The 56,751-nt window shown below is 68.6% G+C and carries 52 protein-coding genes, 1 tRNA gene and 7 pseudogenes (2 of these 60 cut by a window edge); 22 read left to right on the forward strand and 38 right to left on the reverse strand.

Annotated elements, in window-relative coordinates; translation table 11 throughout:
• Together OG496_RS01295 and OG496_RS01300 are read left to right on the forward strand one after the other, a co-directional pair.
• A protein-coding gene (locus OG496_RS01295; protein ID WP_405969170.1) for an IS110 family transposase crosses the window boundary here: on the forward strand, positions 1-1,113 show its 3' portion. It extends 78 nt beyond the left edge of the window; 1,113 of the gene's 1,191 nt are visible here — the last part of the coding sequence; the start codon falls outside the window, past its left edge; it ends in the stop codon at positions 1,111-1,113.
• A 63-nt stretch (positions 1,114-1,176) separates the two neighbouring features.
• Positions 1,177-1,458, forward strand: coding sequence for a hypothetical protein (locus OG496_RS01300; RefSeq protein ID WP_405969171.1), 282 nt, complete (start codon positions 1,177-1,179; stop codon positions 1,456-1,458).
• Positions 1,459-1,544: 86 nt separating this feature from the next.
• Here the strand turns inward: OG496_RS01300 and OG496_RS01305 are convergent, their stop codons facing one another.
• The 8 genes and pseudogenes from OG496_RS01305 to OG496_RS01340 form a co-directional block, all read right to left on the reverse strand.
• Positions 1,545-2,165 carry a restriction endonuclease gene (locus OG496_RS01305; RefSeq protein ID WP_405969172.1) on the reverse strand — a complete coding sequence of 207 codons (621 nt, stop codon included), beginning with the start codon at positions 2,163-2,165 and terminating at the stop codon, positions 1,545-1,547.
• Between the two features lie 670 nt (positions 2,166-2,835).
• A pseudogene (locus tag OG496_RS01310) lies at positions 2,836-4,107 on the reverse strand (IS256 family transposase).
• Positions 4,108-4,190: 83 nt separating this feature from the next.
• Entirely contained in the window at positions 4,191-5,006 is an 816-nt protein-coding gene (locus tag OG496_RS01315; protein WP_405976536.1) for a class I SAM-dependent methyltransferase, read from the reverse strand.
• A 329-nt stretch (positions 5,007-5,335) separates the two neighbouring features.
• Positions 5,336-6,388, reverse strand: a complete 1,053-nt coding sequence (locus tag OG496_RS01320; RefSeq protein WP_405969173.1) for a cytochrome P450 — start codon at positions 6,386-6,388, stop codon at positions 5,336-5,338.
• A gap of 113 nt (positions 6,389-6,501) precedes the next feature.
• On the reverse strand, positions 6,502-6,582 hold the full coding sequence (locus tag OG496_RS01325; RefSeq protein ID WP_362982842.1) for a tryptorubin family RiPP precursor: 81 nt from the start codon (positions 6,580-6,582) through the stop codon (positions 6,502-6,504).
• Between the two features lie 620 nt (positions 6,583-7,202).
• Positions 7,203-7,493 (reverse strand): annotated as a pseudogene (locus OG496_RS01330) (type III pantothenate kinase); the annotation flags it as partial.
• 6 nt (positions 7,494-7,499) lie between these two features.
• Positions 7,500-8,588 (reverse strand): carboxylating nicotinate-nucleotide diphosphorylase, encoded by a 1,089-nt coding sequence (nadC, locus tag OG496_RS01335; RefSeq protein ID WP_405969174.1) that lies wholly within the window; start codon positions 8,586-8,588, stop codon positions 7,500-7,502.
• 109 nt (positions 8,589-8,697) lie between these two features.
• Positions 8,698-9,282 (reverse strand): carboxymuconolactone decarboxylase family protein, encoded by a 585-nt coding sequence (locus OG496_RS01340; RefSeq protein WP_405969175.1) that lies wholly within the window; start codon positions 9,280-9,282, stop codon positions 8,698-8,700.
• Between the two features lie 168 nt (positions 9,283-9,450).
• Here OG496_RS01340 and OG496_RS01345 point away from each other — a divergent pair, with 168 nt between their 5' ends.
• Positions 9,451-9,747: a winged helix-turn-helix transcriptional regulator gene (locus OG496_RS01345; RefSeq protein ID WP_405969176.1), complete on the forward strand. Its 297-nt coding sequence runs from the start codon at positions 9,451-9,453 to the stop codon at positions 9,745-9,747.
• Between the two features lie 58 nt (positions 9,748-9,805).
• On the opposite strand, the gene OG496_RS01350 is transcribed toward OG496_RS01345, so the two are convergent.
• Positions 9,806-10,096: a Tn3 family transposase gene (locus OG496_RS01350; protein WP_405976537.1), complete on the reverse strand. Its 291-nt coding sequence runs from the start codon at positions 10,094-10,096 to the stop codon at positions 9,806-9,808.
• A gap of 62 nt (positions 10,097-10,158) precedes the next feature.
• Between OG496_RS01350 and OG496_RS01355 the strand changes: the two are divergent.
• Positions 10,159-10,377 (forward strand): annotated as a pseudogene (locus tag OG496_RS01355) (thioesterase family protein); the annotation flags it as partial.
• 56 nt (positions 10,378-10,433) lie between these two features.
• Here the strand turns inward: OG496_RS01355 and OG496_RS01360 are convergent.
• The gene (locus tag OG496_RS01360; protein ID WP_405976538.1) at positions 10,434-10,802 is read right to left on the reverse strand and encodes a MerR family transcriptional regulator; all 369 of its coding nucleotides are present in this window, start codon (positions 10,800-10,802) and stop codon (positions 10,434-10,436) included.
• A gap of 117 nt (positions 10,803-10,919) precedes the next feature.
• On the opposite strand from OG496_RS01360, the gene OG496_RS01365 reads away from it, so the two are divergent.
• Positions 10,920-11,630: an SDR family oxidoreductase gene (locus OG496_RS01365; protein WP_405969177.1), complete on the forward strand. Its 711-nt coding sequence runs from the start codon at positions 10,920-10,922 to the stop codon at positions 11,628-11,630.
• A gap of 429 nt (positions 11,631-12,059) precedes the next feature.
• Here the strand turns inward: OG496_RS01365 and OG496_RS01370 are convergent, their stop codons facing one another.
• On the reverse strand, positions 12,060-12,734 hold the full coding sequence (locus tag OG496_RS01370) for a DUF4232 domain-containing protein (protein ID WP_405969178.1): 675 nt from the start codon (positions 12,732-12,734) through the stop codon (positions 12,060-12,062).
• A gap of 247 nt (positions 12,735-12,981) precedes the next feature.
• Positions 12,982-13,434 (reverse strand): hypothetical protein, encoded by a 453-nt coding sequence (locus OG496_RS01375; RefSeq protein WP_405969179.1) that lies wholly within the window; start codon positions 13,432-13,434, stop codon positions 12,982-12,984.
• Positions 13,435-13,904: 470 nt separating this feature from the next.
• Between OG496_RS01375 and OG496_RS01380 the strand changes: the two are divergent.
• Positions 13,905-14,171, forward strand: a pseudogene (locus OG496_RS01380) (ISAzo13 family transposase); the annotation flags it as partial.
• A gap of 71 nt (positions 14,172-14,242) precedes the next feature.
• Positions 14,243-15,934 (forward strand): ISAzo13 family transposase, encoded by a 1,692-nt coding sequence (locus OG496_RS01385; protein WP_405970580.1) that lies wholly within the window; start codon positions 14,243-14,245, stop codon positions 15,932-15,934.
• Positions 15,935-16,021: 87 nt separating this feature from the next.
• On the opposite strand, the gene OG496_RS01390 is transcribed toward OG496_RS01385, so the two are convergent.
• Complete coding sequence (locus tag OG496_RS01390; RefSeq protein WP_405969180.1) at positions 16,022-16,906, reverse strand: alpha/beta fold hydrolase; 885 nt, start codon at positions 16,904-16,906, stop codon at positions 16,022-16,024.
• Between the two features lie 89 nt (positions 16,907-16,995).
• Between OG496_RS01390 and OG496_RS01395 the strand changes: the two genes are divergently transcribed.
• The gene (locus tag OG496_RS01395; RefSeq protein WP_405969181.1) at positions 16,996-17,478 is read left to right on the forward strand and encodes a MarR family winged helix-turn-helix transcriptional regulator; all 483 of its coding nucleotides are present in this window, start codon (positions 16,996-16,998) and stop codon (positions 17,476-17,478) included.
• 347 nt (positions 17,479-17,825) lie between these two features.
• Here the strand turns inward: OG496_RS01395 and OG496_RS01400 are convergent, their stop codons facing one another.
• The 5 genes from OG496_RS01400 to OG496_RS01420 form a co-directional block, all read right to left on the reverse strand.
• Positions 17,826-18,725, reverse strand: coding sequence for a transposase (locus tag OG496_RS01400; protein WP_405969182.1), 900 nt, complete (start codon positions 18,723-18,725; stop codon positions 17,826-17,828).
• 141 nt (positions 18,726-18,866) lie between these two features.
• Entirely contained in the window at positions 18,867-20,651 is a 1,785-nt protein-coding gene (locus OG496_RS01405) for a reverse transcriptase domain-containing protein (protein WP_405969183.1), read from the reverse strand.
• Positions 20,652-21,140: 489 nt separating this feature from the next.
• Entirely contained in the window at positions 21,141-21,809 is a 669-nt protein-coding gene (locus tag OG496_RS01410) for an ISL3 family transposase (RefSeq protein ID WP_405969184.1), read from the reverse strand.
• Between the two features lie 187 nt (positions 21,810-21,996).
• Positions 21,997-22,740, reverse strand: coding sequence for a hypothetical protein (locus OG496_RS01415; RefSeq protein ID WP_405969185.1), 744 nt, complete (start codon positions 22,738-22,740; stop codon positions 21,997-21,999).
• A gap of 370 nt (positions 22,741-23,110) precedes the next feature.
• Positions 23,111-23,572 (reverse strand): MarR family winged helix-turn-helix transcriptional regulator, encoded by a 462-nt coding sequence (locus tag OG496_RS01420; protein WP_405969186.1) that lies wholly within the window; start codon positions 23,570-23,572, stop codon positions 23,111-23,113.
• Between the two features lie 64 nt (positions 23,573-23,636).
• Between OG496_RS01420 and OG496_RS01425 the strand changes: the two genes are divergently transcribed.
• Positions 23,637-24,005: a VOC family protein gene (locus OG496_RS01425; RefSeq protein ID WP_365222484.1), complete on the forward strand. Its 369-nt coding sequence runs from the start codon at positions 23,637-23,639 to the stop codon at positions 24,003-24,005.
• Between the two features lie 109 nt (positions 24,006-24,114).
• Here OG496_RS01425 and OG496_RS01430 read toward each other — a convergent pair whose 3' ends face one another.
• The 3 genes from OG496_RS01430 to OG496_RS01440 form a co-directional block, all read right to left on the reverse strand.
• Positions 24,115-24,477 (reverse strand): transposase, encoded by a 363-nt coding sequence (locus tag OG496_RS01430; RefSeq protein WP_405969187.1) that lies wholly within the window; start codon positions 24,475-24,477, stop codon positions 24,115-24,117.
• Entirely contained in the window at positions 24,446-25,642 is a 1,197-nt protein-coding gene (locus OG496_RS01435; RefSeq protein ID WP_405976539.1) for an ISL3 family transposase, read from the reverse strand. Before OG496_RS01435 ends, OG496_RS01430 begins: the two co-directional genes overlap by 32 nt.
• Before the next feature lie 528 nt (positions 25,643-26,170).
• Positions 26,171-26,770 carry an NADPH-dependent F420 reductase gene (locus OG496_RS01440; protein ID WP_405969188.1) on the reverse strand — a complete coding sequence of 200 codons (600 nt, stop codon included), beginning with the start codon at positions 26,768-26,770 and terminating at the stop codon, positions 26,171-26,173.
• 226 nt (positions 26,771-26,996) lie between these two features.
• Between OG496_RS01440 and OG496_RS01445 the strand changes: the two genes are divergently transcribed.
• The 3 genes and pseudogenes from OG496_RS01445 to OG496_RS01455 form a co-directional block, all read left to right on the forward strand.
• On the forward strand, positions 26,997-27,488 hold the full coding sequence (locus OG496_RS01445) for a MarR family winged helix-turn-helix transcriptional regulator (RefSeq protein ID WP_405969189.1): 492 nt from the start codon (positions 26,997-26,999) through the stop codon (positions 27,486-27,488).
• A 335-nt stretch (positions 27,489-27,823) separates the two neighbouring features.
• Positions 27,824-28,351 (forward strand): DinB family protein, encoded by a 528-nt coding sequence (locus tag OG496_RS01450; protein ID WP_405969190.1) that lies wholly within the window; start codon positions 27,824-27,826, stop codon positions 28,349-28,351.
• Between the two features lie 143 nt (positions 28,352-28,494).
• Positions 28,495-28,683: pseudogene (locus OG496_RS01455) on the forward strand (IS701 family transposase); the annotation flags it as partial.
• A 5-nt stretch (positions 28,684-28,688) separates the two neighbouring features.
• Here OG496_RS01455 and OG496_RS01460 read toward each other — a convergent pair.
• The 3 genes from OG496_RS01460 to OG496_RS01470 form a co-directional block, all read right to left on the reverse strand.
• On the reverse strand, positions 28,689-29,192 hold the full coding sequence (locus OG496_RS01460) for an N-acetyltransferase (protein WP_405969191.1): 504 nt from the start codon (positions 29,190-29,192) through the stop codon (positions 28,689-28,691).
• Positions 29,193-29,364: 172 nt separating this feature from the next.
• Positions 29,365-29,928 (reverse strand): YcxB family protein, encoded by a 564-nt coding sequence (locus OG496_RS01465; RefSeq protein ID WP_405969192.1) that lies wholly within the window; start codon positions 29,926-29,928, stop codon positions 29,365-29,367.
• Between the two features lie 247 nt (positions 29,929-30,175).
• Positions 30,176-30,616, reverse strand: coding sequence for a hypothetical protein (locus tag OG496_RS01470; protein WP_405969193.1), 441 nt, complete (start codon positions 30,614-30,616; stop codon positions 30,176-30,178).
• Between the two features lie 405 nt (positions 30,617-31,021).
• Here OG496_RS01470 and OG496_RS01475 point away from each other — a divergent pair, with 405 nt between their 5' ends.
• Together OG496_RS01475 and OG496_RS01480 are read left to right on the forward strand one after the other, a co-directional pair.
• Entirely contained in the window at positions 31,022-31,828 is an 807-nt protein-coding gene (locus tag OG496_RS01475; RefSeq protein ID WP_405969194.1) for an SDR family oxidoreductase, read from the forward strand.
• 36 nt (positions 31,829-31,864) lie between these two features.
• Entirely contained in the window at positions 31,865-32,749 is an 885-nt protein-coding gene (locus OG496_RS01480; RefSeq protein ID WP_405969195.1) for a helix-turn-helix transcriptional regulator, read from the forward strand.
• A gap of 367 nt (positions 32,750-33,116) precedes the next feature.
• Here OG496_RS01480 and OG496_RS01485 read toward each other — a convergent pair.
• From OG496_RS01485 to OG496_RS01530, 10 genes and pseudogenes are all read right to left on the reverse strand, one after another.
• Positions 33,117-33,305, reverse strand: a pseudogene (locus tag OG496_RS01485) (transposase); the annotation flags it as partial.
• 6 nt (positions 33,306-33,311) lie between these two features.
• On the reverse strand, positions 33,312-33,602 hold the full coding sequence (locus tag OG496_RS01490; RefSeq protein ID WP_405969196.1) for a DUF3761 domain-containing protein: 291 nt from the start codon (positions 33,600-33,602) through the stop codon (positions 33,312-33,314).
• Positions 33,603-33,730: 128 nt separating this feature from the next.
• Positions 33,731-34,123 (reverse strand): DUF6281 family protein, encoded by a 393-nt coding sequence (locus tag OG496_RS01495; RefSeq protein ID WP_405976540.1) that lies wholly within the window; start codon positions 34,121-34,123, stop codon positions 33,731-33,733.
• A pseudogene (locus OG496_RS01500) lies at positions 34,008-34,316 on the reverse strand (transposase); the annotation flags it as partial. The pseudogene OG496_RS01500 and the gene OG496_RS01495, both read right to left, overlap by 116 nt.
• Positions 34,317-34,421: 105 nt before the next feature.
• A complete protein-coding gene (locus tag OG496_RS01505) occupies positions 34,422-35,429 on the reverse strand; it encodes an N-acetylglucosamine kinase (RefSeq protein WP_405969197.1) in 1,008 nt (335 codons plus the stop codon).
• On the reverse strand, positions 35,422-36,705 hold the full coding sequence (locus OG496_RS01510; protein WP_405969198.1) for a 6-phospho-beta-glucosidase: 1,284 nt from the start codon (positions 36,703-36,705) through the stop codon (positions 35,422-35,424). The genes OG496_RS01505 and OG496_RS01510 overlap by 8 nt, the downstream gene beginning before the upstream one ends.
• Before the next feature lie 40 nt (positions 36,706-36,745).
• On the reverse strand, positions 36,746-37,609 hold the full coding sequence (locus tag OG496_RS01515) for a carbohydrate ABC transporter permease (RefSeq protein ID WP_405969199.1): 864 nt from the start codon (positions 37,607-37,609) through the stop codon (positions 36,746-36,748).
• Entirely contained in the window at positions 37,606-38,604 is a 999-nt protein-coding gene (locus OG496_RS01520) for a sugar ABC transporter permease (RefSeq protein ID WP_328686175.1), read from the reverse strand. Before OG496_RS01520 ends, OG496_RS01515 begins: the two co-directional genes overlap by 4 nt.
• Positions 38,605-38,606: 2 nt before the next feature.
• Entirely contained in the window at positions 38,607-39,956 is a 1,350-nt protein-coding gene (locus OG496_RS01525) for an ABC transporter substrate-binding protein (protein ID WP_405969200.1), read from the reverse strand.
• A 132-nt stretch (positions 39,957-40,088) separates the two neighbouring features.
• A complete protein-coding gene (locus tag OG496_RS01530; RefSeq protein ID WP_399397847.1) occupies positions 40,089-41,300 on the reverse strand; it encodes an ROK family transcriptional regulator in 1,212 nt (403 codons plus the stop codon).
• Positions 41,301-41,362: 62 nt separating this feature from the next.
• Here OG496_RS01530 and OG496_RS01535 point away from each other — a divergent pair, with 62 nt between their 5' ends.
• Complete coding sequence (locus tag OG496_RS01535) at positions 41,363-41,629, forward strand: hypothetical protein (protein ID WP_405969201.1); 267 nt, start codon at positions 41,363-41,365, stop codon at positions 41,627-41,629.
• A 514-nt stretch (positions 41,630-42,143) separates the two neighbouring features.
• Here the strand turns inward: OG496_RS01535 and OG496_RS01540 are convergent.
• Positions 42,144-45,212 carry a lantibiotic dehydratase gene (locus OG496_RS01540; protein WP_405969202.1) on the reverse strand — a complete coding sequence of 1,023 codons (3,069 nt, stop codon included), beginning with the start codon at positions 45,210-45,212 and terminating at the stop codon, positions 42,144-42,146.
• 224 nt (positions 45,213-45,436) lie between these two features.
• Here OG496_RS01540 and OG496_RS01545 point away from each other — a divergent pair, with 224 nt between their 5' ends.
• From OG496_RS01545 to OG496_RS01570, 6 genes are all read left to right on the forward strand, one after another.
• Positions 45,437-45,589, forward strand: a complete 153-nt coding sequence (locus OG496_RS01545; protein ID WP_328686170.1) for a hypothetical protein — start codon at positions 45,437-45,439, stop codon at positions 45,587-45,589.
• Between the two features lie 61 nt (positions 45,590-45,650).
• Positions 45,651-47,660 carry a B12-binding domain-containing radical SAM protein gene (locus OG496_RS01550; RefSeq protein ID WP_405969203.1) on the forward strand — a complete coding sequence of 670 codons (2,010 nt, stop codon included), beginning with the start codon at positions 45,651-45,653 and terminating at the stop codon, positions 47,658-47,660.
• Positions 47,657-48,673: a DUF692 family multinuclear iron-containing protein gene (locus OG496_RS01555; RefSeq protein WP_405969204.1), complete on the forward strand. Its 1,017-nt coding sequence runs from the start codon at positions 47,657-47,659 to the stop codon at positions 48,671-48,673. The genes OG496_RS01550 and OG496_RS01555 overlap by 4 nt, the downstream gene beginning before the upstream one ends.
• Positions 48,670-49,440, forward strand: a complete 771-nt coding sequence (locus tag OG496_RS01560; protein ID WP_405969205.1) for a hypothetical protein — start codon at positions 48,670-48,672, stop codon at positions 49,438-49,440. Before OG496_RS01555 ends, OG496_RS01560 begins: the two co-directional genes overlap by 4 nt.
• A gap of 26 nt (positions 49,441-49,466) precedes the next feature.
• Complete coding sequence (locus OG496_RS01565) at positions 49,467-51,413, forward strand: RiPP maturation radical SAM C-methyltransferase (protein ID WP_405976541.1); 1,947 nt, start codon at positions 49,467-49,469, stop codon at positions 51,411-51,413.
• Entirely contained in the window at positions 51,410-52,057 is a 648-nt protein-coding gene (locus tag OG496_RS01570; protein ID WP_405969206.1) for a DUF5825 family protein, read from the forward strand. The genes OG496_RS01565 and OG496_RS01570 overlap by 4 nt, the downstream gene beginning before the upstream one ends.
• Here OG496_RS01570 and OG496_RS01575 read toward each other — a convergent pair.
• Together OG496_RS01575 and OG496_RS01580 are read right to left on the reverse strand one after the other, a co-directional pair.
• Positions 52,022-52,789, reverse strand: coding sequence for a Stf0 family sulfotransferase (locus tag OG496_RS01575; RefSeq protein ID WP_366499372.1), 768 nt, complete (start codon positions 52,787-52,789; stop codon positions 52,022-52,024). The genes OG496_RS01570 and OG496_RS01575 overlap by 36 nt on opposite strands.
• A 316-nt stretch (positions 52,790-53,105) precedes the next feature.
• Positions 53,106-53,179: transfer RNA gene (locus tag OG496_RS01580), tRNA-Met, on the reverse strand.
• Positions 53,180-53,674: 495 nt separating this feature from the next.
• On the opposite strand from OG496_RS01580, the gene OG496_RS01585 reads away from it, so the two are divergent.
• Entirely contained in the window at positions 53,675-56,698 is a 3,024-nt protein-coding gene (locus OG496_RS01585; protein WP_405969207.1) for a glycosyl hydrolase, read from the forward strand.
• Positions 56,699-56,705: 7 nt separating this feature from the next.
• On the opposite strand, the gene OG496_RS01590 is transcribed toward OG496_RS01585, so the two are convergent.
• Positions 56,706-56,751, reverse strand: partial view of a hypothetical protein gene (locus tag OG496_RS01590; protein ID WP_405969208.1) — the final stretch only. 371 nt of this gene lie beyond the right edge of the window; only the last 46 of its 417 coding nucleotides appear in the window; its start codon lies beyond the right edge, outside the window; the stop codon is at positions 56,706-56,708.

Consider the following 56,751-nt stretch of genomic DNA (forward strand, 5'->3'; position numbering starts at 1 on the left):
CTGCTGTCCCGACGCGTCGCCAACGACGAACCCGAACTCCTCGAACTACTCGCTGACGTCCTGACTCTGGGCGACGAGGTGTCCTGGGGCATCGATCTGGCCGACGGCGGGGCCGCCCTGGCCATCACGATCCTCGTCAACCATGACCAGCAGGTGCACTACATCTCCGGCCGGGCGATCCACCGCGCCGCCGAAAGCTACCGCGGCGAAGGCAAAACCGACGCCAAGGACGCCGCCGTCATCGCCGACCAGGTCCGCATCCGCCGCGACCTGCACCCCTTACGCACCGGCGACGAGACGGTCACCGACCTCAAGATCCTCACCGGCCGCCGCATGGACCTGGTCGCCGACCGCACCCGCACCGTCAACCGGCTCCGCGCCCGGCTCACCGGCATCTTTCCCGGCCTGGAGCGGGCCCTCGACCTGACCAACACCGGCCCGCTCATGCTGCTGACCGGCTACCAGACCCCGGCCTCCCTCCGCCGAATCGGCGTGAAACGGCTGGAGACCTGGCTGCGCAACCGCAAGGTCCTGCGCGCTGACCGGCTCGCCGAGACAGCTTGGGAGGCCGCCGGGCGCCAGCACACAAGCCTGCCCGGCGAGAAACTGACCGCCCAACTTGTGCACACACTGGCGACGGAGGTGATGGCCCTCAACCAGCAGGTCGCCGAGCTCGACAAGGCAATAGAGGCCCGGTTTCGCGAACATCGGGACTTCGAAGTGATCACCAGCATGCCCGGCCTGGGCGTGATCCTCGGTGCCGAGTTCCTGGCCGCGACCGGCGGCGACATGGCCTTCTTCGGTACTGCTGACCGCCTCGCCGGCTTCGGCGGCGTCGCTCCCGTTCCCCGCGACTCCGGGAAGATCAGCGGCAACCTCCGCCGCCCACGACGCTACAACCGCCGACTCCAACGCGTCTTCTACATCTCCGCGTTGTTCAGCATCCGAAACTGCGAGGACTCCCGCCGGTTCTACGACCGCAAACGCTCCGAGGGCAAGCGTCACATCCAGGCCGTCCTGGCCCTGGCCCGCCGCCGCGTCAACGTCCTCTGGGCGCTCCTCCGCGACGGACGGACCTACGAGGCCGTGCCACCCACCGCTCACGCGGCTTGACAGACAGCATTAGGAATCAATGAAGCCGCCGGCGAGTTTGACTTCTCAGCCGAACGGCAAGCCATGTCCAACAGCACCACGGCCCTGTTTGTGGGCGACGCTACCAAGCCGAGGCGCATACCCGCGGCCATGGTGCCGCCCACGCCCCACCCCGACTCAGAGCGTTGTGGCCAACCGAACCGCAGCTCGGAGAGCTGCGGTTCGGTTGGCCACAACGCTCTCACGCTCCCGGTATTGACTGCCGCCGACGTGCTGCACGTCCACGTCGGGATCTATCACGTGATGTACGAGATCAACGATCAGCAGATCCGCGTCGGCGTGATCCATCTACGACGCGTGCTATGAACGATGACATGCCGAAGGGGTGGCCCCCAGTGTGAGGCCCCCCTTCGGCGTTGCGGGGTGCTGGTGAGGAAGAAGCGCGTGCGGACTCAGGCGGGCGAGCGCCGCATCGTGCCGTCTCCGCGCCCGTTCAGCGGGATCAGCGTCTCCAGAGGGGCCCCCTTTACCCACGACCCGAGCAGGTCCCGATGCATGGCCACGATGTCCTGACGCACCGCCAGGCCGAGCGCGGCTTTTGTGAACGTGCGGCAGGTGGTGACGAACAGGGCGACGTCCGCGCCGTGTTCGAGGCGGGCGGTGCCGACGAACTTCTGCATGTCCTGCGAGGAAACGCTGCGGTGCGGCGCGTATTTCTTGCATTGTGCGACCAGTTTGCGGCCGTCGGCGAGATAGCCGACGACGTCGGCGCCCAAGTCGCCGCTCCTGCCGCTGACGACGACCTGCGTGCAGCCGTCCCGGCGGCACAACTCGGCGACGTAATGCTCGAAATCCTGCCAGGACAGTGCGTCAACCTCGGTCATCGACAGTTCCCGCGCCTTCGCCTCCTCCTGCACGCGCCACCGCTGGTCCTGGCCGACCGCAAGGCGGTGAGCTCGCCACAGTCCCCAGCCGGCCCCGCCCACCACGGACATGGCGAGCACCGTCACAAGGACGGGCCACACCGCCGCCCAGTTCCCGGCCACCCAGATCGCAGCGGCCGCCGCAGCCACGGCGCCCCACCCAAGTAGCTGCCTGCGCGTCCGCTTCTTCAAGCGTCGGCGCCGTCGTCGTGCTGCCATCACTCCCCCTGATCTCCCCGCCCGTGAACTGCAGTGTCAAAAACCCTGTTCAGCCCCGGCAAGAGGTCCTCACGCCGAGACCGCCGTGCTCACCGGTCGAACCGGATCGGGTACGAGACCGTCGGCCGCGGCACGGGCTTCGGGTCGTTCCAGCCCTCGAAGTGCACTGGGTAGGTGGCCGTCGATCGCGGCCGGGGCACCGGCCCCGAACTTCCGCCGCCAGATGCACCGGCCGTCCCGCCATAGCCCGCGACCGCGATCCCCAGCAGAACCAGGACCGACAAATCCCGCCGCGCTCCAGGCGCCCACCGGAAGTACCGGCGCACCTTCGTGCCGCCGCGCTCATGCTCCTCGACCCACGGCATACCTGCTGCTCCCCCAGATCGCCACGCCGGCCTGCTCGAACCAGGACATCACCCGACACTGACAAGCCGTCACGAGTCGACCGCCAGAAGCGATGTAATCCGGCCGCAAGCAAGTCCAGCGCACCGCTACCGGACAGCAACGACCAGGCACTCTCTCTGACGCGGCGTATCGAATCAGCTGAACTCATCCGCCGGGAGGGTCTGTAAAGCGAGCGGTGTAACTGGGGTTGGTGTGGCTAGAGTTGGCCTGCGGTGAGGCGGCCGTCGAAGGCCAGGTCGAAGGCGCTCATGGCGCCCTTCCAGCGCATGGTCCAGCGTTTGCGGCCGGCGCCGGTCGGGTCGAGGCTCATGACCGCCATGTAGACGCACTTGAGGGCGGCCTGCTCCGTGGGGAAGCGGCCGCGGGACCGGACTGCCTTGCGGATACGGGCGTTGACGCTCTCGATGCTGTTCGTCGTGCATACGATGCGGCGTATTTCCGCGTCCAACTGCAGGAAAGGCGTGAACTCGGGCCAGCTGGACTCCCAGAGTCGGACGATCGCCGGGTACTTCTTGCCCCAGGTCTCGGCACATTCCAGGAACCTGGTCGTGGCCGCGTCCTCGGCCGGCGCGGTGCAGACGGGCTTGAGCACCTTCGCGATCTTGTCCCAGTCCTGCCGGGCCGCGTAACGGAATGACGCCCGCAAGAGGTGAACCACACACGTTTGCACCACAGTTCGGGGCCAGACCTCGCCGACCGCGTCGGGCAGCCCCTTCAACCCGTCGCAGACCAGCATGAGGACGTCTTCGACGCCCCTGTTCTTGAGCTCGGAGAGCACCCGCAGCCAGTGTTTCGCGCCTTCGCCGCCGTCGCCGGCCCACAGGCCGAGGATGTCGCGGTGCCCCTCGGCGGTGACCGCCAGAGCCACATAGATCGGCCTGTTCGCCACCTGGCCATCGCGAATCCTGACGTTGACAGCGTCAATGAAGACGACCGGCTAGACGCGGTCGAGCGGCCGGTTCTGCCCTTCGGCCATGCCGTCCATCACCTTGTCGGTGATCGTGCTGATGGTCGTCCTGGACACGTCCGCGCCGTAGACCTCGGCCAGGTGTGCGGAGATCTCCCCGTGCGTGAGGCCCTTCGCGGACAGCGAGAGCACCATCTCGTCCACGCCGGCCAGCCGGCGCTGCCGCTTCTTGACGATGGCCGGCTCGAAGGAGCCCTCCCGGTCGCGGGGCACGTCGATCCCGACCGGCCCGATGTCCGTCAGCACCGTCTTGGACCGGGTGCCGTTGCGGGAGTTGCCGCCGTCCTTGCCCGCCGGGTCGTGCTTGTCATAGCCGAGATGGCCGGTGATCTCGCCTTCCAGGGCGGACTCAAGAACCACCTTGGTCAACTGCTGCAGCAAACCTCCCTCGCCGGTCAGCTGCAGCCCCTTGCTCCGGGCCTGCTCGACGAGCTGGTCGATCAGTTTCTGCTCGACCGTCGCGGCCTCCGGCGAGGGATCCGCCTGGTCATCGGCGTCCACGAACTCGGTCACGGTGTCAGGCACTTGATGTCTCTTCCATGATCATCAATTACACCGGTGAGCGTACAGACCCCCGGGACGCTCTACCCGCGGACCGCCGAGATCAGCCCTCCGGGCCGCTCCTCGCGCTGCGGCGGGGTGCTGATCGGGCGACCGTAGGCGGCAGCGCGCTCGCGCAGGGTGTGGCTGTCGGCCTCCCAGCCGTGCCCGGCCAGCCAGCCCACCGGGTCCTCGGGCATCTCCGAGACCCACATGGACGCCGCCGATCCCGGCACGGCGTCCGCGCCGAAGCGCTCGATCACGCCGCGCGAGCCCAACGTCAGCCCCATCCGACTGCCTGCCGCCGACTGCGCGCTGATCCGGGCCAGCAGCAGCTCCACCGCGTCCGCGGGCAGATAGATCAGCAGTCCTTCGGCGATCCACGCGGTCGGCACCGCCGGATCGTGCCCTGCGGCGGCCAGCGCGCCTGGCCAGTCCTCACGCAGATCCACCGCGGCGGTGATCCGCTCGCAGCGTGCGACGGCCCGCTCCTGGCGGAGCACCGAAGCCTTGAAGTCCAGCGGCGCGGCGGTGTCGACCTCGAACAGCCGGGTGCCCTCGGGCCAGTCCATCCGGAAGGCCCGGCTGTCCATGCCGGCGCCGAGCAGCACGACCTGCCGGACCCCGGACGCGGAGGCCTGCTGCAACAGGTCGTCGAGGAACTTCGTCCTGATGACGATGGAGAACGACACGGCCAGCCGACGGCGTCGCGCGGCCTCGTCATCGGGCAGCGGCGGCGAGGAGGGCCACATGCCTCCGGCGGTGGCGAAGGCCTGTGCCAGCGGGTCGCGGAACAGCGCGTTCTCCCGCTCGGTCTCCAGCGCCCGCACCCTGGCCACCCCCACCGCCGTGGCCCACACTCCCAACGGCTGCACCCGCTCCTGCTCATCAGTCACCGCGCCAGCCTAGAAGATCGATTCCAAGGGGCCTGATGAGGGGAGCCGGCTTCATGCGCGACCAGCCAGTCATGCGCACACTGACCGCCTACAACCACTGAAACCACCATTGGGCGAGCGAAGATCAACAGTCGCCCCGTGTACGCGACCATACGAAGTGGACCAGAGCCACGACTCACCGACAGAACCACCCGTCAGATTCCTTGTCTGCGTACTCTCATGCAACTGGCCAGCATCGGCGAGGACTTCACGCGTACCGCGCCGATGCTCCTTACGAGTTGCACAGCCGGGCGTCAGGCACGCTTTGTCAGCCGTACGTCCTCGACACCAAGGAGGCCGAGCAGCGGCACCTTGCCGACGTGCTGGTCCCGGTCCACCTCCAGGCCGGATTTACGGACGAGGTCGAGCAGCAACTCGGCCAGCGGCATCACCATGTGCCGCCCCCAGCAGCGCTCGGAGGAATGACCAAAGGGCAGATAGCCGGGGGCGGTGTCAGGATCGAGGCCGTTCCAGCGTTCGGGGCGGAAGCATTCCGGGGCGTCCCAGAGGGTTGGATCCCGGTGGAAGAGCAGGGGCAGCACCAGAACGTCGTCACCCTCGCCTATCCGGCCGTCGATGGCCGGATACTCGGGAGAGGCGTTGCGCAGGATGTTCCAGGAGGGCGGGAGCAGCCGGAGGGACTCGTGGATGATGTGCCGGTTCGGCATGCCGTCCTCGAAAGGATGGCCGAGCCAGAGGGCGTTCGCCACCAGCGTGGAGACCGTGAAGCACACGGGGGCGGCGGCGCGGCGGTAGATCCCCATTGCGTAGCGGCGGTTCTGGTAGCCGACCGCCTCGGCCGCCCGGGCGGCCAGGCCCGTGAGGTGGGGCGCGGGGCGGGGCCAGCCCGGCAGGGCGGCTCCGACGGCGATGACGGACCAGGTGAGTTTCGGGGTGAGTTCGAGATTGCGGCTCATCAGCATCCGCAGCCGGTACGGATCGCCGCCGAGGATCAGGTCGCGCAGGAAGAGATGTCCGGTCAGCGGCCAGGAACCCGACAGGTCCACGTCCACGTCCTCGGGCAGCGGCCCGGCGAGCGCCGCACGGACGTCATGGCCGACGGTCCTGGTGACTGCCGAAGCCTCAGTCTTGGAGATGGAGTGTCCGTGCAGCGGTTTGAACGTGGGCCGCTCGGTTTCCATGGCGCGACGCGCAGCCAGAATGCGGTCGGCGACTTCTGGGCCGGCCACCCCGACGGTGTCCGGCTCCAGCCGGAACACGTCCTGACCGAGATGGTCCCGCAGCAGTGCGGCCAGACGCGGGGCGAACTCGGTGACGCGCTCTCTCGGCACGGACGACAGGGACATGGACGCTCCGGGGCTGTCGGTAGGAAGACATCGTTGTCCCGCGTCTCGCGAGGCCGCCAGGACGCGGGACAACGATGTCAGGAGGGTGTCCGGCCGGGACGGGCAGATCGGGCTCAGTACCAGAGGTACCAGGCGCTCGCCTTCAGACTCTTGCGAGCAGCGACCTTGTTGCGGACGGCGAAGAGAAGCTTCATCACAGCACCTCCTTTCGATACACGAACGAATCACCGGAACGGCGGAACCCTTCCCCGCCACCGCCATGACTATTCCGTATCATTGTCAACTCCTTTCCAGGTGCGCTGAGTTGACATGTCATCAGTCAGGCGAGGCGCCGAGGCAGCAACGGATCCGCCTCCCGTTCCCGACGGGCATCTCGAAGCAGCCGTTGCATGACCGCCTTCGCCCTCACCGTCCAGAACGGCCCGCACGCCGACGCCCTGCACAGCGGCCTTGCGATCCTGCCGATGGCCCGGTGGGTGATCAGGCGGTACGGATCGGTCTGTCTGTCTGTCTGTTGTACTGCGAGAACGCTGGTTGTCCGCGCCGTACGTTCGCCGAGCAGGTCGATGGACTCACCGTGCGGTACGGCAGGCGAACTCCGGCCTTGCGCAGGGTGCTGGAGGCGGTGGCCGTGGCTCTCGCCGGCCGCTCCGGGGCTCGTTTCGCGAAGGCCCTGCACAGTGTCGTGAGCCGGATGACGTTGCTCCGGCTGGTGATGGCCGGAAGGAGCCGGGGTGCGGCAGGAGTGGGAGCCGGAGGACCTGATCGAGGATTGGACGCTGCTGGAGGAGGACCAGGAGCGGCTGCGGAACAACTTGATGCCGGGCTCGACCAGGATCGAGGGGACGTCGCCGTAGGAGCGGCGGGTCACCTCGCGCAGTTCGTGGAGCACGGACGGCACGGTGGAGCAGATCGCGATGCCGTCGATGCCGTCCCCGAGGTCACCCAGCAGGGGGTGCATGCCCATCAGGCCCTGCAGCAGCACCGCCAGCTCGTCCGCCGTGCACCGCGTCTCGGTGGAGATCCGCCAGTGTTCGAAGATCTCCTGCCCGTCGAACAGTCCCAGCACGGTGTGGGTGTTGCCGACGTCGATGGTGAGCAGCATCCGCCTCTACGCTTCCCTCTGCGCTGCCAGCGCTTCCGCGCGCAGGTCGAGGCCGATGTCCAGGATCGGGGCGGAGTGCGTGAGGGCCCCGACGGACAGGAAGTTCACGCCCGTCTCGGCGTACGCGCGGGCGGTGGCCAGGGTGAGCCGCCCGGAGGACTCCAGGAGGGCCCGGCCGGCGACGACGGCGACCGCCTCGGCGGTCTCGTCGGGCGTGAAGTTGTCCAGCAGGATCAGGTCCGCACCCGCGGCCAGGGCCTCCCGCAACTGGTGCAGGGTGTCGACCTCGACCTCGACCGGCACGTCCGGGAACTCCGCGCGGACCAGCGCGAACGCCCGGGCGACGCCACCGGCCGCGATCACGTGGTTGTCCTTGATCAGGGCGGCGTCCGAGAGCGACATCCGGAGGTTGAGGCCGCCGCCGCAGCGCACCGCGTACTTCTCCAGCGACCGCAGCCCCGGCGTGGTCTTGCGGGTGTCGCGCACCTGCGCCCTGGTGCCCTCGATCGCCAGCACCCACCTGTTGGTCGCGGTGGCGATGCCGGACAGCCGGCACAGCAGGTTCAACGCGCTGCGCTCGGCGGTCAACAGGTCCCGGGTGCGGGCGGTGACCGTGAGCAGCCGCTGGCTGGCGGCCACCGACTCGCCGTCGGCCACGTGCCGCTCGACCGCGAAGTCGTCGCCGCACACCACTGACAGGACCGCCTCGGCCACCGGTAGCCCGGCCACCACACCGGCCTCGCGGGCGGTGAAGTCGCCCGTCGCGCGGGCGTCCTCGGGCACGGTGGCCACCGTGGTCACGTCGGCGCCCTGGTCGAGGTCCTCCTCGATGGCCAGATGCGCGACGTCCTCGACCACCGCGGGATCCAGCCCGGCAGCGGCCAGCAGCTCGGCCAGCTCCGGGTCCAGGCCGCGCTCCAGCGGGTCGAGCCCGTAGTCGTCGCCGTCGTCCAGTGCCCCGCCCCCGCAGCTGCACCCCGCCCCGCACACCTCGGCGCCGCTGCCGTCCACTCCGACGGCGGCGGTCCGGTCCGGCGGGCCGAACTGCGGCAGGGGCAGGAGCACGGACTGGGGCGGACGGTCGGGGGTGGTCACGGCTGCTACTCCTTTTGCGGTGGCGCTGTGGTCGGCGCGGTGGTGGGTGTGGGCCGAACGACACGCTGAGTTAGTTGTCACTTCGCGGCAGCTTCGGGAGAACAGGGCCTCATCGGTTGGTCCCGGTCGTGATGGGGAGGAAGTCGGCGAAGCGAGGCGCGCCGGGCTCGTGCGGCACGCGCGTGGCGCGCGCGGCGAAGCTGACGGCGTGGTACCACCCGCACAGCAGAAGCAGATCGAGCAGCTGGAGCTCATCGAGGACCGACACGAGCCGTGTCCACAGCGCGTCATCGATGTCGGAACGCTCGTGCAGCGCGTCGACGGCGAGGATGAGCAGCCGTTCCCGCTCGGACGTCCAGCACTCGTCAGCGGGGCCGCCGTGCACCAGGGATGCCGCCTGCTCGCGGGTGAGTCCGACCCGTTCGGCGAACGTCATCATGTGCACGCCCCACTCGTACTCGCAGCCGCACAGCGCGCATGTCCGTTCGATGGCGATCTCGCGTTCCCGCATGGTCAGGGTCAGCTGTCTGCCCAACTCGTAGCGACCCCACCCGTGCATGGCGTCGGCCATGGGGATGTTCCTGGCGAACATCCGGAACAGCCCGATCGGTGGGGCCTCCCCGGGCATCATGCGCGCGAGCAGCGCGCCGGCCCGGTCGGTGTACGGCGGGTCCAGCAGGGCTATCCGCGACATCGGCTCTCCCGTCGAGTTCGTTTCGAATCTCCCGTCGAGTTCGTTTCGAAATCAGAAACGCCAAGTGGATGCTAGTGTTTCGAATAACGAAACGCAAGAACTAGGAGAGGTATGTCGACACCGCGCCCAGGAACACCGGTTCGTGGATCGACGACCGGCCGTCCCCTCATGGCCGCGATGGACCTGTTCGGCCGTCGGTGGGCGCTGCGAATTCTCTGGGAACTGCGTGGGGGTCCGCTCGGCGCCCGCGCGCTGCTGGCACGGTGCGAAGGGCTGTCGTCCAGCGTCCTCTACCAGCGGCTCCGTGAACTCGCATCGAGCGGGATCATCTCCGCCTCGGCCGATGGCTACGAGCTCACTCGGGTGGGGACAGCACTCAGGCACGCCCTCGGTCCGCTCGACGAATGGGCGATCACCTGGGCGCAGGAGCAAGAACACAACGATCAGGAGCCCACGGAGACGTGAAGGTCACGCCCGACCAGGTGGAGCGGTGATCTGACGGCCGCCGACTCGGGACACGGGCTCACGCGGCCTGCGAAAACCCCTCGGTCGCTGGCTCGTCGCCGCGCAGAGGGGTGAAGTCGACGTCCAGCGTCGGGTCGTACGCGTCGGGCTGGATGCCGAGCTCGTGGGTGGAGTACTGGCCGAACCGGTTGATGTGCTCGGTCAGGTACGGCGAGATGTGGGCCAGGTCCTCCGGTTCGATCGTCCAGCCCTCTTCCAGCAGCTGCCGGACGACCTCCTCGATGTCCAGGACGTTGTGGAAGATCACCGCGTTCGTGAGCAGAGCGTGACGGGCCGAGGCGCTCAGGATCTCATGATCAACTCATTGCCCCTTCGGCGTCGGAGAGACCATGCCAGGGCTTGCGGGGTCTGTCCATCGACGTCCGCCGCACACCTCCGCCCCACAAGGGCCGCACCGCGGCCTGGGTCTCCTCGCTCGTCGACCTGGTCGCGGGCGAGCCGAGCACCACCCTCGCCTCGTACATCGCGCTCGTCGACACCGCCAACGGCATCGCCGTGCAGCAGGACCCCACCACGTGGATGTTCCCCACCCTCGACCTGACGATCCACCTGCACCGGCAGCCACACGGGCGTCCGTCTGCGTCGGGCGGACAAGCACTGCCGCACGCCTGGGGAAGGCACGCTGCTCAACGAGGGCAGGGCCGGCCCGCGCTCCTGGCTGTGGCAGCCGTGGTGATGATGGCGTCGAGCCGGTCCCGGGTTTTCACCAGGGTACTGACCTGCGCATCGATGCGGCCCCGCTCGGCCGACAGCCGGTCGAGCAGCTCGGGGGTCACGTCACCGGTCTCGACACACGGCAGCAGTTCCAGGATCGCCCTGCTCGACAGCCCTGCGGAGTACAGCTGCTGAATCAGCTGGACGCGGTCGACCGCGCTGTCCGGGTACTGCCGCTGGCCGCTGGGGCTGCGCACCGAGGCCAGCAGGTCCTGCTCTTCGTAGTAGCGCAGTGCCCGCACGCTCACGCCCACCCTTGAGGCCAGCTCACCGATGCGCATCAACGCCCCCTCCATGACCTGGATCACATTTCTTGCCTCTGACGTCAACGTCAGGTTTTAGCGTAGCCCGCGAACAGCCCGGACAGGAATCACCTCACCACTGCCAGGAGACTCCCCATGAAGATCACCGGTTCCGTCGCCCTCGTCACCGGCGCCAACCGCGGCATCGGCAGGCACTTCGCCCAACAGCTCCTGCACCGGGGCGCCACCAAGGTCTACGCGACCGCGCGCACCCCCCGCCTCGTCGACCTCCCCGGTGCGGAAGTACTGCGGCTCGACATCACCGATCCGGCTTCGGTCGCCGCCGCGGCGGGCGCGGCCTCGGACGTCACCCTCTTGGTCAACAATGCCGGCGTCTTCACCCAGCAGAACCTCGTCACCGGGGACCCCGAGAAGATCCGGCTGGAGATGGACACCAACTACTTCGGCACCCTCAACGTGGTCCGGGCGTTCACCCCCGTCCTGGCCGCCAACGGCGGCGGGGCCATCCTCAACGTCCTGTCGGCGATGTCCTGGCTCGCCTACGACGGGGCCAACGCCTACAGCGCGTCGAAGGCGGCGGCATGGAGCCTCACCAACGGCATCCGCCTCGAACTCGCGGGCCAGGGAACCGCGGTGACGGGCCTGCACCTGGCCAGCACCGACACCGACATGATGGCCGGGTGGGACGTGGAGAAGAACGACCCCGCCGATGTCGTGCGCGCCGCCCTCGACGGTATCGAGGCCGGGAAAATGGAGATCCTCGCCGACAACAACAGCATCCAGCTCAAGGCGGCCCTGTCCGCCGACCCGAGCGTGCTCTATCCGCAGGCGGTTCCCGCCGCCTGACCCTTCAGCAGCCGCCCGCCCGGCCAGGCTTCAGCCGACGTTCGAGGCTCTACGGATCAGCCGGGCGCGGCCATGCGTACTCGTCACGCTCCGCACGCGTGTCCGCCGCGCTACCGCTGGGACACCTACCCACCACCAGAAGACTCAAGTGACGCCTACCGCCGGGCTCTCAAGGTACGGGGTGGGCTGACGGACGGTGGCGAAGGCGCTGGAGTCGGTGTGGCCGGGGCCGCGCCACCGGAGACAAGCAGTCAGTTCGGCAAGATCGTCATCACCGTCGACCCGGGCGAAGACCGGTCGTGAAACCCGGCTTTCTCACGTGGTCATGCTGGCCGCCGCCCGTGACGGCTGCGGGTTGGAGGTACGGTCACGGCCGCGTTGCTGCATGCCTGTTGGAGGCGCGGCCGTGCGTACGTCTCAGTCCGGCCTTCAGCTGCCGACGGGTCCGCTGTAGGTGCCGGGATGCGTGGCGCCGTCCTGGAGCAGGACGCTGCCGCCGGGCCATGTCAGGGTGGCCGAGGTGGTCTCGTTCGGCGGGGTGACGACGACGGAGGTGGCCTTGAACTCGGTGCCGCTGCCCTGGGTCCACGGCAGGAAGCTGATGGTGAACGTCGTGCTGCCGCCGGCGGCCAGGGTGACCTGCTTGGGCGTGGCACCGCTGCGGGTCAGTGACCAGCTTCCCCCGGAGGACTTCAGGTCGACCCCGGGGAAGCCCTGGACAGTGCACGCGGCGGACGTCTTGTTCTTCAGCACCACGGCCAGGTGTTGCTGGTCGTCCGAGCTGCTGACCTTGCCGTCGCCTGAGCCGAACGAGAAGCCCAGACCGGCGGTGTGGCAACGGCCCGCACCGGTACCGTCACCGCTGCTGGTGCCCGTACCGCCGCCGGTGCTGCTGCCACTTCCACCGGTGCCGCTGCCCGCGGCCTCGGTGGCACCCGCGTTCTCGGCCTTGGCCGTGGCGCCGTCGGCCGCGGTGGCCGAGGACGCCGGTGCGGACGGCTGGTCGCCCGAGGCGTCGTCGCCACTGCCGTTTCCGCAGGCGGTGAGCGCCAGGGCGAGCGCGGACGTGGCGGCGAGTGCCGAGGCGGCGTGGAGCAGACGCATCGTGGTGATTCTCCGTTGGATAAGGGGCGCTGACGTTCGCCGTGTTGATCACCACAGTATGAGTGAATTCTCAACAGACCTGTAACCGCAGTGTTCTGACGTCGCGTCAGGCAAGGCTGCGGGCCTTGGACGAGGGTGAGGCGATCGCCTGACCTGGTGAGCCGAAGCTCGGTAGCTGTCACATATGCAGGCTTGTTGTCACCGCAGGTCAGCGGGCTCCGGCTTGCGGGATGGGCGTGTCGTCCAGTCAGGGCGTGGGCGAGGCGTCGGTGAGCGACATCCACCGGCGTACGGTCTCCTGGTGGGAACCGATCGCCGTGCTTGCGGCCACTGCCTCCGCATCTCCCTCGGAGCACAGCATCCCCGCGTGGGTCAACAGGGCGAGCGGCCACTCGGGGCCCGCTCCGCTCGGCGCTCCGTCGAAGGCGGTCCAGTCCCAGGGCCCCTTGAACTGCCAGGCTCGCCCTGCTGCGTCGGCGACCTCATCGCCGGGTGAGAGGGCCGCGTAGGGGCGCATCAGCAGCTCGAAGGCGTAGGGGATTCCGTTGCCGGGGTGGAGGGCGTAGCCCGTGCCGTCGAGATGGCTCCCGTCTGGGTAATCACGGTAGGACAGGCCGCGGCGCAGCACGGACACGGTGCGGTGGGGGCGCGGCAGCCAGCCCGTCTCCAGCGGCGGGTCGTGGTGATCGACAGCCGTCACGTGTACCACCGTCGGTGGTACTCCGACCTGGCAGAGGTCCCACACCGTCAGATGCCCGGGTGGCGGATCGGTTCGGAACAACTCCACCTCCACCTCAGGCGCGGCGCGCCCGCCGCTGTTCACGCCCAGGGCGACAATCCCGTTCCAGTGCACGAAATCGCTGTCCGCGTCGATGTCCCACCACGGCCATCGCACCGACACGTGATCCCACCGAACAGCCTGCTCGACTCTGGCCGGCGTGAAGGGGCAGGAAACCGACAGCACGTCACCGACCCGGAAATCGCCCGCATCCGTCATAGGGCCAGGCTAAGGGCTTGTAGGGAATCAAGGTGTTGCTTCCTGTCCTGAAGCTCGTTGGCATGGTATGCGCATCCCGGATGAGATCCGTGACCAACTCGCCGTGAAATTCGCGGTGTTGCTCCCACATCTGGGCGAGCGGCAGCGGCGGTTGTTAATGGCTGCGGAGTCGCGGAGCGCCCCGGCTTGCCTTCCCCGAACAGGTCCTGGCCACCGTGCTCCATCTGCGGGTCGCCCTGGCCGCGGAACCTCTCGCCGTGCTCTTCGGCAGCATCCGGACCGCGATGCACCGCACCCTCCTGAAGAACAGGAAACTGCTCAAAGCACACGGCATCGCCATCCCACCCGCGACGACGCCATCCGCCGCCCTCGCCGCCCTCCAGGCACGAGTCCTCGCCCAAACCGGCGAGCCCCACAACAAGATCAAGACGACGTGTTAATGATCTGCAAGCCCTTAGGGCCCGTAAAGAATCAACACGTTGCTTCCCGGTCTGCCTGTCGTTGGTGTGGTATGCCCATACCGAACGAGGTTCGTGACCAACTTGCCCTGAAACTTGGGGTGTTGTTACCTCATCTGAATGAACGGCAGCAGCGGTTGGCGCTGGCCGCCGAGGCCCGGCTGCTGGGCCACGGCGGGGTCCGGGCCGTCGCCCACGCCGCAGGGGTGAGCGAGACGACGGTGCGCAAGGGGGTCTTCGAGCTGGAGGGCGGTGAGGACCCATTGCCCGATGGCCGGGTGCGCCGGGCCGGCGGCGGTCGCAAGAGCGCCGAGGAGCTTGACCCGCTACTCGTTCCAGCTCTGCTGGCGCTGGTCGAGCCGGATGAGCGGGGCGATCCGATGTCGCCGCTGCGGTGGACGACCAGGTCGCTGCGGTCTCTGGCCGGGGAGCTGACAGGGCAGGGCCATGCCGCCTCGGCGCCGACCGTGGGCAGGCTGCTGCGGGAGAACGGTTTCAGTCTGCAGGCCAATGCCAAGACCCTTGAGGGCGCTCAACACCCCGACCGGGACGCGCAGTTCCGGTACATCAACGACCAGGCCAAAGACCATCAGGCAGACGGCGAGCCGGTGGTCAGTGTGGACACGAAAAAGAAGGAAGTCGTCGGGGAGTTCAAGAATACAGGACGCCAATGGAGGCCGGCCGGTGAACCCGTGCGGGTTGACGTCCATGACTTCCCCGGTGATGCATTGGGCAAGGCCCTGCCCTACGGCATCTACGACCTGGCGGCGAACACCGGCTGGGTGAACGTCGGTACGGATCACGACACCGCAGCCTTCGCCGTCGAATCGATCAACCGTTGGTGGAACGGGCAAGGACGCCTCGACTACCCGCAGGCCGGCCGGCTGCTGATCACTGCCGATGCCGGCGGCTCCAACGGCTACCGCACCCGGGCCTTCAAGACCGAGTTGGCTGCGTTCGCCGCCCGGACCGGCCTGACCATCACGGTCTGCCACATGCCGCCGGGCACATCAAAGTGGAACAAGGTGGAACACCGGCTGTTCTCCGCGATCACCATGAACTGGCGCGGCAGACCGCTGAACAGCCACGAGGTCGTCGTGCAGTCCATCGCCGCGACCACCACCCGCACCGGTCTCACCGTCCACGCCGAACTCGACACCGGCGCCTATCCCACCGGTATGAAGGTCAGCGATGCGGAGCTGAACGCAGTGCCGGTCACCGGACATGCCTTTCAGGGCAGCTGGAACTACACCGTGCACCCCCACCCCGCCAGCCCGGCAGGCCCCACCGGACCAACGCCCGGGCCGACGGCGGTCTTCGACCGCGGAGCTCTGTCACATCCCGCGCTGACCGGTATGACCTGCACCGCACTGACCGAGCTGACCGAGACCCTGACCATCGACTGGCGGACGCTGCAGAAACAGGACCCCGCCGCCCGACGCGACGGCGGCGAGCGACGCCGGGCTCCGGGCGGCGGCCGCAAAGCCAAACTCGACCTGGCCGACCGGGTCCTGGTCACCGTGTTGCAACAAAACCTCGCCCTGCCGCCTACCGTGCTGGCCCACCTCTTCGCCGTCAGCAAGGACACCATCCGCCACACCACCAGCGAGATCCGGCGGTTGATGGACCAGCACGCACACACACCCCGGCCCCCAGCAGCACACCTCAACACCGTGGCAGGACTCCTCGTCCACGCCACCGCACACGGCGTGACCCTCACGAGAGAGACCGCAGCAACGTGTTGATTCTTTACGGGCCCTTAGTGCGGCGTTCAGCGGCCCCACCTCGGGTCTTGCGGTGCCAGGGTGGCTGTGATCGTGGTCCGGCCCGCGTTACTCCAGGTTGTCGAGTTTCTCGTAGAAGGACAGGAGGCCGTCTGCGAGCCTGTTGGGGGCTTCCATCGCCGCGTAGTGGCCGATCCCGTCGAGGGAGAGGGCGCTGACGTCCTCGGCGACCTGGCGCAGGGTCGCCGGGGTGAACTCTCCCGATCTGCCGCCGACGGCGAGTACGGGCGTGGTGAGTTTCCGGGATGCCAGTTGGCGGATTTCGTCGCCTTCGCGGAGCATCGATCGATACAGTCCGGCCGCGCCGTTGAACGCGTCGGGTCGTGCGTAGGAGCGGACGAGTTCGTCGATGTCGTCGTCGGTGAACGCGTCAGGGTCCACGCAGAGCGACGGGATCGCGTACTGCGCGAGGAATGCCCGTTCTCGTCCGGCGAGCAGCATGTCGGGGATGCCCGGGGCGGCGAGCACACCGATGTGCCAGGCACCGCCGTGGGCGACGTCCGCGAGCCTTTCGGCACCGAACCCGGGCAGCCCGGTCTCGATCGCTGCATAGCTTCGCACGAGGTCGGGGCGTGTGGCGGTGACGCGGAACGTGGTGGGACCGCTGATGTCCTGGCCTGTGAGGTGGACGGGGCCCGCGTCGAGCCGCGTGATCAGTTCGCTCAGGTCCTGGGCCGCGGTCACACTGTCGTGCGCTGTGGTCGCGGTGGCGGAGTCGCCGAAGCCGCGAAGGTCGGGGACGAATACGCGGTGGTGCTCGCTGAGTAGGGGGATCAGTTTGCGGAAGACCCACCAGGTCTCGGGGAAGCCGTGGATCAGCATGACGGGAGAGCCGACGGTTCCGGCCGATATGTAGTGCAGTTCGGTCCCGTTCAGGCTGACCTGGTGGTGTTCGACTCCCGGGATGGTGGCGCCGCCGGTAATGGGGTGCATCGTTCTCCTGGATTCGATCGACAACATGGTTGTCAATCTACGGGTCGACAACATGGTTGTCGACCCTCGCTTCTCGTATGCTTCGCCGCATGGCACGTTCACCGGGCGCCGAACTCGCGCTGCTGCTTCTCGGCGGCTTCCAGTCGATGGTCGACGACGTGCACGACGAACTGGCGCACCGCGGACACCCGGGCGTACGTGCATCGCATGAGTTCGCCCTGCGCGCCATCGACGAGGGAGCGGACACGGCCTCGGCGCTCGGCCGTCGACTCTCGGTCTCTAAACAGGGCGCCGCCAGGACGATCGCCGCACTGGAGAGGCTCGGATACGTCGAACGGGAGCCCGACCCGAGCGACGGCCGCCTCAAACGGCTCCAGGTCACCGACCGCGGCCACGACATGATGACGCTCGGCGCCTCGCTCTTCGACGAGGTGCGCGAACGCTGGGCGGCGCATATGGGGCCCGAGCAACTCGAGGCTCTTGAAGCACACCTGGCCCGGCTTGTCGCGAGCCGGCCGTCGAGCGTCGAAGCCGCGGCACGGCTCCATGAGGATCTCGGCGAGGTCACCTGAGGACGCCCTCGCCCGTCACCACGTCCCCGCTTCCACCGTCCAAGTGGTCCCAGCTCAAATCGCCCTACGGTGCCACTTAGCGCCGCCTGATCTTCCCGAACGCCACTCCGGACGGAGGCGCGGCATGCATGACACATCGTCGCCACGAAGCCGCCTTCTCGGTACTCGCAGGCTGCCCGGTACGCCGAAGACCAGTGCGAACGCGGTAATACCGGTGCCGGTCACGGTCGTGTGGTGGCCGTGGAGATCGAGGGTCCGAGGCGCAGTCCGATCACCTGCCGACCGGCTCGGAGTGTCCACGTGTCAGCGGTCATGCAATTCGGCTCTGGCGATGATCACGTGATGGGTCAGGGTGTCAGGAGTATCCGGAGTCTGAGGAGGTCGAAGTTGGCCCTCCCGTAGCACTGGCGTTTGAGGGCCTTGGCTCGTGTGACTGCTCCCTCCACGGCGCCGGAGTTGTGTTCCAGGCTCAGGCCGTTGGTGACTGCGGCCAGGTCGCGCCGTAGTCCGGTGGCGAAGGTGTGGAGTGCGGGCAGGTCGTCAGCCTCGACGCGCTCGATCCAGTCGGTGATTTCGGTGCCGCGTCTGCCGGTCATGATGGCGGCGAAGGAGCGCGCGTGGCCGTCCAGGCGGTGCAGATGCTCGCACCGTGTGAGGAGGTCTTTGATCGCCTGGGTCTCGTCGTGATCCAGGTGGTCGGGGTGGCTGAGGATCCAGCGGCTGATCTTCCGGGGCTTGGGAATCATCGGACCTGACGGGGCCGCCCGCCTTCGGACCGGATCGGGACGGCTGCGACTGGTTCCGGGTATTCGGAATGCGCGCAGGTAGCGGCGCACGATCTGCACGCTGCCGGTGAACCCCAGCGGCCTGATCCGCTCGGTGATCACCGCGGCATCGGTGACGCCGGCGTTCCACAACGCGTGGACCTGCTCGCGGTAGCTGTCGAGCTTCGTCACGCGGTTCTCGCACTTCACCAGCAGTTCCGCCAGCGTGGTGGCGTCGGCGAACCGGCGGACGGTCTGCTGGTCCAGGTTCAGCTCACGGCCTACTGCCGCCCGTGACATGCCAGCCGCCAAGCGGCTCTGCACCGCCTCGAAGCGCTCGCGGGTGCGGATAGCCAGTCGCCGCTCCGGGCGCGGTGGCAGCGCGGGCTCCGGCGCGAGGACCGCCGCCGGCACGGGTTCCGGGGTCGGCTCCGGTGTGGCCCGCTCGGCCTGGACGCGGAGGCAGTGGTAGTGGTAGTTCACGGTCTTCCCGACCGCTTCGCACAGGTTCTGCCATAAAGTACTGGTGGGCCGTCGGCGAGGTGCCTGCTGAGCAGGTCCTTTTCCAACGGCCCCCAGCCCAAACGACGCATGCGACTTTCACCGCACGTCGCTTTCCAGTGACTACTCCGTGAGTGCCGGGACGGGCTTCTTGCCGTGGATGTCCGCGTGACAACTTCCGCAGACCACAAGGGTTTTGCGGTGTCGTGCGGCCATGAGATCTGCCCACGGTGGCCGGGTTCCTGATCGTCCGAGGTCAGCGAGTTTGGCGACGTGGTGGACTTCCACCTCGTCGATCCGCCCGCAGGACTCGCACCGTCCGGCGAGGAGCCGGGTGACCAGCTCCTTGCGTTTGGTGTTGACCGGGGCCAGCCGACGATCATTGATGACCGTCTTCTTGTCCCGTCGCAGCGGGATCCCGCCGAACCGTCCGACCAGTGGCTTCCTGCCGGTGCGTTCGACGCGGGCCTCGAAGCACTTGCGCGGCCCGTGCGGTGTCTCGATGGTGGCCGCGTACATGCGGGCCATCTTCGACACCGACGAGCGGTGCTTGTTGGCGAGCGTCATCAGCATCGAGGTCTCCATGACCCATTGCAGCCGGGCGAGTCGAAAGACGTCGCCGGCCAGCAGGTAGTACTGGACGATGCCGCGGTACTCCGACCCGAAGGTGCTGAGGATGACGTGGTCGTCCTGGTTCAGCAGTTCGGGCCGACGCGCGGGTTTGCCGCGCTCCATGTACTGGGCTTGCTTGGCAGATACCACCGAACGAGGGACACGCAATCTGATGACCCCATTGACGGAACGCCGTCCGCCGGTGATCTTGCGGTCGTTGTGGTGCACGGTGATCTCGTAGCCGAGGAACCTCGCCGCCTGGGTGCGGGCGTGCGTGATGAGGGTCTTTTCCGGCGACAGTTCCAACTTGAGTTCGTCACGCAGGAATTGCGCCAGTCGCTCTTTGATTTCCTCGGCCTCTGCTTTCGGTCCGGCGAACCCGAGCAGGGTGTCATCGCAATAGCGCACATACCGCAGCCGCCGGTAGCCAGGATCCTGAGTATCCATGCTGGGCACACTGCGGAGTTGCTTGCGCAGCTCCCGCACCTTGGTGTGGTCGCCGCGCTTGCGTGCGCGTCCTACGGCCGCCCACACCCGATGAAAGGTGCGGTTCGGCTGCCTGACTCTTCCCCGGGTGCATTCCGGGATCAGAACTTTCTCGACGTACTCATCCATCTTATGCAGATAGATATTCGACAAGATCGGTGAAACAACCCCGCCTTGCGGACTTCCGCTGTGCGTGGCGTTCCAGATCCAGTCCTCCATGTATCCGGCTTTGAGCATGTTACGCATCAGCCGCAGGAATCGGTTGTCTTGGATTCTTTCACCCAGGATTCGGAGCGTGACCGAATGGTCAAGGCGGTCGAAGCACTGGGCGATGTCGCCCTCGACAAACCAGACTGTGCCCGTCCAGGTATTGGCCACATCACGTAATGCGGTGTGGCAGCCCCGGCGGGGACGGAAACCGTGTGAGGAGTTGGAAAACGTCGGCTCGTAATACGCCTCAAGTAGCAGGCGGATCACCTCGCCGACGAGTTTGTCACTCCAGGGAGGCAGGCCGAGCGGTCGCAGCTTGGTGCTGCCCTGTCCCTTTGGGATGTAGACCCTTCTGGCTGGGCTCCACCGGTAGCGCTCGTGGCGCAGCGCGTCGATGACGTGTTCGATCTTGCCCAGCGACATGCCGTCCACGGTCTCCCCGTTGACCCCGGGTGTCATTGCTCCCTTGTTGGAGTACAGACGCCCGTAGGCCAGCAGATACAACTGCGGATTGAAGAGCTGTCGATATATTTCATTGCACGGCAGGCCACGCCTGCCGCGTTCACGGAGGACACCCAGCACCGTTTCGGCGCTCTGCATTTCGCATACCTCCCGAGTCTGTGGTGTCCGATCACCTGGCCCCCTTCGCCCGATGCGGACGGCTTTCCCGTCCTCCTTGGCCGGTCGTGACTCCGGCGACTACTACGGGGCCTCCGTCACCATAGGAAGATCTCTTCCCTTAGGTGATCCCATGTTCGTCCTTGTCGTACGTTCTAGCGTGATGTAGGTGCCCCACTCATTCCCTTGAATGCCCTCGCTGGGCATCGCTCCGCACTCCGGAAGTTGCGTCGACCCTTCCATCATTTCGTCGCAGGGTGCGGCGTCGGTAACGGGCAGCTTCCCGACGGATTCGACCTTCAATCTCCTGAGAATTGGGGTTCAGGCAATGCAGCTTTCACCGTGTCACGCGGGTCCCTCGACGCGTCGCCTCTACTGCCTGAGAGTGACCGTCGATTTTCTGGCATGCTCTGGTCCCGTCACCGTTTCCGGATCGGGTAAGCCATCAGACCCAAGAATCTCCTTCCGAATTCATCCCGACTGAGTCGGGGATACGACAAGGCGCCTCATGGCGCACTGAAAGCGGTCTGCCACCTGGATGGCGTCCGGCGCGCCGGTGCGGGCACCCTCGGCATACGCACCTCCGCGATCACGGCATACGACCTCGACGCCCGGGTGCTCGACCAGCCAGGCAGCCAGCGTGGCGGCCTCTCGATCCGGCAGGACGTCGATCGGCCGGTGCGTGGCCATATCGATCAGGATGGTGTTGTAGGTGTGACGGCGGCGAATCGCGAAGTCGTCGACCCCCAGTACCTTCACCGCCGGGACCTCGGGTGCTGGCAGCGCGCGGATCATCTTGATGAGCAGGTCGCGGCCGCACGGCATGCCCAGCGTCGTGGCCAGTCGTGCGCCGGCCCGGCCGGCCAGCGCGAGCGCAATGGCTACCAGGGCCTCGGTCAGCACCGGGGTCCGCCGCGCGAACGGCGTTGTCAGGTGCGGGACTTGCTCGCTGAACGTTGACAGCGCGCACGCAGGATTGTCGCACTTGAAGCGGCGCACCGTCACCACTACCCTCGTCCTGCGCCCCGCCGACGGCGCATCCGCCAGCATCCGCTGGTAGCGCGCGTGAACGCGGGACGACTGCGCCCCGCACCCCGAACATCCCGCGACCTGCGCGGACGACCGCACAAAGAGCGTCACCGACAACCCATCGGACTCGACCCGGTCGACACTGACAGCTCTCAGATGGGGCAACAACAGGTCAATACTCGAAGATAGGCGCGCAGGTCATCCTCTCGGGCTCCACGGAGCCGATCGCGCCAGGGCGCGCTGAACAGCCAACTTCACGTGATCATCACCAGAGCCCGGAATTCCGTGAACACTGACATCAACTCCGTACCTGTCGCGTTTTCCGGGACAGGTACCGCAACCCCTGCTTCATGTAGACGCGGGGGTTCGTATCCAGGTGCCGCGCCCACTCCGGCGGCTGCTGTTCGCCGCGCGCGGCGGCGTAGACCGCCAGCGCGTACCCGTAGATCTCCTCGCTCAGGTAACCCAGCTGGGACCGCGACCACCCGCTGCTGTCCCGCGTGAAGTCGAACGACGCGTTGGCACTGAAGATCCCCAGCCCGAAGTGGACCGTCAGCAGGTCCGTCAGCTGCTCGTGGTCGGGCCGCTGGGCGGTGGTGATCCGCCCCTCGTCCAGCAGCAGCACGTGCCCCAGCTCGTGCGCGATGGTCGCCACCAGCGCCATCGGCTGCCGGGTCAGGTGCTGACTGATCGCCACCACCGGACGTCCGCCCTCGCGCCGGTAGTGCCCGACGGCTCCGCCGCTGCGGTACTGCAGGCCCATCTTCAACCAGGTCTGCCGCTCGGTGTCGTCGTACGGCTCCACCTCTACCAGCAGCCGTCCGTAGTCCACCCGCATCCGCTTGCACACCCGCTGCACGGTACGCCGGATGTCCTCGTCCGACCCGGCGTAGGCCCCGGGGAAGAACTCGGCCGTCGGCTCCATCATCCGCTCCGCCCGCACCTCCGGCTCGAACTGGTCAGCCAGCCAGGCCATGTTGTCCTCGACCCACGCCTCCTCGGCCGTTCCCACCGGACACCGCACCGATCCCAGCCACCTCATGGCCTCCCCCTCACCCTGATGTTCCGACCCCCATAATCCTCTTCACACCCACCCCTGACTTCCCCCACGGGCGCGAGACCGACGGCGAGCCGGTCGGGTCCCAGCCCCGCGCCCACACGGCTGCCGCCTCGGCCCGCGGCGACCACCTGCCCCCGCTCCGACCAGGCCGCGGTCACCGACGGCTGAGCCTGGAAGCCCCTCAAACGCCAGTGCTACGGGAGGGCCAACTTCGACCTCCTCAGACTCCGAATACTCCTGACACCCTGACCCATCACGTGATCATCGCCAGAGCCTGCAATGGCTCTGGCGATGATCTTGTGACGGCGTCGGATCAGGGCAGGGGCACGGCAAAGTCGTAATTCCGGAGCGGTTACGTCGCCGATGCGGGCGGTTCAATCAGTGAGGCGATGCACGCAGTGAGCAGGCGCCGCATCTGGTCTTGTTCGCTGGCATCCAGATTGGCCAGCATGTCTTGCTCGACGCGGCGAACCGCGGCGCTGGCCACCTTGAGCTGGTGACGCCCGCGGGCGGTCAGCTCGGTGGGCAGGACCCTGCCGACGGGTGCCTGTGCCGGGCGGACGACGAGTCCCTGGCGTTCGAGGGCCTGCAGAAGCACGTTCATCGACTGCCGGGTGACGAAGGTGCCGCGGGCAAGCTCGGAGTTGGACAGACCCGGTCGCTGGGCAAGCAGCTCCAGGCAGGAGTAGTGGGTGATCGTCATGCCCAACGGCCTCAGCACGGCCTCCAGGGCTGAGTGCAGGGCGCTCGCGGCCGCCTTCAGCATGTACCCCAGTGATGTGTCCAGCTCGATTCCGGGCTCGCCTTGACTCATGTCAGTAGTCTGACATACGTTCCGGCATGTCAGAAGACTGACATGTCTTGAGGAGGTAAGAATCGTGACCGTTACCGGACCCGACTTCATTTCACTGCAGGTGCGCGACCTGGAGCGCTCTGCCGTTTTTTACGAGCAGTACCTGGGGCTGAAGCGCTCTGACGCAGGACCGCCGCACGCTGTCGTGTTCGACACCAAGCCGATCGCGTTCGCCGTCCGCGACGTCGTCGCGGGCGTCAACCTGGACGCGATCACGCAGCCGGGCCAGGGAATGGCCCTGTGGCTGCACGCCCCCGACGCGCAGGACATCCACGACGCCCTCGCCGCCGCTGGCACGACGATCGTCTCAGCGCCCGTCGACGGGCCGTTCGGCCGCACTTTCACGTTCGCGGACCCCGACGGCTACCAGGTGACCCTCCACGACCGCGGCTGAGACTGGCGTCCTGGTCTTCGGCGCGGCAGGCGCCCTGAGCGGGCTTCTCACAACGGCAGTTATGACACCTGTCACGGCCTACTTCATGACTTTGCCGGGCCCCTGCGGGTCAGGGCGTGAGGAGTACGCGTTTGCGTAGGAAGTCGAGGTTGGCTCGTCCATACCCTTGTCTTTTGAGGAGTTTCGTCCTTGTAACCTGCCCTTCGACCTGGCCGGAGCTCCAGGGGGTGGAGAGCCCGGCGGTGACGGCGTCGATGTCGCGGCTCAGCCCGATGATCAGGGAGTGCAGGGCGGGCAGGTCATCGGCGAGGGCGCGCTCCATCCAGGCGGGCAGTTGATCGCCCCGCAGGTCACGCATCATGGCGGCGAAGTAGCGGACGTGGTGGGTGACGGCGTCGAGTTCGCGACAGCCGGTCCGGATCTCCTTGAGGTCGGCGGCATCATCGGCGGTCAGGTCTCCGGGGTCGGCCATGATCCAGCGGACGATGCGGCGGGGCTGTGGAGCCGAGCGGCGCGCGGGTGGCCCAACGGTGGCGGTCTTGAACGGGCGGAGGTAGCGGCGGACGGTCTGGAGGGCTTCCGGCGAAACCAAGGGCCACGATCTCCTGGTGGAGTTGGGCACTGCTGTGACAGCCCTCGATCCACCGCTGGTGCAGGTAGGGCTTGTACTCGTCCAGGATGGTGGAGCGGTTCGTCGCTTTGACCAACAGCTCGTCGATACTGGTGGCGCGGGCGAAGCGGCGCACGGTGGACCGGTCCAGCTGCAGTGTCCGGCAGATGTCCTCCAGCGTGCTGCCGTCGTCCAGGAGCTGTCGCACGGCTGTGTGGCGTTCCCTGGTCCGGGTCACCAGTCGGCGTTCCCGTCCGCAGACGTCGAGCAGCGCGGCAGCCGGCGGCGTCAGCCATATGTCGTCGCCGGCCGGCGGGGTGGCCGGGACGGTGTTCTCGAACGTGGTCCGGACGCAGGCGTGGTGGGCGGAGACGGTCTTTTCGACGGCCGCGCCGAGGTTGTGCCACAAATGCCAGGCGTCGGCGACCTGCACCGCTTGCGGGGCGCCGGTGCGGGCGCCCTCGGCGTAAGCCCCGGCCCGGTCCCGGCAGATGATCTCCACTTCCGGATGGCCCTTCAGCCATGCCGCGAGCGGTTCGGCGTCACGGCCGGGCAGCACGTCCACCGGGCGCCGTGTCTCCAGATCCACCAGGATCGTGGCGTACGAGTCCCCCTTGCGTAGCGCGAAATCGTCGACCCCGAGCACGCGGATCTGTCCGACGGGTTCTTCCGGCGTGGCGCGGACCAGGCGTAACAGGGTGTCCTTGGCGACGCGCAGGCCCAGCACCCCTGCCAGACGGGCTCCCGCCCGGCCGGCCAGCGCGAGAGCGATCGAGGTCAACTGCTCACGAACCAGTGGCGTGTAGCGGGCATGCGGGCTCGTTAGCCCCGCGATCTGCTCGGCGAACGTCACCGCCTGGCAGGCCAGGTTCGGGCACTTGAAGCGCCGCACCAGCAGCTCGATCACCACTCTGACGCCGCCGACCGCGGCATCCGCAAGCCGTCGCATATACCGGCCGTGTACCCGGTCTGACGCACTACCGCAGTGCGGACAGTCCGCACCCGCCGAGCGGGCCCGCGCATGCATCGTGACCACCCCGGCCGCAGCCTGCTCGACCAACTCCACCACGACACCGGCCAGATGAGGGAACAACGCCCCGAAACTCCGCGAAGAACACGCGAGCCATGATCACAGCCACCACTGACACCGACAGCGTCACAAGATCAGCGCCAGAGCCCGTAATTCCCCACCTGGGCTGGGGCCATGGCGGGCCGCCTGACGGCTGAGTGTGCGGCTGGTCCGGTCGGTCAAGGGCGCCTTCGGCGGCGCTACGCGCTGGCCTCTCGGCCACCCTGGACAGTCTGAACGAAGGTCTGGCTATCGGGCGGCCCGGGAACCTCTGGCACCCTGGGATCCCGACGCACGGTCACCGTCCCCCTGGCCCATTACGTGACGTTCCGGGTGGGGAATTGGCTGACCGTCGACACCACGGCGCTGAGCGCGGCGTTCGGTTGGTTCTGCCGGCGACGAACGGCCGCTGAGCGAACTCCTGTTGCCTGGGTGTGGTCCCGCCGGGGGGCGGCTGAGGGCCGTAATGTCGGCGGTACGGGATGGTCATCCCTCTCGGATGGCGTGCAGACCGGTCAGCGGCCCTCCGTCCACTTGCATGAGGCGCCCCATCACCAGCGGGCCGAGGTCGACGGGAGCGAATCCGAAGCCCTCGACAACGGAGCGGAAGACGCTCTTGGCGTCCTGGTCGTCGCCGGCGTAGAAGAGGATCCGGCGGCCGGCTTCGGTGACGGGGTCCGCTGCGACGAAGCGGCCGTACATGTTGTCGAAGGCCTTGATGACATGCGCCCCGGGGATCAGCGAGGCAACCAGTTCACTTCCACCGATGTCGAGGTGCTCTGCGACAAACGAGGGGGTGAGCTTGATCCACTGGTTCGTTGCGTCGATGACGATCCGCCCCTCCCTGGCCGGCAGGTGGCGCACCGCCTCGCGGACCTTTGACCAGGGGACCGCGAGGACGATGATGTCCGCGGCACCGGCCTCGGCCACACTGCCGGCCGAGGCGCGAGGACCAAAGGCGGCCACGACGTCACCCAGCGTCTCGGGGCCGCGGCTGTTGCTGAAAATCACGTCATGTCCGGCTTTCACGACGTGACCGGCGATGGCGCGGGACAGCGTTCCCGCACCGATCATCCCGATCTTCATCGGCGTGCTCCTTCACTGCTGTGCGCTCGCACGATCGGCCGCCCTCCGGGCGATGACCGCGGCGATGGTGCCTGCGCGTCAGGGGACGTACTGCGGTGCAGCCGACCAGTACCAGGGCCGGGCCGCCGACCAAGCCGTCGGCTGGGCGCGGCCCTCTCCGCTAAAGCGGTTGAGGACTCAACAATAACTCATGATTGAGTACTCAACCTCTAGCTAGAGTGGGCGCATGCCAACGGAACCGAAGTGGCTCGACGCCCGCGAGGACCGCGCCTGGCGGACCTTCGTGCACGCCCACCACCAGCTCCATGTCCGCTTGCAGCGGCGCCTCCTCCAGGACTCCACACTGAGTGAGGCCGACTACGCGATCCTGGCCGTACTGTCGGAGCATCCCGAGGAGCGCTTGCCCGCGCGTGAGCTGTGCGACCTGCTTCTCTGGGAGAAGAGCCGTCTCTCCCATCAGGTTCGGGGCATGCAGCAGCGCGGACTGGTCGCCCGCGAGGCCAACCCGGCCGACGCCCGCAGCACCCTCGTCCGCCTGCTGCCTGCCGGACGCCGGGCGATCGAGGAAGCGGCACCCCAGCACGTGGACAATGTGCGCCAGTACTTCATCGATCTGCTCGCCCCTGACGAGCTCGACACCCTTGCCGCCATCCACGAACGCATCCTCCGCCGGCTTGCCGACGAAGCCGCCCAAGATGACGGCACCGCCGAAGGCTGAGCGGCCGCCGGGCGACGCGATGGACACCCGCCATCCACCCCGCCCGCCAGGGCGGAGTCGAGGAACGGCCTCACCGTGTTCGCCACCGTCGCCCGCCAGGCGCCTGCGCCCCAGGCGGCAAGGATGAAGGACGGCCGAGCCTAGTACTCCAGTACGGTTTCGTGATTCGTGATTCGTGGCTGGAGGGTGCGGCAAGTCGTCACGGCGACGCGTCCTTGGAGCGGCAGATATTGTCGGGTGCTGCTCTCATCCACGCTTGCGTTGGCCTGCCGTTGATCGTGTGTCCCGGATTTCGGAGAACTCCCTGCATGACCGCGGGAGTTGGGGAATCTTGAGTGCCCGTGACCGAAAATACGAGCGAAACGGCTCCGGATAATGAGGTCAGGGCGCTCCTTCGGGTCTTGGCCGGGCAGCGCCGCCACGTTCTCGGCATCCTTGACGGACTCGACGCCGAGGTTCTGCGACGGCCGGTGCTGCCATCCGGATGGCACTGCCTGGGGCTGGTCCAGCACCTCGCGCTCGACGTTGAGCGTTTCTGGTTCCGTGCGGTTGTCGCCGGGGACGAGGAGATCATCCGCGGCCTGACGAGCGGCGACGAAGCATGGAACGTAGCGCCGCAAGCGCAGGCCGTCGACGTGCTCGACGGATACCGGCAGGAGACAGAGCTCTCCGACGCCATCATCGCCACCACCCCTGCTGACGCCGTCCTGGCCTGGTGGCCTCACGACCTGTTCGGCGAACCACACCTGCACACCCTGCGCGACGTCCTGTTGCACGTCATCACCGAGACCGCATGCCACGCCGGCCACCTCGATGCGGCACGCGAGCTCATCGACGGCCGGCGCTGGTTGGTCCTGACCTAGCACTGCGGTCCCGCTTCATGATCCCCCGTCAGGGTCGGCCGGGAACGAGTACGACCACCGCGTGATCATCGGGGATTGTGTGCACTCCTGAAGATCGTGCGGTGGCCGCGGGCCACGGCGTGGACCCTGCGCGTTGGCGGGCGATGTTCGACCAGGTCATGGCCCGGATCGCAGGCCGGTTCGGGCGGGTTGAGCCCCGGGCCGTGGCCCGCGCCTACTTGATGGGGCTTCTGTCCGGCGCCGATCGGAAGAACGGTTGGCAACTGGCCGAACGTGCGGGCCATGCCCGGCCCGGGCCGATGCAGCGCCTGCCGCGCTACGCCCGCTGGGACGCTACTTACGCGTCGGGGTGCTCCGGCAGGGCGAGCCAGTCCGACCAGGAGATCTCGCGGCCGAGGAAGCGCGGCTGCTCGAACGGCCAGTCGGCGGCGATCCACTGCGGTACCAGTGCGTCGAGGGCCTGCTCGACCTTGCTGCCCACCAGCTCGTCCACCACCCACCAGGAGATCTCGCCGTCCGCGTCGGCCCTCTCCGGTGGGTCGATGTAGACGCAGCCGAGCAGAGCTGTCTCCGCCGAGTCGAACAGGGCGTAGTTGAAAGACTGGTGTGCGGCGATCTCCTTCTCGTGCCGCAACAGGTCGGCCTGGTCGGCCTCGTAGGTCATGGTGGCCGCGGGCCAGCCCCAGGCCGGGCCGAAGATGGTCCACAGCCGCTCGCGCGAACCCATCACAGCCGGATAGTCGAGCGGGGTGTCCGCCTCCTGGATCGGTCGCAGGTGATGGCCACTGCCCGGCAGCGGTACCAGGACGGGATGGACGAAGCCATCGGGGAGCCAGCTCATAGCGCCCGACCGTAGCAGCGGGCGGCCGTCCGCTCCCCTGGATTTTCCCCGTATACCGCCAGGCCCTGCTCTCCTGCCGGGCAGTGCCCGCGATCACCCGAGCGAGACTCCCGTTCGATCGACGGACTCCATGATCGGTGTGGCAACGACTTCTCCCAACGGCGGACACCTGTCACACGCGAGGGGTGTACTGGTCCAGGATCGCGCGTAGCCGCTCAAGGTCCCCAGCCTCATACAGGCCCCGCTTGGGCAATACGTCGAGGCACATGCTGCTGGGATCCCGGCTGAGCAGGACAAAGTGACCTGCCGTTTCCCGGTACCCCTGGAAAACGGACCACTTCTGGATCAGTGTGCCGTGGTCGGTACGGCAGGTGATCCCGGCCGGAGACACGACGGCACGGTACTCGCCCTGCCATCCGACGAGCCGCTGCACCTGGGCGGCTTGCAGCCGCGGGTAACCCCACACCAGCAAGACGATCAACAGGAGCACAGCCGTCGAGAACACGTCGGCACTGCCGCGGACGACGGCGGAGACCAGCCAGTTTCCTACCGACAGGAAGAGGAGGACGCCCCGCAGTATTAGCCCGGTCCGCCTGATCCGCTCACGGACACGCAGGCCGACCAGGGTGTCGGCAGACTGGGGCCGGTACGCCAGTTCAATTACGGTCCGCCCGTCCACGACATTGTCAGAGGATTCCGCATTGTTGATGCCTTGGTCGCTGTGGCCTTCGGCCATGGTCCCTCCCCGGTACAAAACATACGGATCACAACGAACTGAAGTTCCCACTCAGCCCGGGTCGAAGACCCTCACTCGTCCATAAGAGACTGCAAGCGCCGGAGCGGGTGACCGCCGCCGCGCTTCGCGCAGTTCTGGTGACAGATGGCCCGCCGTTCCGGTGAAAGCCAGCGTGCTCAAGACACAACGCCAGCGGGGGCAGGTGGCGTGGCCGACCCGGAGGTCGACCACGCCGACAGCCGTTAGATCAGGGGCACAGACCACGGTCCGAGTTGTAGTAGATGTCGATCGAGCCGCTCCAGGTCATGCACAGGCCGGGCTTGGGGAGGTCCTTGTACACCGGGCCGGCGAAGGTCGTGTAGGAGCCGGCGTCCGTCGCCGGGGCGCTGCTGGTCGGCCAGGTGTCCAGGGTGACTTCCATGAACACGCGGGCACCGGGCTTGCTGCGCACCGTGACGGCGCACCACTGCTTGTCTGCGGAACTGTAGGCCACGTAGGTGGTGGCGGCCACAGTGGTCTGCGAGGACTTGATCGGAGTCGAGGTGAAGACCTCGTACCCCGTCCCGCAGGCCCCGTTGTAGGCGCCGGCAGTGGCGGCCGAGGCCGGCACGGTCGCGGCGAGCGTGCCGCCCAGGGCCAGGATGGCAAGGGCGCCAGCGGTGCCTGCCTTGTGGCGGATCGACTTCATGATGTTCCCCCTGTTGGTGTCTTGGCGGGACGGCCGGTCGTTGCTGTCCACGCAGAGTGAGACCGGACAGGCCCACTGACAGTTGTGGGCTTTCTTGTCGCAGTCCTGTCACCGCTGTCACAAGGGCTGTTACCGCCCACCCAAACCCAGGGCGCGGTTGGACCATCCACGGGCATCAAGCCGGGGTGATCCGGACTCGGCGCACCAGGCAAGGGGGGTTCTGGCAGTACCTGTATCACCAGGGTCTCCCGGACGTCCAAAACGCCTGTCAACCTGGTTGAGTCGAAAGCGCCGACAACACTCCATGGAAACGCGCTGCAGCTTTACCCTCATCAGTTCAATTCAGCTGCCCCGAATACGCGACCGTGTCGGCGCATTCTTTTGCGACAGAAGGGACGGAGACCAATGGCGGACAACCAGTTCACCACTCACACAGAACTTTTCGATCTGAGGGGAAAGTACGCCCTTGTCACTGGCGGCACCAGAGGCATTGGGATGATGATAGCGCGCGGCCTTCTCCAGGCGGGCGCCCGCGTCGTCATCAGCTCACGCAACGCAGACACGTGCGCGGAGGCACAGCGTCTACTGTCCGAATTCGGCGACGTTCGAGCAATTCCCGCCGACCTGTCCAGGCACGACGAGTGTCAGCGCCTCGCTGATCTTGTCCAGGCCGACTCGGAACGCCTGGACATCCTTGTCAACAACGCGGGAGCGATGTGGCGCGAGCCGCTGGAGACGTTCCCGGACGAGGCCTGGGATGCAGTGCTCGACCTCAACCTCAAGTCGCCGTTCTGGCTGGTGCAGGCACTGCTCCCGGCACTTCGTAAGGCGGGCACCGCCGATGATCCCGCACGGATCATCAACATCGGCAGCATCGCCGCCATCCACGTCGCCCCGTCGCCCAACTACTCGTACGCCAGCAGCAAAGCGGCACTCCATCAGCTCACCAGGGTGCTTGCCAGGGAGCTGGGCCCACAGCACATCACGGTGAACGCGGTAGCACCGGGAGTGTTCCCGTCCCAGATGATGGCGGCCACTCTCGATGCCATCGGCGACACGATCGCGGCGGCGGCCCCTCTGCGCCGGGTCGGCCGCGACGACGACATGGCGGGTGCCGCCGTGTTTCTCGCCAGCCGGGCCGGGTCCTACCTCACGGGCGCCATCATCCCGGTGGACGGCGGCACCGCAACGACCGCAACAAATATCCATTAGGCTGCGGGACGGGCTTACGGTGAGGAGATAACCGCGATGGATCTACGCACCGAGATCCGGGAGTTTCTCAGCTCACGTCGCGCCCGCATCGCACCCGAGCAGGCGGGCCTGCCCGCTTACGGCGGCAACCGCCGGGTCAAGGGTCTGCGCCGCGAGGAGGTAGCGCTCCTGGCGGGGGTATCCGTCGACTACTACGTGCGCATGGAGCGCGGCAGCCTCGCCGGTGCCTCCGACGGCGTGCTCGACGCGTTGGCCTCTGCCTTGCAACTCGACGAAGCCGAGCGCGACCACCTGTTCCACCTCGCGCGCCAATCCAGGGCGCCCCGCAGCCCACGCCGGCGCAGGCCTGCCGTGACGGTGCGCTCGACACTGCAGCAGGTGCTCGACGCCATCTCCGATGCGCCGGCCTGGATCGGTAACGGCCGTTATGACGTGCTCGCCATGAATCAACTCGCTCGCGCGCTGTATTCACCTGTGCTGGCCGACCCGCGACGGCCCGCGAACACAGCGCGGTTCGTCTATCTGAACCCCGAGGCGGCCAGAACTCTCTTTGTCGACTACGACCAGGTTGCCGGTGACGCGGCCGCGAAGCTGCGCATGGCAGCCGGCCGCAATCCGCACGACGAGGAACTGATCGCCCTGGTCGGCGAACTGTCAACGTGCAGTGAACTATTCCGGCAGCGGTGGGCATCTCAGGACGTGCGGCTGCACCGGTCCGGCCGCAAGCGGATGCACCACCCGATCGTGGGCCAGCTCGACTTGGACGTCGAGTCCATGGAACTGCCCGCCGAACCCGGCCTGCACCTCAACGTCTACACCGCACCCGCGGGCACACCGACCGCCGACAATTTGGCGCTCCTGGCGTCGTGGGCAGCCACCCAACAGGCACTGGCGACCGAGTTCGAACCACACAACGGATAGTCCAACCCCTTCAGCCGTACCAGGGTCCGTCTCCCCGACCAGCGCGGCCAGACCGCACCGCTCGGCCAGCCGCACCACCGGCTCCAGCCCGCGGTACGCGATCAGGTTCGGATCATCGAAGGCGGACGAGACCGCCGCCGCGGCATGGGGAGATTGCTTCTCGGAAGTGCCTTGTCGATCGTGCCTGATGTGGTCCTAGAAAAACCCCATCATCGCAGGTCGCAAGGCACTTCTTCGTTTCTGGGTGAACCACCCACCGGCATCAAGCCGGTGGATCCGGGCTGAACAGCCCTGAATCAGAGGCTTCTCCACGGTCACGTCCGCGGGAGTGGTGTATTGACGGCCACTCGGTGATCTCGTTTTGACGCTATGCGGTGAGTTTGGTGGGCAGGGCGGTCTCGTCGGTTTCTGACTCGATCGGGTGGAGACGGGTCCAGGCCAGCAGGTCGAGTCCCATGTAGCGGCGGGCCTCGGTCCATTCATCGTTCTGCTCGGCCAGGATCGCGCCGACCAGGCGGATCAGGGCAGCACGGTCGGGGAAGATGGCGACTACGTCGGCCGCCTACCGGTACTTGACGCCCCGGTGGTGTGAGCACGTCCCTCGGGCATGGGCACTGTAGGAGTACGAGCCGTCCTTGCACTGCGCGGTAGCGCCGCGCGGATGCGGCGAGTTCGCCTTGCAGACGCCCGTCGTGTGCCGCGCGCAGGACGCGGCTGCCGCATCGGTCGCCACGGGCGCCAGAAGCGCCCCCGTCATCACCGCCGCCGCAACCGCGCCCCGGACATTCATCAGCATGATTCCCCCTCTCGTGGTTCGGAGAGGCGAGCATGCATCCGCCGGCTTCGGCACCATGGCAGACCGGGCGAACCGTCACGGAGCAGTGACCGTGGTAGCAACGCCGTGGCACTGGGTTCGAAGCGCGCGAACACGTGGACGAGCCAGGGCGCTACCGACTCCGTGAAGGCGCCCCACACTCGGCATCAAGAACCGTGGATCAGTCTCTTGATCTCGGGCAGTTGCTTGTCGGAGTCGACGTTGACGAAGATGACGTCGTCGGACGACTGCTCCACAGCGATGGCGAGGCTGGGATCCACTCCCTTGATCTCGTAGGCGACCGTCGAGGTCGGCGCAGTTTGACCGTCGCTGTCGTCGTTCCGTGTGTCGTCGCAGGACGGAAGCGTGGCGGCACCCGTCTGGTCGTCGCGGTCAGCCGGTCCCTTGCCGGAGCACTGTGCATCGTGAAGCTGCTGGTCACAGGCTGGTATGGGCGTCGGGCCGAAGCCAGCAGGTGACGTCGACGGCCAGGACCAGCCAGCCATCGACAGCCCGCGGTAGCGGCATCTCGGCCAGAGCCCGCCGCAGCCGGTCTGCATCAATGCGGCCACGGGCCACCGCGGCGCAGAGCCCGCCATGGCCGCGGCGGTGTTCACCCACCAGCGACAGCTCGGCCAGAGACCTCACCGGCCCGTCGCCGCACAGAACGGCATCAGCCGGCTCGAACAGCGCGTCCGAACGGGCGGTCAGGCAGGAGCAGAACACGCCCCGGAAGCATGACACCTGTGCCAACGCCGGGTGCCGGGAAGGGGCTCTGCCGGTGCGCCGGTAGGGCTCCTTCACCTTTCCCGCGTCAGCGCCGACGCGGACCCGCGACGGGGCGCCACGCACCCAACGCTACGGTGGCGTCGCAAGCAACGGCGGTGGCTTCCGGTCGGCGACGGCCTCGCGGAGGCGGCGTTGTGCCGCAGCCGGGGCGCCCGCGGTCAGGAGCGCCTCCCTCAACGCGCCCGCGACCGGCGGCACATCCAGGACCCGGGGCCGGGCCAGCGGAGCTTCCGTGGCCAGGCAGCCGCTGATGTGGTCGCGCAGCAGGAACTGGTCGTTCTGCAGGGTGCCGCCGCCGAGTACCACCGGTGTCGGGGTGCGCAGGAGGCGGAGGCGGCGGAGCAGAGCGGTGACCATGACGACGATTTCGTCGCCGAGGCGTTCCACGATGCCCCGGGCCACGGTGTCGCCGCCGGCAGCCGTCGCGAAGACCAGCGGTGCCAGACCGTGCAGCGCGGTCATCGGCAGGTCGCCACTGCCGACGGCCAGCGCCACGGACTCCACGCTGCGCAGGCCGAAGTGGCCCGGCAGCTCCTGCCGCAGCCGGGTCGCCGGACCCCGTCCGTCACCTGCGCGGATGGCGGCTCCCAGGCCGGCCCTGGCCACGGCGAGCCCGCCGCCCCAGTCCCCGGTGATGTCCCCGAGGGAGAGAAAACGGGCAGAGCGGCCGCCCGGATGGATCGCTGCCGCGTTGATGCCGGCGCCGGAGACAACCGCCACCCCCCAGCCGTCGGGTGCGCCGGCCTGCAGGACGGCGAGTGTGTCGTTGCGTACGAGGATCCGGTCGGCCACGTCCAGTCGGGTCAACTGCCTCAGTGCCAGGCGTTCGTCGGTGCGCCGGTCCACGTTGGCGAGGAAGTACGAGCCGACCGAGACCGGGGTCGTGTCGGGCAGGCCGGCCGCTGTCAGCGCGTGTCGGCCCAGGCGGGCGAGTCGTTCGGTGGTGATCTCCATTCCCTCGGTGTGCGGACGGGTGCCTGCGCCGCGTACCCAGGACAGCAGCCGTCCTTCGGTGTCCGCGAGGACGAGGTCGGTCTTGGAGCTCCCTCCGTCGACGCCCACCACGAGGTCAGGCATCAGCGGCCTCTTTCGCGAAGTACCGGCGCAGATGGGGGCGGTTGGCCTCCAGCAGCGCGTTCAGCAGTGCGTCTGCCCGGGCCCATTCGCGGACGAGCGGGTTGGCCATGAGGGCGCGCCGGGCCACCGTACGGTCCCCCGTCAGGGCTGCCTCGACGGTGAGTGTCTCGTACGCGGTGACTGCCTGGACGAGCCCGAGCATCTCGGGTGGCAGGGGCGGTACGGGGACGGGGTGGGGCCCGGACGCGTCGACATGTGCCGGGATCTCGACCACCGCCTCGTCCGGCAGGCCGGCGAGGACTCCGTTGTTGCGTACGTTCACGTAGTGGTGGGCGCCGTCACCGGTGAGCAGGCTGGTGACCAGTGCCGCCGCGGCCTCGCTGTAGTGGGCGCCGCCACGCCGCTGAAGCAGTTCGGGTTGTCGGTCCAGCCCGGGATCGGCATAGAGGGTGAGCAACTCATTTTCGATGGCGATGACTTGGTCGGCACGGTGTGCTCCGGCCTGTTGGGCCCTCACCTCGTCGTCCGTGCAGTAGAAGTAGTGCAGGTAGTAGGAGGGGATGGCGCCCAGGTCGCGCAACGCCCCGGCGGGGACGCGGACTTGAGCCGCGAGGTCGTCGAGCGCGTCGCCGGTCAGGAGTTCCGGCAGGCGGTCCACTCCGTCGACGGTGACCGAGCGGATCCAGGACAGGTGGTTGAGGCCGGCATGGCCGAGGCGTACACGGTCGGGGTCGGTGCCGAACCGGGCGGCCAGTTGCCGCTGGAACTTGATCGCCACGTTGCACAGGCCGATCGCGCGATGGCCCGCGTCCAGCAGTGCGCGGGTGACGATGCCGACGGGGTTGGTGAAGTCGACGATCCAGGCGCCGGGTTCGGCCCGCCGGTGTACCTCGGCAGCGATGTCGAGGACCACCGGAACCGTACGCAGGGCCTTGGCGAAGCCGCCGGGGCCGGTGGTCTCCTGGCCCAGCAGGCCGAACCGGTTCGGCAGGGTCTCGTCGACCAGCCGGGCCGCCTGCCCTCCCACCCGGAGCTGGACGAGCACGGCGGCGGCTCCGTCCACCGCGGAGGCGAGGTCTGTGGTGGTGGTCAGGCGGCCGGGGAAGCCGTGCCGGGCGAGGATACGGCGGGACAGGGCGCCGATCACGGCGAGGCGTTCGGCGTCGATGTCGTGCAGGACGAGTTCGTCGACCGGCAACACCTGGGCGCGGCGGGCGAAGCCCTCGATCAGTTCGGGTGTGTAGGTGCTGCCACCGCCGACAACGGTGATTTTCACGAGAGTGCTCCTTGACCAACTGTGGTTGCGGCGACGGCTGTCAGCCCTTGACGCCGGTCAGTGCGATGCCCTCGACGAAGACCTTCTGGGCCAGGAAGAACAGCACCAGGACGGGCAGCAGGAACATCAGCGAGGCCGCCATCTGAAGTTGGTACGCGTTCTGGTGGCCGTTCTTGGCTAGCTGGCTGAGGGCCACCGCGAGGGTCTGGCCGGTGTCGCTGTTCCCCGTGTAGAGCAGGGGGTTGTAGAAGTCGTTCCACGCGTAGAGGAACGCGAACAGACCCACGGCGGCGATCGCCGGTTTGGCCATGGGGATCAACACCCGCCACAGGATGCGCAGTTCTCCCGCGCCGTCGACCCGGGCCGCCTCGGTGAACTCGTCGGGGATGGTGAGGAAGAACTGACGCAGCAGGAAGATGCTGAACGCGTCGCCGAAGAAGGACGGGACGATCAGCGGCTTCAGCGTGCCCACCCAGCCGATGTGCGCGTACATGACGTACAGGGGCAGGCTGGTGACCTGGGCCGGGATCATCATCGCGGCGAGGACGACCAGGAAGACACCCTCCCTGCCGCGCCAGCGCAGCCGGGCCAGCGCGTAGGCGACCGGTACCGAGGAGACGACGACGCCGATCGTGGACAGGCCGGCGTAGAGCATGGTGTTGAGGAGGTCGCGGCCGAACGGCATGGCCTTGAAGACCTCGTGGAAGTTGCCGAACTCCCAGGGCGAGGGCCACAACGAGCCGGTGCCCGCCTGGTGTTGGGTCATGAACGCGGTGAGTACGCCGATGGTGAGCGGCAGGAGGAAGCAGAGTGCGACCGCCACGGCCGGTGCGTGCTCGGCCAGCAGGTACAACAGGCGTCGCCCGGTGCGGGGGTGACGCCTCGTCAGTTCGAGGGTGCTCATCGGCCGCCTCCCGCGTGGTGCACGAAGCGGCGCGAGACGCGGATGAACACCACGGTCGCCGCGAAGATGACGAGGAACAGCAGCCAGGCCATGGCCGAGGCGTAGCCGGTCTTGAAGTAGGAGAAGCCCTGGCGGTACAGCTCGGTGGAGTAGAAGAGCAGCGAGTTGGCGGGGTAGCCGATGAGGTCGTTGCTGGAGGAGGTGGCGTTGGCCGAGCTGGAGGCGACGAACGCCTCGGTGAAGTACTGGAAGGTGTAGATCATCCCGGTGAGCAGGGCGAAGAAGATCACCGGAGAGATCGCCGGGAGGGTGATGCTGCGGAACTTCTGCAGGGGGCCGGCGCCGTCGAGTTCGGCGGCCTCGTACAGCTCGCGGGGTACGTCGAGCATGGCCGCGGAGAAGATCACCATCACGTTGCCGCTGGCCCACAGCGCCATGAGGACGAGGCTGGGCTTGGACCAGGCGGGGTCGGAGAACCAGCCGGGGCCGTCGACGCCCACCCAGCCGAGCAGCCGGTTCAGCGGGCCGACCGGGTTGAGCAGCACGATGAACGAGAGGGCCGAGGCCACCACGGGCACCATCGACGGCAGGAAGAACAGGGTGCGGTAGACGGCCCGGCCGCGTTTGACGCGGATGATCACCCAGGCGGTGAGCATGGCCCAGCCGGTGCGCAGCGGCACCATGACGACGACCATCCACAGCGTGTTGCGCACCGCCACCCAGAAGGTGTCGGACTGGGTGAACAGGGCGCGGTAGTTGCGCAGTCCGACGAACTGGACGGGCCGGTAGGAGCCGGCCTGGAAGTCGGTGAGCGAGTAGTAGAGCGTGGCCGCCACCGGGTAGAGCACGAAGACGGCGAACCCGATGACGAACGGGGACAGGAAGGCGAGGACGACCCACCAGCGGGCCCGGCTCGGGCTGCGCCGCCCGCCCCGGGCAGGGCGCGTGCGCGCCGTGCCCGGGGCCTCGCCGACGGGGGCGAGGACGGTCGTCATCTCTACTGCCCGCTTTCGGAGTTGAGGCTGTCGATCTTCTTGCCGACCGTGGCCAGTCCGCTCGCGGCGTCCTTCGTCTTGCCCTGCTCGTAGTCGAGCAGGAACGCGCGCCAGGTGTCCATGTCCTCGACGCCGGCCGGGGTGACCGCCTTGTAGGAGGAGTGCGTGTTCTCGAATATGTCGACGAACGGCTTCCAGTGCGGGTCGTCGCGCTTGTCCCAGGCCTTGAGCGCGGCGAACGTGGTGGGAATGTTGTAGACCGTGTCGGCGAGGGTGTTCAGGAACGTGGTGTCGGTGGTGAGTTGCTGGAGTGCGAAGAACGCCTCCTGCTTGTGCTTCGAGCCTGCCGACAGATAGGCGACGGTGCCGAGGGTGCTGCCCGCGCCGTAGGTGCCGGACGATCCGTCGAGGACGGGCATCGGTACGACGCCGTAGTCGAAGTCCTTCTTCTCCGTTGCGATCTCACCGACGTGCCACTCGCCGTCGTACTCCATGGCCGCGGCGCCGGAGAGCAGCGGGTTGCCCGCGTCGTCGGCGTGCGGCTGGTAGCGGCCCACGAACTTCTGCACGTTCGCCGTGCCGTAGTAGTCGATCAGGTCCTGGTCCCACGCCAGCAGTTGCCGCCACTTGGGGTCGGAGGCGAAGGTCGTCCTGCCGTCCTTGCCGTAGAACTCGGTGCCGCTGTGCGCACCGACGAAGACGTACCGGTTGACGTCGTAGTCGGAACGAGGGACGAAGCCGTAGGTCTTGATCGAGCCGTCCGCGTTCTTGACGGTCAACCTCTTGGCGTCGGCGGTGAGTTCGGCGAGGGTCGTGGGCGCCTTGGTGATGCCGGCCGCGGCGAACATCTTCTTGTTGTAGTAGAGGGCGAAGGCGTCGGTCAGCAGCGGCAGTGCGCACTGCTTGCTCTGGTAGCGGGTGTAGACGAGGGTCGCGGGCGGGAAGGTCTTGGCGGTGTCGATCTTCGCCGAGGACAGGTACGGGCTCAGGTCGCCGACCGTGCCGTTGTAGCAGAACTTCGCCACGTTGTCGGGTGTGGAGCTGATGAACACGTCCGGCGGATCGCCCGCGGCGACGGCCTTGGCGTAGGCGGCGTCGTCCTTGTTGGGCACGAACTTCACGGTCAGCCACGGGTACTTGGCGTGCAGTTGGCTGAGCGTGGCATTGAACGCGGCCACTTCGTTGGGGAGGTGGTTGAACGTCCACACCGTGACGGTGGTGGCCTTGTGCGAGGCGCCCGGCGATATCGCCGAGTCGGGTTGTGACGAGGTGGATCCGGTCGAAGTACAGCCGGCCAGCAGCAGTACGCCGGCGGCCGTGACGGCCGTAGCCCCGGTGATAGCTTTGAACACTGATCGTCCTTCCTCGGAGATGGCATTCCCTGGGTGACGGATCGGTCGGTCGATCGGGCACGGCAATGCCCGGTGACGTGTGCGGCGGCGCTGTCCGGCAAGACGGCGTCGCCGCGATGTTTCACACTGCGGTCAGGACAGAGACGACGGTGACTCTGTCTGCGGGACGGGAGTGGTGGCGGCGGCGAAGGCGGCCTCGCGGGCCAGCTCCGCCGACATGGTGGTCGCTCCGGTGAGCACGGCTTCTTGGCCGAGACCCGACGCGACGACAGGTGGCCGGAACGTACTGAAGTCGGCCAGGTGACGGGCGACCGGTTCGAGCAGCAGGTCGCCGTTGGCGCCGATGGCGCCGCCCAGCACGATGAGTGCCGGGTCGATGAGGGGTACGACGCAAGCCACCACGTACGCGACGCTGCGGGCCGTGTCGTCCACGATCTCCAGCGCGCCCGGGTCCCCGGTGCGGGCGAGTTCGAAGACGGTGCGCGGGCTGCCGTCGCCCGGCAGTCCGAGGCGCTGCGCCCGGTCGCTGATGTAGCGGGCGCCCAGATGTTCCTGCACGAGGTCACGGCGCTGTCCGGCCGGGGCGACCATGCGGTCGCTGGGCAGGTAACCGGCCTCTCCTGCGACGCCGGTGGCGCCGCGCCGGACCCGGCCGTCGACGACCAGACCGAGGCCGAGGCCGACTCCGAGGCTGACCAGGACGAAGTCGTCGGTGTCGGTGCCCAGGCCGTGGGTGCGCTCGGCCAGCGCCGCAAGGTTCACGTCGTTCTCCAGGACCAACGGCACCGGGATCGCCCGGCCGAGTGCGGCGCCGAGCCCTCGCCCTGCGTCGGGAAGTCCGGCGGCGTACGACAGATGCCGTCCGTCGGGGCCGACGGCGGCCGGCAGTCCCGCCACGACCTGGGTGATGTCGGCCAGCGGCCGGCCCACCTGCCCGGCCAGGTCCACGCACATGTCCAGGATCTGAGCGACGAGCGCGTCGGCACCGCGATGCCCCTGCTGCTCGGACTCGGCACGTCCACGCACGCGGCCGGTGACGTCCGCGACCGCCGCACGGATCTTGCGGTGGCCGACGTCCACGCCGATCGCGAAGGCGCAGTCGGCGTTGACCCGGTACTGGGCAGGTGCCGGGCCCTTGCGGCCGATCGCCGGGCCGACCTCGGTGATGACTCCGCGATCCAGCAGCAGCGCGACCGCGGCGGCGACGGTGGGCCGGGATAGGGTGATCCGCCCGGCCAGGTCGGTGGTCGTGACCGGGCCCGCCTCGTCGATCGCCTCCAGCACGGCACGGCCGTTGAGCGAGCGCAGCAACCGCTGCGGGCCTGCTGGATAACGGCGGGTCACGGGAGCCTCGTCTCGACATTCGAGCCTGTAAGAAAGAAAGTTGCTTATTTATACGCGGACGCATGGCCGGAATCAACCCTTCGACCACACCGCTCCACCCAGCCCTGCGCGAGCCTCCGATACCGGGGAGGGAATCCCCTGACGATCCGGCTCAAGTCCCCTGCCCCCGGCCGGGCGCCTTCGTCCTGTCCGGAAACTCCCCCCGTCCTCCCCCACCCCCCATCGACACCCATGCCATCCTCGCCGTCGCCACCGGCCTCGGCGTCGTCTACCACGCGGCCACCCACGGCCGTGGCATCTGCACGATCAAGGTGAGCGACTACCACTGACGCGGCGACATCCGATGGGGTGATCCCCGGGTTCCGGGGTCACCCCCGCGTCGTGTACGGCATCACGCTCAGGTCGAGTGTGAAGACGACTCGCGGCGCTCCCGCCAGGTCGGGCGCCTTCGCGGTTGCCGTGATCCTGGCGGTGCCACCCCGGGTGCCCGCGCAGCGAAGCCCGGACCGTGCCCTCGGCGCTCGTTTTCCATCCGGACACCACGGCGAAGGCCGGTGCGGAACTCCGCACAGCCCGCCACCTCTTGTCGTCGACACGGGGTTCAAGGACGAGGAGGGCGACGGCGCCCCTCCCGCCGACGTGCCGCACGCCACCAGGACAGCGGCTCCGACGGCCATCAACACCCCGGCACACCACCGCATCCCGGCACCTCCCGGCCTCTGCGCCCGCACACCCGCATGCCCCTTCGACGCGGACCGGGCGTCCCGGTTCACCTCCGGTTGCGGCTTCACCGCCGCGCACCGCGACGAGTGTGGACGTCGCTGCCCGGCCGCGCGGAGTACGTCACTTCGTCCGTGCCGTCCAGCTCAGCGCGGCGGCCCTGGCCAGGTGCAGGTGTACGCGCTCCTCAGGAAGCCCCGGCCCGCACATGCGGACGTGGTGGAGATGCAGCAGGTCCGACAACAAGTCCTGCGGGAGCAGCGTTTCCGCGCCGTCAAGCGCGGTGCGGTAGGCGGCCAGCGCGGCACGGCGGGCGGTCCAGCTCGCTGCGATGCGCGCATCCAGCGCAGGGGTACCGGGGGCCCGGGGCGTGAGGAGGGCTGTCGTCAGGGCGACGGTCTGGTCGTAGACCGTTCGGGGTGGAGCGCTCCTGTCCGTCCGGGTGTGCCCGATCAGCCAGCGCATCGCCTTCTCATCGTCCCCCAGCAGACCGACGGCGATGTCCACCATGCTCGCGGCGGTCACCGCACGGGCGTCGGGAGCGCCTTGACCGGCCTGCGCGGTCAGCTGGGCGAGGACGGCGACCGAGTCGGCGGCGAAGTACTCCTCGGCCGCTTCCGTCGCCGCGGGGCCGCCGTGGCGCGCGGTCTGCGGATGGTAGGTCTCCAGGCTCGCGTGAGTGATCAGGCCCGCGTGCCGTAGCCGCCGGGTCCACTCGCCGACCTGCTCGACAGCGGTGCCGAGCGAACCGGGCGCGCAGGTCAGCCGGAGACGGAGGTGTTCATCGGGGTCCCGGTGGCGGACGAACCACCAGGGAGGCTCGCCCAACTCCCCCAGGAAGGAGGGCAGATGACGGGTCAGGACCGCATCCTGCCGGTCGCGGTGTCCGTGCAAGCGGACGGAGAGCAGGTTGCCGCAGCCGGGGAGACGGCCGTGCTCCCGGCCGACGACGTGGTCCGTGCCACGGACCGGCGGGCGGGTCCGGTCCACCGCGACCAGGGGTATGCCGATCTCGTGGGCGCGGCCGCCGGTCCAGCCCAGATCCCCGGGCCTCGGTGCGGCACGGAGCAGCGCCTTGCCGTCGCGCTCCAGATGGGTACGGAGCAGGACACGGTGCGAGGGGTGTGCCAGGTCCAGGTTCATCCGCCGGTCTCCGTCGCCCAGGTACACGTGCTCGGGCAGGCGAACATCGCGTCTCCATGCGGCCAGCGCCTCATCCCACTGCGGCCATGGCGTCCGCGCGCCGGGGAGATCGTCGTGGCCGAGTGTCCATCGGGCCGGGGACAGTACGGTGCGCCCGTAGCGGAGTGCGGGGAGGAACGGCAGGCCGGACACGGCCGCTCCCCACGAGAACCCGGTGCACGGGACGCTCAGTGCCACCGGTGCCTCGATCAGGAACCGCGCGAGCGGATGGGTGTGCCGGGTCAGATCCACCGCGTTCAGCAGCATCGTGTGCACCGGTCGGCGGTGGGAGACCGAGACCAGATGCAGCTGCTCGGCATCGGCGGTCACCGCCAGGTCCGTCACGGGCAACTGGCCCGCGTGCGGGCCGTGGTGGTCGCCCAGAGGGATCACCCACTCCGCAATCCGCGGGGTGTGCGCGACGTTCGCCGAGCGGACGTACAGCGGAGTGGTACCGATCTGCGCGATCAGCGCGTCCTGTTGTACGCCGGGCAGGCCGGCGTAGACGTCGGTCATCCGGCGGCGGTCGTCGGCGTCGAAGAGGTGGAGGAAACGCCCGGTGGACGTTCCGGCGGCACGGGCCACCCCCACGACATGCAGCGTGAACTCCCCTTTCTCCAGGGCCGATTGACTCTCGGCGTGGATCCGCACGGTCACCTCGGTGCTGGGCTGCACGGGCCTGTCGGGATCCGCCACCTCCAGTTCGTCGATCGCGGCGTCGTCGAGTCGGACCTGGTGGCGGTGGCTCGTCGCGGCGCTGTACGCGAGCTTCAGCAGCCGGCTGTCGCGGGTGGTCAGTATCGGGCCCGTCGGCTCGGCTGCGGATCCGAGGTAGCCGGAGGGGTAGCCGAGATGCTCGACGGCGTCCAGGACGGGTACCGCCGCTCCCGGGCCGTAGCGCTCGAGGAAGCGGCCGTGCCAGGCGACCCACCCGGGACTCAGCGCTGCCCGTGGCGCCAGACGCGTGAGCACCGCGGCGGCCGACGCCGCCTCCTCGGCCACCGCGTCCGGGATCACCAGGTCCCAGTCCAACCGCAGGTCGAGGGCGAGCGCGGGTTTCGCAGCGGGACACAGCCGTGTCATGGCGGCCGTCACCTGTGCGCGTGCGGCGCGGGCGCCCTCAGGGGTGGCGGTCGCGTCGTCGTGCCGTGCCAGGGCCGCCGCGACCTCGCGCAGTCCGGTGACGTCGGCCGCGGGCAGGTGCTGTGCCTGACCGAGCAGGGTGGCGATCGGGTCGGAGGCCATCACCGCGGGACGCAGACCGGTGATCAGGAATCGCTGACGCAGGAGGTTGGCGAGCAGATTCTCGATTCCGGTGGGCGAGGCGTCCGGGAAGCCGGCGGAAAGCTTTTCGGCGAGAACCGCCCACAGAACCGGTGTCCGCGCGCCGTCCATGGCCATGCGGACCGGCCCGGTCGCGCGTATCCCCACGCACGCGGGGACACCGTCATCCGTGCTGCTGGAGCGGTACTCGATCATCAGGCGTCCGTCGCGCTCGAACGCGAGGCCGGACGCGAGCAGCGTCGCATGAGTCCGGAGCGCGCGGTGTTCCTCCAACCGGTCGACCAGAGCCGCGGTCCACACCGCGTCCGGCCGGGTGACCGTCCGGTGCCCGGTACCCGCTCGCAGCACGGGAGTTGCCCCTGTGCGGGCGGCCTGGACACCGGCCAACAGGCCGAACGGAGTGGCACGTGAGCGCGCCCGCAGCAGATAGCGCACCACCGAGAGCACCGCCCGCCGCACGGCTGGTTCCGGCACCGGCTCGCCGGCGCATATCTGCCGCACCCGTCTCGCCAGGTCCGGGCTGGAGAACTCGACCGCGACGGCGAAGTCGGCCCTCTGCCACACCTGTTGAAGCCACGCCCGCCACGACTCCTGGTGCGCGGACGGGCCGGTCAGGTCCGGCCAGACCATCCGGTGGTCGGGACGCAGGACCGCCGCCCGGACCACGGCCGCGTCGACATGGCGGTACAAACGGCCCTCCAGCAGCACAGCGGCGTTGTCCGCCATCCTTCCCAACCGCCCGATGGCGACGGCGATTATGAGCCATGGTCATGTGGACGGCTGCTGCGCCACCCCGGTGCCGGGGCGCGTTCATGAGCCGCTGACCTGGCTGAATGTCGTCCCACCCAAACGACGACGTATGGGCTGTTGATGTGCGCGCGGTGTGGCTAGCGTGAGCGCCTACACAGCAAGCAGCACATTCCCATCACCTTCGCGAAGGAGAGAAAATCATGACAGCTGCATCTCCTGAGAAACTCGTCGACGAGGAATTCGGGGAGCTCGAAGAACTCCAGGTGATCGACTCCAGCGAGCTGAAGCTCGGCGCGGCGTACCACACGTACACCTACATCGCGGCGGAGAGCACCGAGGACATCCCCGGCTAGGACGCGCGGGAGACAAGGCAACTCTCCGACGGACGGGCCCGGTGGGGCGAGGAGGTGGGTCGTGCCGTCCAGCAAGTCGGCGGACCGTACCCGCACCGACGTCCTGTTGATCTTCCCGCCGCAGACCGAGGCCAGGTTCTTCCCGTATCTGAGCCTGCCCTACCTGACCGGCCACTTGCGCCGCCGGGGTCGGCGGGTGCACCAGGCCGACTTGAACATCGCCGTGCTTCACGAGCTGCTGCGCCGTCCCGCTCTGCTGGACGACGCGGTCCGTGCCCAGGGCACGGGCGACGACGGTACGGCCGTGAGCGACTGGTACCGCCGAGCGGTGGCCGACGTGTTCGCCGCGCACATCGGCGACCTGCGTGCCCACGTCCTGCACAAGGAGCCGGCCGGCGAGCTGGGCCCCGACCGCGCGGTCCGGCTCGCCGGCCTGGCCCTCGAACTCCTGGTCCGCGACACCCTCTTGGTGCGGACGTGGGAGAACCTCGCCCAGCTCGACGATGCCGTACGCCGGGCCGCGGCCCGGCCGCCGGCCGCGTCCGACGTACCGGTCGCATCGCTGCACCGCCTGGTGACCGGGCTGCTCCGCAGCCATCGCCCCCGGGTGGTCGGCCTGTCCGTGGCGTTCTTCAGCCAGCTCGCGCCCGCGCTGCTGATCGCCGCCTGGATCCGGCGGCTGGCACCGGACACCCTGATCTGTCTGGGCGGTCAGCAGGTGATACTCCGCCACGACAGCCTCGCCCGGCTGCCCGGCGTCCTGGAAACGGTCGACGCCCTGTGCCCGACCGCGGGGGAAGAACCCCTCGAACGCTGGCTGGACGCGCTGGACGGAACGGTGCCGCTCACCGCCGTGCCCGGCATGACCTGGCTGGCACGCTCCGGGACCGCGTCACGCACGGGGCCCCCGGTGACCCTGCGCTTCCGTGACCTCGGACCACCCGACTTCACCGGACTGCCGTTCCGCTCCTACCTCAACGACGCCCTGGAGCTGGCGATCGTCTCGTGCGTCGGCTGCTACTGGGGGCGGTGCGCGTTCTGCTCGTACGGCAACAGGGCGCTCCCGCAAGGCGGTTACCAGCAGGGCACCGCGACCCAGATCGCCGACGCGGTGGAAACCGTGGTCCGCGCCACGGGCACCCGGTACGTGTCGGTCGCGGACGAGAACACCAACCTGCGGCTGATCCTGAAGGCGATGCGCGTGGCCCGCGAACGCGGCATCCGGGTCCGGTTCGGCGTACGCGGCCGGCTGGAGGCGATCCTGACCGACCCGGAGTTCTGCCTCGATCTCGCCGCGGTCGGCTGCGCGATGATCTCGGTCGGCTACGAGGGCACCTCGCAACGCCTGCTGGACCGCATGGACCGAGGTGTGCGCGCGGCCGACTACCAGCGGATCCTCGACAACCTCGACGCGGCGGGCATCACCGTCCGGTTCACCGTGATGGGCCAGGTCCTGGACGAGACGCCGGACGAGTTCGAGGCGTCCCTTCGCTTCCTCGTCGACAACGAGCGGCGGATCGGCATCGACGCGCTGGAGCTGATGGTGGCGGAGCCCGGCAGCAGACTCGTGGGCAGCCCGGAGGAGTACGGGCTCGCCCTCGACGCCACGGACCGCCTCGCGGGCAACCCCGAGCTGAGCTACCTGGCCGGCCGGGTCGGCCGCCCCCTGTCCGTCCGCGGCGGCCCGACACGCACCGAGGCACTGGACCGCCTGGTGCGGATCTTCCGCACCGTCAGACCGGGCCGTACGAAAGCCTCGGCATCGTCGCACCCCGCCCCGAACGGCCCTCGCGGGCCCGCCGTCGCGGCCCTGCGCCCGCACACGTGGGTACGCATCGTGCCCACGTCCGCCGACGACCGCACGGCAGACCGTGTCACCCTCGCCGACCTCGTCCGGGAGCGGTTCTACGCACTCCCCCGCGACGACGTCGAACAGCGCGCCGACGGCCTGCTCACGGCCCGCACCGACCGCGGCAGCCGGCTGCTGGCCCGCCTGGCCGACGCGGCGGCGGGCACCGTCGACCCGGAACGCTCAGCAAGCCCGGCCCCCTCAGCCAGGAGCTCGTCATGACGCAACCGCCGCGCACCACACCCGGCGGCGCGGGCACAGCCACCGCCACCGAAGCCCCGCGCCGGATGGGCCTGGGGGTCCTGATGGACATGCCGTGGGGCGGCGGACGCCTCGGCAGGCGCGGCATCGGATTCGTGGAGAGCGACGACGGCGGCGGAGACGTCACCGACCGGGTCCGCGCCTTCCTGCACCGCCACGGCGGCGACTTCGCCTACTCGGCCCTCGCGTTCCAGCCACGCTCACGCGCCCGCGTACGGCCGGCCGACTACGTGCGCGCGTACGACCGCTTCTTCGAGGCGGTGCCCGCCGGGTCGGCCCGCGCCTTCCACCAGACCGAGCTGAACATGGGCACGCCCGAGCGCTACGACCGCCGCCCTGCCGCCGAGTTCACCAACGAACTGGCCGCCCGCTACGGCTTCTCCTGGGTGGTCGAGGACCTGGGCATCTGGAGCCTGCGCGGCATACCGATGCCCTATCCGCTCCCGCCGCCGCTGACCGAACCGGGCCTGGAGATCGCCACCCGGAACGCGGCGGAGGCGGCCCGGCTGCTCGAACCGCCGCTGCACGTCGAGTTCCCCGGATTCACGGAGGGCGGCTCGTTCGTCCTCGGGCACATGGACGCCTTCGAGTACTTCGCCCGGCTGGCGGAGGACGCCGAGGTGCGGGTGACGCTCGACGTCGGCCATCTGCTCAGCTACCAGTGGCTGAGAGGACGTACCGGAAAGAGCATGTACGACGGGATCGAGGCCCTGCCCCTGTCCCGTTGCCGCGAACTGCACCTGTCCGGCTGCCAGATCGTGGGCGGCAAGTTCCGCGACCTGCACCACGGCGTGCTGCTGGACGAACAGTTGGAGCTCACCGAGTATCTGCTGCCGCGCTGCCCGAACCTCCTCGGGGTGTCCTACGAGGACCCGATGTACCGCGAGGACGGGCAGCTGGTCGAGAAGTCCCGGCGGAACTACGCACGGCTCCGGGACCTGGTCGCCGCCTGGCAGCGCGAGGAGGCCGAGTGACCACGCTGGAGCCGGGTGCGTCGCTGGACGGCGAGCGACTGACCGACCTGCTCATGCGGCTGCTGCTGGACGCGGACCTGCGGGCCCGGCTCGCCGACGAGGGCGCCGAGGCCGTGGCGGCGCATCCCGGTGAGCTGGAGTGTCTGGCCTCCGTCGACCTGGCCGAACTGGACACCACCGCACGCCGGTTGCGCACCCAGGTCTGGCGGCCCGGCAGCGGCGGCAGTCTCGCGACCACGTTCCCGCGCAGCCTGCGGGTGCTCCAGGGCACCGGCGCCACGGAGTCCGACCTGCTCACCGGCTTCCTCGGCTCACCGCACTTCGCCCGGTTCCGGCTGATCCCTTACACCGCGCCCGGGCTGTCGGCGGAGGAGGCGTTCGCGTCCTACCTGCTGGATGGCGTCGAGGAACGGGCGCTGCGCGACACCGTGACGCACGAACTGATGATCGCCCTGTTCACCGCGCTGACGTGTGAGCAGCCGCTGTCGTTCGTGATCGAGGCGGAGGGGATCGTCCCCACGGAACGGGGCCACGCAGCCGTGCGTACGTATACGGCGCCGTCCGTGGCCACGTGGGGAGCCAACACCGGTGGACGTCCCTCCGCGGAGGCCCAGGGCGCGGACGAAGCGCACTACGCGTACTTCACCACGCCCGCCGGACTGGCTCACGGCGTGGTGTCCGGGCGGGTGGCGGAGGCCTTCGAGGCCCAACCGTCGGACCGGCGCGAGACCGCGCGGCGGGCGCTGGCCCATCGCGGACTGTGGTGACGGGGAGAGGATGCGCCTTGCACATCGTGTTGGTGGACATGCCGTGGTCGTCGCTCGACGCGCCGTCCCTCGCCCTCGGCATTCTCAAACGCCGCATCCTCGACGTCTTCCCCGACGGCGCGGCGGACGTCGAAGTGGTGCACGCCAACCTCGACTTCGCCGACTGGGTGTCCGCTCGCACGGAATACGGCTTCGAGGAGTACGAGTTCTGCTCGACCTCGTACTTCTCCGGACACAGCGAGTGGATCTTCTCAGGCGCGCTCAACAACCAACCCCGTTGGCGGGTGGCCGAGTTCACGGAACACTTCGGCGAGAAGATGCCGGAGCACATGCTGGCCAAGGCGCGGGAACTGCACGAACTCGCGCCGCTGTTCGTCCGGGAGACCGCCGCCAAGATCGCCGCGACGGCACCGGACGTGGTCGGCTTCACCACCACGTTCGCGCAGAACGCGGCGGCTCTGGCCGCGGCCCGCGTGGTCAAGGAACTGGCGCCCGGCACCACCACCGTCTTCGGCGGCGCGAACTGCGACGGCCCGCAGGGCGCCGCGCTGCACCGCAACTTCGAGTACGTCGACTTCGTGGTGCGCGGCGAGGGCGAGATCGCGTTCCCCCGGCTGCTCGCCGCGCTCCGCGACGGTGACGCCGACGACCTGGCCGCCATCCCCGGCCTGTGCCGCCGCGATGTGCAGGGCCGGTCCGTGGCCCATCCCATGAACGCGGCGCCGCTGCCCCCGGGAGCACTGGTCACGCCCGACTACGGCGACTACTTCGAGCGACACGCGGAGTCCACCGCGGGCGGCTGGGTGGAGCCACGGCTGGTGGTGGAGGCGTCGCGCGGTTGCTGGTGGGGCGAGAAGCACCACTGCACCTTCTGCGGTCTCAACGGCTCGTTCATGGAGTTCCGCAGCAAGGACCCGCGGCGGTTCGTGGAGGAGATCCTCGGCCTGGTCGAGCGCCACCGCGTGCTCGACGTCTGGGTCACCGACAACATCCTCGACATGGCCTACCTCAACTCCATGGCCCCGCTTCTCCAGGAGTCCGGGTACGACCTGCGGCTGTGCTACGAGATCAAGTCGAACCTGCGGCGCGAGCAGCTGGCGACGCTGTACGCGGCGGGAGTCAGCTACGTGCAGCCCGGCGTGGAGAGCCTCAGCAGCCGGGTGCTGAAGCTGATGGACAAGGGAGTGACCGGCTGCCAGAACGTACGGCTGCTGCGGGACGCGGAGACCGTCGGCGTCAACCTCAGCTGGAACTACCTCTACGGCTTCCCCGGGGAGACCGAACAGGACTACGCCGAGATCGTCGACCAACTGCCCGCGCTGCACCACCTCGGATCGCCGGCCAACTCCACCCGCCTGAAGGTCGAACGGTTCAGCCCCTACTTCGACCGGCCGGAACTGGGCTTCGGCAACCTTCGCCCGGCCTCGCACTACCACCACATCTACGACCTGCCACAGGACGAACTCGCCGACCTGGTGTACATCTTCGACTCACCGAACCAGGGCATCGCCGGCGCCTGTCTGGACCGGCTGCGCACGGCCGTCGCCGACTGGACACGGGCCTACCCGCGCAGCCGCCTGACCCACTGCGACCTCGGCACGCACATCGTCCTCGTCGACACCCGGCCGGGCTTCTCCTGGCGGCTCCTCGACCTCACCGACCCGTTCGAAGTAACGGTGTTCCGGCTGCTCGACACGCCGCACAGCCTGCCGGCCCTGCTGCGCAAGACCGCTGCCCGCTGCGCGGACACGCGGGAGTCACCCGGAGAGGTGACGCAGGAGCGCGTCACCGACCTGCTGGCCCACTGGCTCGGCCTCGGCCTCGTCTTCGCCGAGGGCGGCCAGTACGTGCACGTCGCGCCCGTCGTGGCCAACCAGGACCTGCTGCGCCTCGACGGCGCCGGACTGCACGGGGAGGACACGTCGCTGGTCCCCGCCCTGGCAGCCGCAGCCGTAGCGGGAGACACCCGATGACCACGGAACTGACGCTGTGGAAGGACCGCGACCCAGCGGCCATGCGCCTTCCGGGCATCTACTACGGCGCCCTCGAAGGGCCGCCCGACAACCCGGTGCACGCCGTCGGACAACTCGCCTCCGAGGGCGTCCAGTTCGTCCGGGTTCCCGAACCCGTGGACCTCACCGATCCGGACGGCGCGTCCGCGGTCGCCGTCCTCCTCCTCGTCCGGGAACTCACCAGCCGCGGCATAGCGGTGGACTGGACACTGCGTATGGCCGACCCGGCCCAGTGGCAGGCGCTGAGCCATCTGCACCCTCCGGCAGCCGTCCTCCGCGGCTCCACGGGAGAGGAGAACGACGCGGGCGTGGTCACCGCGTGGCGCGGCTCGTTCCACATCGCGAAGTGCGGTTACCGCCGCGGTCCCGGTTTCCTGGAGATCCGCGACCATCGCTGGGGCTCCTTCCGACGCCTGGTCGTCAACGCCCCCCGCAGCACGGCCTTCCAGAGGCTGCTGGACGGCGTGCCGGCGGTGGCGTCGGCGTCGACGGAGCGGGTTCTGGAGCGTCACCTGCGCGAGAACCTGGTCCATCGCGCCGGGCGTTACCTGTGGTGGACGCCGTACCGGCTACGACGCTGGCCGCTCAGCACGACGATCCCGTAGGAACCTCTCGACCCACTGTTCCGTCAGCTCGTCGGCCTGACGCCTGATACCGGGAGCCGGCAGCGACGCGGACGCGCCGACGCCGAGGAAGTCCAGACAGCCGCGCAGTCCTGCTTCATAGTCGGCGACCAGGTCCTCGTAGACGACGGTGTGCGGGAGGACCCCGTGCCGGCCGAAGTAGTCCTCCCAGACCGCCGCGTCGCGGTCGAGCATCCGCAGATGCCGGCGGATCTCCTCATAGCCGTACCGGGGAGCGGCGCGCGTGCGCCCCTCCGGCAGAAAGGTCCCGTCCAGGATCCAGACACCGGTCTGCTCGGCCATCGTGTACGACACGGCCTGCCGTAACCGGTCCCTGCGCTGGATCCAGATGTACCGGGGTGCCTGGAGGATGTCGTACGGGTCGGCCTCCAGGCTCCCGAGGTGCCCCGCGTGGATCCGCAGACCGAAGACGCCGTTGGGGCTGGTCCTGCACGTCATCAACCGCCGCACATAGCCCGCCGCCAACTCCTGCGGATCGTCGGAGTCGAATCCCCACCGCTCGAAGAAGTCCAGCACGAAGGCGTCGGCGAAGTAGTCCTCGGCGAAGCCGGCCAGCCCGGTGTGCCACAGGGCACGGGCGAGCATGTTACTGCCGCACCGGGGCGTCGACGCGAGCACATAGCGGACCGGCGGCAGACCGGGGAAGTGAGGGAAGTCGAACTCCGGGCCATTGGTCCGATAGCGCAGCGCCATGAGAACACCTTCGCGCCAGGCACCGGTCGTTGTCATCGGCTCCGCAGCGGGATCCGGCCCGGCCAGGCCGCGAGCTTGCGCCTCCGGGCAGCGACGGCAGCGGCGCCCATCCCTGCCGGTACGTGCTCGTGCGGATCGACCGGCCGGCCGGTGTCATCGGAGAGCACACATGTGTCACCACGCCTCATGGGCCCCGGATGTGACGCGCTGTCCGCGCCCAGGAGGAACCCAGGACACTCGGCGCCGTGGGTCGATCCGGCTCTCAACAGTCCAACAGGTCCGGCCCCTCAACACCAGACTGAGGGGCCGGAATTAGTAGCGGGAGTCGGATTTGAACCAACGACCTCTGGGTTATGAGCCCAGCGAGCTACCGAGCTGCTCCACCCCGCGTCGCTGCGCCCACCGTATGCCATGTGGCCGCATCCGACAGGGAATTACGAGCGAGCGGAGATACAGAGCGCGGCGAGCGGGACCCATCCGGTCGCCACCGGTCTCGTGCCTCGTTCCGGACAATCAGCCCAGCTCGAAGACGCGGCCCGTTTCCGCTCCTTCGATCGAGCGGACGTAGGCCTTGACCACCCGCTCCAGGGGCACAGGTTCGAAACCGGAAAGAAGTCGGCGAACCAAGTCAGCTCCGCCGTGCAGGAGTTGCGGATCGACAACCCCGCGCAACCCACGCCGGTCACCGAACGCGCGCGGCCGCTCAGGCCGCCCACAGGGAGCAGCCCCAGGGCCCACGGCCTCACCGACTTGCCCCATTCCCCATCGCCTTGAATCGTTGTCGCCTCTATTGACCTCGGCTCGGAGGGCGAATTACGGTTCCGGCACTTGCAGTGATTGAAACGATTCAACAACTGCTCACCCGTGACAAGTTGGGGCTGAACCATGCACGAAACCCACCCGCAGCGTGGCGGTGCGACACGTCGGTCGGTACTGGCCGCCGGTCTGACGACGGGCGTTCTCGCGGCACTCGGTCCGGCAGCGAGCGCCGCCGCTGCCTCCTCCGGGACGGCTCGCTCCAACGAGGCTGCTCCTGCGGCGAGTTGGTTCGCCGGTCCTGCCAAGGCGGTCCGGCCCAGGTTCCGTTGGTGGTGGCCGGACGGGCTGGTGGACCCGGTGGAGATCGCGCGGGAGATCGACCAGATGGCCGACGCGGGATTCGGCGGCGCCGAGATCGCGGCCGTCCACCACAGCATCACCGACACCTCCGTCCTGGACACCGCCCGTCACGGTTGGGGCAGCCCGGCCTGGCGTGACGGTGTGAAGGCCGCTCTGCGGCAGGCCGCCCGCCGCGGGCTGACCATCGACCTGACGCTCGGGCCGAGTTGGCCCGTCGCCGTGCCCGGTGTGACACCCGACGACGACGCCGCGGTGAAAGAACTCGCCTACGGCAAGGCCACGTTGACCGGCGGCGCGGCCTACGACGGACCGGTGCCGGCCTCCGTCTACCCGGCCGCCTCCGGTGTGGCCGTGCAGAAGCTCTTCGCCGTCCAGGCCGCCCGCGTCAACACCGCCTACTCCAGCGGCAAGGCGACCGGCCTGGACGCCGACAGCGTCACCGACCTGACCGACCGGGTCAGTGGCGGCAACCTCAGCTGGACCCCGCCCGACCCGGCGACCTGGGTGATCCTGTCGTACTGGCAGCGCGGCTCGGGCCAGCAGCCCGAGGCGGGACCGCACTCCTCGCCCGCCGCGTACGTCGTCGACCACTTCAGCGCGACCGGCACGGCGGCCGTCACCCGCTACTGGGACTCCACGATCCTGGACTCCACGCTCCGCCAACTCCTCAGAACGGCGGGCAACACCTTCTTCGAGGATTCCGTGGAGCTGGAGACCAAGGGGCTCCAGTGGACGCCCGGCCTGCCCGCCGCTTTCCGCGAGCACACCGGACGCGACCTGCTGCCGTACCTGCCGGCCGTCGTCCTCGACAACGGCAACCAGATCTTCGCCTTCGAGGCGCGGCTCACCCAGGAGATCCGGCACGACTTCTGGGAGACCGTCTCCGGCCTGTTCAACGAGCACCACCTCGGGGCGCTCAAGTCCTGGGCGCACGGGCACGGCATGAAGCTGCGCTCGCAGCCGTACGGCCTCCAGACCGACGCGATCGCCTCGGCGGCCGTTCTCGACGTCCCCGAGGGCGAGTCGCTCGGGTTCAAGAACCTCGACGACTACCGCTGTCTCGCCGGCGGACGGGACATGGCGGGCCACCGCATCCTGTCCTGCGAGGCGGGCGCGTACGCGGGCGGCGCCTACAACACCACCTGGGACAAGTTCCTGCGCACCATGGGCGGCGCGTACGCGGCGGGCGTCAACCAGACCGTGATCCACGGCTTCTCCTATGCCACCGTGCCCGGCGTCAGCTGGCCCGGCTTCGCCGCGTTCAGCCCGTACAGCGGAGCACCCGGATACGGCGAGTCGTGGGGGCCGGGACAGCCCACCTGGCACCACGTCCCCGACATCACCGGCTATCTCGGCCGCGTGCACGAGGTGCTCCAATCGGGCACCGCCCACGCGGACATCGCCGTCTTCCGGCAGACCGGCTACACGGCGACCGGCATCGGGGCGTCCTGGCTCACCTCGACGGGCATCCCGCTCGGCTGGACCCACCAGTTCCTGAGCGGCCCCCTGCTCGACCTGCCCACGGCCAAGGTCTCCGGGAAACGCCTGGCACCCGACGGGCCCGCTTACAAGGCCCTGTTCCTGGAGGGCGACTTCTTCTACGGCTCCACTCCCACGCTCGCCGTCGCCGACGCCCGCAGACTCCTGACGTTCGTCCGCGCAGGCCTGCCCACCGTGCTCCTCGGCGCCTTCGACCAGCCACTCACACCGGGTCTCCCCGACGACGGGGAGCAGGATGAACTGCGGTCACTGACCGCCCAGTTGCTCGCGCTGCCGAACGTCCGCCGGATCACCGACAAGACTTTGGTCGGCGCGGCGTTCGCGGAACTCGGCGTGACCTCCGACGCCGTCTACTCCGTGTCCTCGACCCTGCTCAACGCCCACCGGGTCACCGACGACGCCGACTTCTACTACCTGTGCAACGGCAAGCACGCCGAGACCGTCAAGCCCGCCGTCGCTCTCATCGACCACGACGTCACGCTGCACGCGACCCGTCGCAAGGGCTCCGGCGCGGTCCCCTACCTGCTGGACCCGTGGAGCGGGCGGGTCAGCCGGCTCGCCCAATACACCCAGGACGGCGACGCGTTCACCTTCCGGGTCGCCCTCCAGCCGGGCGAGACCCTCGTCGTCGCGCTCGGCGGCCCGGGACTGTTCGGGGACCGCTGCGGCAGCCGTCCGCACGCGGTCGCCACCGACGCGGACAGCGTGCTCTTCGCGGACGGATCACTGGCGATCCGCGCCTTCACGGCCGGGACGCGCACCACCACCCTGTCGAACGGCCGCAAGGTCACCACGGAGATCCCCGAGGTGCCGGCCGCCCTCACCCTCGACCGCTGGACCCTTTCCGTCGACGACTGGCAGCCCGGCGCCACCGCGACCGCCACCACGATCGTCAAGCACAGCCTCGCCCTCGACGCCCTGCTGCCCTGGTCGCAGATCCCCGAACTGGCCGACGTGGGCGGCATCGGCCGCTACCGGACGACGGTCACGCTGCCCAGCACCTGGACCTCCGGCACGGGAGCCCTGCTGAAGCTGGGCAGCGTGACCGACACCTGCCGGGTCAGCGTCAACGGGACACGCCTCGACCCCGTCGGCCGGATCAATCCGGTCGTGGACCTCGGCGGTCGGCTGCGCCGCGGCGCCAACACCATCGAGGTCGAGGTGGCCACCCCGTTGTTCAACCGGCTGCGGATCAGCAACCCCGCGGTGTTCGGCACGTCCGCCAGGCAGAACTACGGCTTGGTCGGACCGGTCCAACTCACGCCGTACATACAGCAGCCGGTGGCCTAGTGCCGCATCAGGCAACGTTCGCCCTGGTGAGGAACCAAGCCAACACAGCCACG

It is taken from the genome of Streptomyces sp. NBC_00988, from assembly GCF_045162645.1.
In the GTDB taxonomy this organism is placed as follows: Bacteria; Actinomycetota; Actinomycetes; order Streptomycetales; family Streptomycetaceae; genus Streptomyces.

Bases quoted from the DNA above. Each gene is read 5' to 3' on its own strand.
- OG496_RS01300 (WP_405969171.1), top strand. From the start codon at position 1,177: ATGTCCAACAGCACCACGGCCCTGTTTGTGGGCGACGCTACCAAGCCG.
- OG496_RS01320 (WP_405969173.1), bottom strand. From the start codon at position 6,388: ATGTCCCTGTCGTCCGTGCCGAGAGAGCGCGTCACCGAGTTCGCCCCG.
- OG496_RS01325 (WP_362982842.1), bottom strand. From the start codon at position 6,582: ATGAAGCTTCTCTTCGCCGTCCGCAACAAGGTCGCTGCTCGCAAGAGT.
- OG496_RS01340 (WP_405969175.1), bottom strand. From the start codon at position 9,282: ATGTCGCGGATAGCCCTGCTGGACCCGCCGTACACCGACCGGGCCGGC.
- OG496_RS01345 (WP_405969176.1), top strand. From the start codon at position 9,451: ATGGCCGCGATGGACCTGTTCGGCCGTCGGTGGGCGCTGCGAATTCTC.
- OG496_RS01360 (WP_405976538.1), bottom strand. From the start codon at position 10,802: ATGCGCATCGGTGAGCTGGCCTCAAGGGTGGGCGTGAGCGTGCGGGCA.
- OG496_RS01365 (WP_405969177.1), top strand. From the start codon at position 10,920: ATGAAGATCACCGGTTCCGTCGCCCTCGTCACCGGCGCCAACCGCGGC.
- OG496_RS01370 (WP_405969178.1), bottom strand. From the start codon at position 12,734: ATGCGTCTGCTCCACGCCGCCTCGGCACTCGCCGCCACGTCCGCGCTC.
- OG496_RS01385 (WP_405970580.1), top strand. From the start codon at position 14,243: ATGCCCATACCGAACGAGGTTCGTGACCAACTTGCCCTGAAACTTGGG.
- OG496_RS01390 (WP_405969180.1), bottom strand. From the start codon at position 16,906: ATGCACCCCATTACCGGCGGCGCCACCATCCCGGGAGTCGAACACCAC.
- OG496_RS01395 (WP_405969181.1), top strand. From the start codon at position 16,996: ATGGCACGTTCACCGGGCGCCGAACTCGCGCTGCTGCTTCTCGGCGGC.
- OG496_RS01405 (WP_405969183.1), bottom strand. From the start codon at position 20,651: ATGCAGAGCGCCGAAACGGTGCTGGGTGTCCTCCGTGAACGCGGCAGG.
- OG496_RS01415 (WP_405969185.1), bottom strand. From the start codon at position 22,740: ATGAGGTGGCTGGGATCGGTGCGGTGTCCGGTGGGAACGGCCGAGGAG.
- OG496_RS01420 (WP_405969186.1), bottom strand. From the start codon at position 23,572: ATGAGTCAAGGCGAGCCCGGAATCGAGCTGGACACATCACTGGGGTAC.
- OG496_RS01430 (WP_405969187.1), bottom strand. From the start codon at position 24,477: ATGGCCGACCCCGGAGACCTGACCGCCGATGATGCCGCCGACCTCAAG.
- OG496_RS01435 (WP_405976539.1), bottom strand. From the start codon at position 25,642: ATGCATGCGCGGGCCCGCTCGGCGGGTGCGGACTGTCCGCACTGCGGT.
- OG496_RS01440 (WP_405969188.1), bottom strand. From the start codon at position 26,770: ATGAAGATCGGGATGATCGGTGCGGGAACGCTGTCCCGCGCCATCGCC.
- OG496_RS01445 (WP_405969189.1), top strand. From the start codon at position 26,997: ATGCCAACGGAACCGAAGTGGCTCGACGCCCGCGAGGACCGCGCCTGG.
- OG496_RS01460 (WP_405969191.1), bottom strand. From the start codon at position 29,192: ATGAGCTGGCTCCCCGATGGCTTCGTCCATCCCGTCCTGGTACCGCTG.
- OG496_RS01465 (WP_405969192.1), bottom strand. From the start codon at position 29,928: ATGGCCGAAGGCCACAGCGACCAAGGCATCAACAATGCGGAATCCTCT.
- OG496_RS01470 (WP_405969193.1), bottom strand. From the start codon at position 30,616: ATGAAGTCGATCCGCCACAAGGCAGGCACCGCTGGCGCCCTTGCCATC.
- OG496_RS01475 (WP_405969194.1), top strand. From the start codon at position 31,022: ATGGCGGACAACCAGTTCACCACTCACACAGAACTTTTCGATCTGAGG.
- OG496_RS01480 (WP_405969195.1), top strand. From the start codon at position 31,865: ATGGATCTACGCACCGAGATCCGGGAGTTTCTCAGCTCACGTCGCGCC.
- OG496_RS01490 (WP_405969196.1), bottom strand. From the start codon at position 33,602: ATGGTGCCGAAGCCGGCGGATGCATGCTCGCCTCTCCGAACCACGAGA.
- OG496_RS01495 (WP_405976540.1), bottom strand. From the start codon at position 34,123: ATGCAGACCGGCTGCGGCGGGCTCTGGCCGAGATGCCGCTACCGCGGG.
- OG496_RS01505 (WP_405969197.1), bottom strand. From the start codon at position 35,429: ATGCCTGACCTCGTGGTGGGCGTCGACGGAGGGAGCTCCAAGACCGAC.
- OG496_RS01515 (WP_405969199.1), bottom strand. From the start codon at position 37,609: ATGAGCACCCTCGAACTGACGAGGCGTCACCCCCGCACCGGGCGACGC.
- OG496_RS01520 (WP_328686175.1), bottom strand. From the start codon at position 38,604: ATGACGACCGTCCTCGCCCCCGTCGGCGAGGCCCCGGGCACGGCGCGC.
- OG496_RS01535 (WP_405969201.1), top strand. From the start codon at position 41,363: ATGGCCGGAATCAACCCTTCGACCACACCGCTCCACCCAGCCCTGCGC.
- OG496_RS01540 (WP_405969202.1), bottom strand. From the start codon at position 45,212: ATGGCGGACAACGCCGCTGTGCTGCTGGAGGGCCGTTTGTACCGCCAT.
- OG496_RS01545 (WP_328686170.1), top strand. From the start codon at position 45,437: ATGACAGCTGCATCTCCTGAGAAACTCGTCGACGAGGAATTCGGGGAG.
- OG496_RS01555 (WP_405969204.1), top strand. From the start codon at position 47,657: ATGACGCAACCGCCGCGCACCACACCCGGCGGCGCGGGCACAGCCACC.
- OG496_RS01570 (WP_405969206.1), top strand. From the start codon at position 51,410: ATGACCACGGAACTGACGCTGTGGAAGGACCGCGACCCAGCGGCCATG.
- OG496_RS01575 (WP_366499372.1), bottom strand. From the start codon at position 52,789: ATGGCGCTGCGCTATCGGACCAATGGCCCGGAGTTCGACTTCCCTCAC.
- OG496_RS01585 (WP_405969207.1), top strand. From the start codon at position 53,675: ATGCACGAAACCCACCCGCAGCGTGGCGGTGCGACACGTCGGTCGGTA.